The sequence below is a fragment of the Pseudomonas sp. P4_C1 genome, from assembly GCF_056402155.1.
Genome location: NZ_JBFUHY010000038.1, coordinates 1 through 42,112, shown reverse-complemented (window position 1 = coordinate 42,112; position 42,112 = coordinate 1). Strand labels below are relative to the sequence as shown.

Here is a 42,112-nt window from a genome sequence, read left to right as displayed (position 1 = left end):
GAGCAAGCTCGCTCCCACARKTTTGATGGGTGTCAGGCYACCGGAATCATTGGCAGGTCGAGGACCTGASCACCGCTGARCCGTGCTGGCAATGGAGATGCTGTGTCTGTATACGGCCAAACAYAAGGTCGATATGYAGTACACAAACCCTGTGGGWGCGAGCTTGCTCGCGATGGCGGTCTTGCATTCAACATCTCTGTTGGCTGGCAKGGCCTCATCGCGAGCAAGCTCGCTCCCACARKTTTGATGGGTGTCAGGCYACYGGAATCATTGGCAGGTCGAGGAYCTGACCACCGCTGAASCGTGCGGATGAACCGCTGATGGATTCGTGCGGCACGCCCTTGGCCACGTCACTGACGCCATCGAGTCGTGCCAGTTGCTCAGCACTCAACTGCACATTCAGCGCGCCCAACGTCGCGTCCAGCTGTTCACGAGTCCGGGAGCCGAGGATCGGAATCAGCGCCGTGGTCGAGCGTTTGGCCTGTTCCCGCAACCAGGCAATGGCCACGTGGGTCGGGCTGGCATCGAGTGCAGTGGCGACGTCGATCAAGGTGTCGAGCAGGGCGGTTTCCCGGGCGCTTTTTTCAGCATGAATCAGCACGCCGAGCTTGTTCGCGCGGTTGTCGCCCTCGCTATTGCGATACTTGCCAGTCAGGAAGCCGCCACCCAGCGGCGACCACAGGGTCGCGGCCAGGCCCAGGGCTTCGGCCATCGGCAGTTGTTCGCGCTCGGCGGTGCGTTCGGCGAGGCTGTACTCGACCTGGATCGCCGCAATCGGTGCAAAGCCACGTATCTGCGCCAGCAGGTCGGCGCGGGCGATGCGCCACGCAGGGAAGTTCGACAGCCCGGCGTAATGAATCTTGCCGGCACTGACCAGGTCGTCGAAGCCGCGCAGGATCTCTTCCATGGGCGTGACGCCATCGCTCATGTGCGCCCAGAACAGGTCGATATGATCGGTCTTCAGGCGTTTAAGGCTTTCTTCGACGGCGCGCACCATGTTCTTGCGGCTGTTACCGGTGTGGGAAATGCCGGCCGCGGGTGTAGTCCCGAGGGTGTATTTGGTGGCGATGACCAGGCTATCCCGTTCTGCGGCGATGAACTCGCTGAGCATGGCCTCGGACTGCCCGCCCTGATAGCCGTTGGCGGTATCGATGAAGTTTCCGCCGGCCTCCCGATAACCCTCAAAAATGCGTTTTGCTTCGTCACGCTCGGCGCCATGGCCCCAACCGGTACCGAAATTACCGGCGCCCAGCGCCAGTTCGGAAACACGCAAGCCGGTTTTACGACCGAAGACTTTGTAATGCATGGGATGACTCCAGAGGGGTGGCGACAGGATTTAATAGATTGTTTACGACATTTATTAAATATGATGATAGTAATCTAATGCGTCAAGGTGCTTTTCTTTCCTGCACAAAACCGCCGATCACCGGTCGCGTTTTCCATGCGCAATGGCATACTGCCGCCCATGACTATCGATTCCCCCTTAAGCGCCTGGCAGCACGCCATCGAACAAAAGGGCTTCGTCCAGGACGAGGCCCAGGAATATGCCGTGTGGGCGCTGCAAAAATGCCATGAAGCGCTGCATGAAGGCCGTTCGCCCATTTCCGGCGTATACCTGTGGGGGCCGGTGGGGCGGGGYAAGACCTGGTTGATGGACCAGTTCTACCAAAGTCTTCGGGTGCCGGCGCGGCGCCAGCACTTTCACCACTTCATGGGCTGGGTGCACCAACGCTCGTTTCAACTGACCGGCACCGCCGATCCGCTCAAGGCGCTGGCCCGTGAATTGGCCGAAGAAGTGCGCGTTCTGTGTTTCGACGAGTTGTTCGTCAACGACATCGGCGACGCGATCATTCTCGGGCGCCTGTTCCAGGTGATGTTCGAACAGGGCGTGGTGGTGGTCTGCACCTCCAACCTGCCGCCGGACCATTTGTACGCCGACGGATTCAATCGCGACCGTTTCATGCCCGCCATCGCGGCGATCAAGCAGCATATGCAAGTGATTGCAGTGGATGGCGGGGAAGACCATCGCCTGCATCCGGGTGCCGGTTCGCAGCGTTATTGGGTGGCCGAGCCCGGCAGGCCCGGCGCACTGGATGAAGTGTTCCAGGTATTAAGCGTCGGCCAGTCAATATCGAGCGACCCGATCCAGGTTGGTTACCGCTCACTTGAGGTGGTCAAGGCCAGCCCGACGGTGCTCTGGACCCGTTACGCCGCGCTGTGCGAGCAACCCTTCGCGGCCATGGATTTCATCGCTCTGTGCGATACCTACAGCGCTATTCTGTTGAGTGAGGTGCCCAGCCTCAGCGCGCAGAAACGCGCCGGGCGCATTGCCCGTGGCACCGAGGATGGTGTCGAGCGGGTAGTGGCGGGGGATCGTGAGTTGCCGCAGTTGTCGGTGCATGACGACGGTGTGCGACGCTTCATTGCCCTGGTGGACGAGTGCTACGACCGCAAGGTGCCGCTGTACCTTGAAGCGCAAGTGCCAATGGCGTCGCTTTACACCGAGGGTTATCTGGAATTCCCGTTCCGCCGCACCCTCAGCCGATTGCAGGAAATGCAACTGCAGCGGTTTGCCGAAGTTTGATCGGGAGCAGTGAGCATGAATCAGCCCCTGTCGCATCATTTGCTGACCATGGCCTATCAGAACGCTTGGGCCAATCACCGATTGGCCAAGGCCTGGCGTCAGTTGAGCCCGCAGGAACTGACCGCACCCCGGGTCAGTTTCTTCCCCACGATCCGCACCACCCTCAATCACATCCTCACCTGTGACTGGTTTTATGTGGACGCCCTGGAGCGCGAACTGCGTGGCGACGATCCGCATCCCGATTGCCGGGTATTTTTCAAGGAAGACGAGCCCTGCCTCATGGCGACGGACCTCGTTGGCGAACAGGCCCACGTCGACCGTCGGCTGATCGCCTACTGTGAGCAGATGCGCGACGCCGACCTCGGCAAAATCGTGACCATCGCCCGCGACACCCCGCAACACGACAGTCGCTTGCGCCTGCTGTCCCATTTGTTCGAACACCAGATCCATCATCGAGGACAGGTTCACGCCATGCTCAGCGGCACCTCGGTCAATCCCCCGCAACTCGACGAGTTTTTCTGTGCCGGTGAGTCGCACTTGCGGGCCGAGGATTTTGCCGAACTGGGGTGGACCGAAGCCTTGATCTGGGGCGCTTGAGCACCAGAGATTTCTGCGGTTGCGATTGTCGATACCATGGTGCTCGCGCTATGGTCAGCCGGCACTTCAGCGTGAAGTACATGCTGGGGGCTACTTCATGTGTGATCGAGGATGGAAATGGACTCCGCAGAAATTCTTGTGCTTCAGGCCAGTTACACCAATCCGGTGCATGCCGAGGCTATTTGTCTGGTGTTGAACCACTACGCCGAGGACCCGATGGGAGGTGGCCAGCCGTTGCCAGCCCATGTACTGGCGCAACTCCCGGCAGAGCTCGCCAGGCGCCCCCACGCCTTCAGTGTGCTGGCCTTTGTCGGGGGCGAGCCGGCCGGGCTGGTCAATTGCTTCGAGGGATTCTCGACCTTTGCCTGCCGGCCGCTGGTCAATGTGCACGATGTGTGCGTGGTGAAAAAGTTTCGCGGTATGGGCTTGAGCCAGAAGATGCTGCAAAAGGTCGAGGACATCGCCCGTCAGCGTGGTTGCTGCAAGCTCACCCTGGAAGTGCTGGAAGGCAATGCCGTGGCGCAGGGGTCGTATGAAAAAGCCGGTTTCGCCGCCGGCATGTTCGACCCGGCCCATGGGCGGATGCTGTTCTGGACCAAGAGCCTCTGACTCAACAGGCAAAAAAAGGGCGTCCATCAAGACGCCCGACAGTCTTCTCCGACTACATGTCAGAGGTCCATGGATCATTTCGGTCTGTAGGTTTCAGTCATTTGTGCGGTTTGATCGTCCGGAACCCGCAGCTCAGTGCTTTGGATGGGGTGGCCCAAGGCTTGTTGCTGGGCCAGTCGCAGGCTTTCGTAGTAATAGCGCATGCGCTCGGCTCCGCCTTCGGCAAAAGCGCTGGTTGAGCCCAAAGCCATCAGGCCGGCGAGGATCAATGCGGTGCGTTTCATGGTTTGCCTCCCACTACAGATGTCGGATGCCTTTCGTCCATGAGTCAATGAAGCAGTGTCGAAATGGCATTATCCGCCGAATCCGTTAAATGGGAATCAGCTTCACCAACGGCCTTCATGGCTAGCGCGGGAAGCCTGCTCGGAGTAGTTCGCGAGCCGGTGCGGAAGCAGTGCAGACTGCTCCCGCTTGAAAGGAGGGGGTCAGGCGAGTGGGGCGCGTTGCGTCACAGCCAGGGGCTGCGTCTGGCCGGCTTGCAGCAGCAGTCGCAACTGCGCCAGCTCCTGTTTCAACTGATCGCGTTCGTCCTTCAACTGACGCAATTCATCGCGACGGATTGTGACGTAAAGGGTTTGTGCTGGCAGTGCGGTGTGTACTGTGCCCATTGCTCACCTCGCAAATGGCGTGTCTCAACTGTAGGTACGCCTCGAAATCCGCGGCTGACCTACTATCGGCGCCAATTTTGATTTCTTTTGCCCCCGAAGGGAACTTTTTTATTTTTCATGGTCGTTGTGTCTTCGGTTTGATTCCCGACGTTATCCATCAGGATCGGGCACAATGCCCGGAAACTTCACGCCAACGCTCTGGACTAACCTCATGAGTCGCGTTGGGCTATAACCTTTGACACACTTTTATTTGTAGTAGGGAGCATCAGTACATGCAACTCGGGATTATTGGACTGGGCCGCATGGGCGGCAATATTGCGCGGCGCCTGATGCTCAACGGGCACACCACCGTTGTTTTTGACCGCAATACCGCCTTTGTCGAAGCCCTGGCCACAGAAGGCTCCACGGGCGTCACCGATCTGCCGGCGCTGGTCGCTGGCCTGGCCAGGCCACGTGCGGTGTGGGTCATGTTGCCGGCCGGCGCGCCGACCGAAGAAACCATCGATACCCWGAGCACCTTGCTCGAAGCCGGTGACACCATCATCGACGGCGGCAACACCTTCTATAAGGACGATATCCGCCGGGCAAAGACCCTGTCGGAAAAAGGCCTGCATTACATCGACGTCGGCACCTCCGGCGGCGTCTGGGGTCTGGAGCGCGGCTACTGCATGATGATCGGCGGCGATGCCGAGACCGTTAAGCGCCTCGACCCGCTGTTCAAAACCCTGGCCCCGGGCCTGGGCGATATCCCGCGCACCAGGGACCGCAAGTCCGATGACGAGCGTGCCGAACACGGCTACATTCACGCCGGTCCCGCCGGCGCAGGACATTTCGTGAAGATGATCCACAACGGCATCGAGTACGGAATGATGCAGGCCTTCGCCGAAGGCTTCGACATCCTGCAAACCAAAAACAGCGAGAACCTTGCGCCAGACCAGCGTTTCGACCTGAACGTCGCCGACATCGCCGAAGTCTGGCGTCGTGGCAGCGTGGTGTCCTCGTGGTTGCTCGACCTGACTGCCGACGCCCTGGCCAGCGATCCAAAGCTCGACGGTTACTCCGGGTCCGTGGCCGACAGCGGTGAAGGTCAATGGACCATCGAAGCTGCGATGGAGCAAGCGGTGCCGGTACCGGTGCTGTCCAACTCGCTGTTCTCCCGCTACCGCTCCCGTGGGCAAGGGACCTTTGGCGACAAGGTTCTCTCGGCCCAGCGCTTCGGCTTCGGCGGCCACGTGGAGACCTCGAAAAAATGACCCATGTGATCCGCAGGAAATCCAAGGCTGAACCCGCACCACCAACGACGCTGTTTCTGTTTGGCGCCCACGGTGACCTGGTCAAGCGTCTGTTGGTACCGGCGCTGTATAACCTCAAGCGCAACGGGCTACTCGGGGATGGACTGCGGATCATCGGCGTTGACCACAACGCCATCAGCGATGAAGGCTTTGCGCAAAAGCTCGAAGATTTCATTCGAAACGAGATGGCTGGCAAGGGTGACCACACCCTTGATCCGGCGGTCTGGTCCAGACTCGCCAAAGGCATCAGCTACGTCCAGGGCGATTTCCTGGACGACAGCACTTATCAAGCGCTGGCGGCGAAAATCGCCGACAGCGGAACCGGCAATGCGGTGTTCTACCTGGCCACCGCACCGCGTTTCTTCAGTGAAGTGGCACGCCGCCTCGGTAGCGCCGGCTTGCTGGAGGAGACCCCCGAGGCGTTCAGAAGGGTCGTGATCGAAAAACCCTTTGGCTCTGACCTGCAAACGGCCGAGGCCTTGAACGCCTGCCTGCTCAAGGTGATGACGGAAAAGCAGATCTACCGGATCGATCATTACCTGGGCAAGGAAACCGTGCAGAACATTCTGGTCAGCCGTTTTTCCAACAGCCTGTTCGAAGCGTTCTGGAACAATCACTACATCGATCACGTGCAGATCACTGCCGCCGAAACCGTCGGCGTGGAAACCCGTGGCAGTTTTTATGAGCACACCGGCGCCCTGCGGGACATGGTGCCCAATCACCTGTTCCAGCTGCTGGCGATGGTGGCGATGGAACCACCCGCCGCGTTTGGCGCCGATGCGGTGCGCGGCGAGAAAGCCAAGGTCGTCGGCGCGATCAGGCCCTGGACGGTGGAGGAGGCCCGCGCCAACTCGGTGCGCGGTCAATACACTGCAGGTCAGATCGACGGCAAGGCACTGCCGGGCTATCGCCAGGAAGACAAGGTCGCACCCGACAGCAATACCGAAACCTATGTGGCCCTCAAGGTCATGATCGACAACTGGCGCTGGGTCGGCGTGCCGTTCTACCTGCGTACCGGTAAACGCATGAGCGTGCGTGACACCGAGATCGTCATCTGTTTCAAACCGGCGCCCTATGCGCAGTTCCGCGATACCGAGGTCGACGAGTTGCAGCCGACCTATTTGCGCATTCAGATCCAGCCCAACGAAGGCATGTGGTTCGACCTGTTGGCCAAGCGTCCCGGTCAGGCCCTGAAGATGGACAACATCGAGCTGGGGTTCGCCTACAAGGACTTCTTCGAGATGCAGCCGTCCACCGGCTACGAAACCCTGATCTACGATTGCCTGACGGGCGATCAGACTCTGTTCCAGCGCGCCGACAACATCGAGAACGGCTGGCGCGCCGTGCAGCCGTTCCTGGATGCCTTGCAGCAGGATTCCAGCGTGCAGGGCTATGCCGCCGGGGAAAACGGCCCCAAGGCCGGCGAAGAGTTGCTGACTCGCGACGGCCGCGTCTGGCACCGCCTCGGATAACACGTATCTCCTGTGGGAGGGTGTACACAGGTTTCGTGTCCGACACAGATCAACTGTGTGCGAGCCTGCTCCCACATTTTGCTCCGGCGGTTACAGCCAGTAGCTCACCGCATACCACCCGAGCAAGCCCATCACCACGGTGTACGGCAACGCCATCCAGACCATCCGCCCGTAAGACAGGCGCACCAGCGGTGCGATCGCCGAGGTCAGCAGGAACAGGAACGCCGCCTGGCCGTTCGGGGTCGCCACGCTCGGCAGGTTGGTGCCGGTATTGATCGCAATGGCCAGCGTCTCGAAATGCTCACGGGTCATCTCACCCGCCATGAATGCGCGCTTCACTTCGGTGATGTAAATGGTCGCCACGAACACGTTGTCGCTGATGGCAGACAGCAGGCCGTTGGCAATGAACAGCATGCCCGGTTGTTGGTCCGCCGGCAGCGCCAGCACCCAGTGGATCAGCGGTGCGAACAGTTGCTGGTCGTGAATCACCGCGACCACGGCGAAAAACACCACCAGCAATGAGGTGAACGGCATGGCGTCCTTGAACGCGGTGCCGAGACGGTGTTCGTCGGTGATGCCGGTAAAGGCGGTGATCAGCACGATCACCATCAAACCGATCAAACCCACTTCGGCAATGTGGAACGCCAGCCCGGCAATCAGAATCAATGCGGCAAAGCCTTGCACCAGCAGCGCTGCACTTTGACGCGCGGTGCGCTCGGCATTGTCTTCGGCGGCGTAGTTGGCCAGTACCGCGCGGACGTTATCCGGCAGCAGCGTGCCGTATCCGAACCAGCGCAGCTTTTCCAGCAGCACGCACGTGATCAGCCCGGCAACCAGTACCGGTAGGGATACCGGCGCAACCCGGGTAAAGAAGTCGGAGAAGTGCCAGCCCATTTCATGGCCGATCAGCAGGTTCTGCGGTTCACCGACCAGCGTGCAGACTCCGCCCAATGCGGTACCCACGGCACCGTGCATCAGCAAGCTGCGCAGAAAGGCGCGGAACTGTTCGAGATCACCCTGATGGAGGGTGGGCAGATGTTTGTCGTCGCTGAACTCGCTGTCCAGACGCGGATCGTTACCAGAGGCGACGCGGTGATACACCGAGTAAAAGCCTACGGCGGCACTGATGATCACGGCAGTCACGGTCAAGGCATCGAGGAACGCCGACAGAAACGCCGACAGAAAGCAGAACATCAGGGCCAGCAGGGCCTTGGAACGAACCCCCAACAGCAGGCGCGAGAACAGGTACAGCAACAAGTCCTTCATGAAATAGATACCGGCCACCATGAACATCAGCAGCAGGATCACCGGGAAATTGTGCAGCAACTCGTCGTACAGCGCCTGTGGCGTGGTCATCTTCAGCAACAGGGCTTCAATCAATAACAGGCCGCCGGGCATCAGCGGATAACACTTGAGCGCCATGGCCAGGGTAAAGATGAACTCAAGCACCAGCAGCCAGCCGGCCGCCACCGGGCCTGCGGTCCACAGCACCAGGGCATTGAGAATCAGAAAGCCGACGATGCAGGCCTTATACCAACGGGGCGAGTTCCCGAGAAAGTTGTGCGCGAACGCCTGGGCCATTGAACCGGACATCGGCTGCTCCTTGTTTTAAGAAGCGCGCAAGTTGCCGTAAGCGGGCGAGAAGATCAAGCACAGGAAAAACCCATCGGTTTAGCCCAGAAAGCGCGCGACGACTGCCTTGTAACTGCCCTGCAGCGAATAGCCGCCAGCCACGATGTTTCCATCGGCCTGCACCGTGACACAGGTGGCGGTATCCGGGCTGGGGCCCAGGCGAGTACGCGTACAGCCGCAGCCTTTGCCAAAGCGGCGATCGGGATGGCCGTTGGGCAGGTATCGCCCGAGTATGAAGTCTGCTTCAACGCCGCCGATGGTTGCACCCGCTGTCAGCACACCGCCATCGGGCTGTAACTGCGCGGCGATCCACTGGCATCCGCTGTGACCGATTTGCAGCCGCTGTGGTTGTCCGCGGTTACAATGATTGTCGGGTCGGCCATTGCTGCGCATTTTAAATGTCAGGCAGTGCATCGGCTCGCAGCTGCTGCCAAAACACAGGATGTCGCCGTCGTTTTGCTGGACCACCTGACTGACCCGGGCGCCATGCCCTTGCGCCTTGAAGGTCATGAATCCATCTACGGCAAAACGGTCATCGAGGCGGCCGTCCGCGTGATAGCGCGCCAGCAAGCCTTCTTCAGGAAAGTTGATCGATCCACCGACCAGAATTCGGCCATCACGTTGTACCGTCAGGCTGCTGAGCCAGGTATTCATCAGCAGGTGCCTGACCACCACGAAGCCGCTACCGTTGAACGAACAGTCCAGCGAGCCTTCGACATCCAGCCGTATCAACAGGCCGACGTGATCGGCCAGTTCGTAGTGATGGTTGGCCAGGACCAGGATCCGGCCGTCTTGCTGTATGGCGATATCGCAGGCTTCCGCGCCCGGCACGCCGGGTGGCAGCCAGGCATCGCGGATGCCCAGGGACAGACCGCCAGGCAGTCGCACGACGCGGCGGCCATTATCGCCAAAGCTCTGAACCAGGCGACCTTGCTGATCCAGCAAGGCGAGGGCCGGGAGCGTGCGGTGCGCGTTTTCGTAGTGCAGCCCGGCCAACAGGATATTGCCGTCGGGCATGACCAGAACCTTGGCGCCCATGGCTTCGAATCCCGGTTCGAATTGGCCGATGACACTACCTTGCTTGCCGAACGCGAGGTCTGCGCAACCATCCTCCAGCAAGCGGGCCAGACCAAAGCGGCTGCCATCGGCCATGGCGACTTTTGCGGCTACCAGCAAGCGGCCCTGCGCATCGATCGCAATGTCATTGGCGAGGCTGGAAAGGCTGTCGACGAAATACACCTGGGTTTTGCCGTTGGCGGCAAACGTCGTATCGAGGGTCCCGGGGGGGTTCCGGGTGGCGGAGAAGGCAAAAGCGGACTGGCGTGACATGCACCGCATCTCCTTGCGAGTCGTCCTGATCCAGAAGTTTGGGCGGCGACTATGTAGGGAGAATATTCAATCCCTGAATGATGAGATGCGCAACGGTGAGAACTCACAGACGGAGAGTCGTTGTGTGCCACAACAGTGTCTTTTCGAACCAATGGCAAGCCTGCAAAGTACCGGGTGCGCAAAAGTTCGAATTTGTGCGGGAAATGAGTGCGGATCGGTGAAAACGATCAACCCGACTAATGACAAGGGGGGAGGGTGCGGATTACCCCGGAGTAATCCGCAAAACGATTAGTGCGGCATCGACCACGACTGCAGTGTGTAACCTTCCTCGCTCAATTCGGCGCGGGCCTGTTCCAGCAGACGTTCAAGTTGTTCAGGGTCGGAGTAGGCACTGCTTGGGATCTGCTTGCGGCCAATGCTGGTGCTGGTGCGGTCGATAACGGTCAGGCTGAGTTCGCCATTACCGTCTTGTGGGGCCCAGGCCACGCATTTGAATGGTTTGAATGCGCGGTCGGCAATCAGCAGTGCTTCGTTGATACGGAGCGGGGCGTTCATAGGGTCTTCTCTCTGTATGCCCAATCAAGTGATGTGCCGTCGGTTGGGCTTACCGTTCGGCTGGTTACTTGTACTGATGCCCGCAACCGGGGTTTGGGTCACACACAATCAAAATAAATTTCCACTTTATTTCACAGGCTCAAGAATGAGGCTGGCATTGAAAGCGCAATGAAAGGAAAGAGTCGTTAGGTAACTAACATAATCACAACTTATAACTGGTTTTACAGCGTCGCTATAGTCAAACAGTACAAGGCCCTGTCAAATTCTTGCTAATGTTACAGTCAGGTCTGCCAAATGACTGTTTTTAATAAAATTTCTTAAATTTGGCGTCAAGGAACAGTCATGAGCGATGCGCCTGCTTTACGACGTTTGTTAGTGGTGGACCCCTGTGACGATTGCTATCGTCTGCTCCCTGGATTGCGCGCTATCGGTTGGGACGTTGACAGCTGCACGCTGGCGAACGCCACTGACCGAACCTGTGACGTGGRCTTGTTGCGCTTGCAGCCCTCTCACCTTGAGCACCCGGAAGCCGTCAAGGAATTGATCAGCCGCAGTGGCACCGAATGGATAGCCGTACTCAATCAGGAAGTGCTGCGCCTGCAAAATGTCGGCGACTTTGTCTGTGAATGGTTTTTTGACTTTCATACCTTGCCATTCGATGTGTCCAGGGTTCAGGTCACGCTGGGCCGGGCGTTTGGCATGGCGCGGTTGCGCGGGCAGGGCACGGTCCATGTTGACCAGCCCGAGCACGAATTGCTGGGTGACAGCAAACCTGTCCGTGAACTGCGAAAGCTGTTGAGCAAACTGGCTCCGACCGAATCTCCGGTGTTGATTCGGGGTGAAAGCGGCACTGGCAAGGAACTGGTCGCACGCACCCTGCATCGTCTGTCCCAGCGTCACAGCAAACCCTTTATCGCGATCAATTGTGGTGCGATTCCCGAACACTTGATCCAGTCCGAGCTGTTTGGCCATGAGAAAGGCGCATTTACCGGCGCGCACCAACGCAAGGTCGGACGGATAGAAGCCGCCAACGGGGGCACTCTGTTTCTCGATGAGATCGGTGACCTGCCACTGGAGTTGCAGGCCAACCTGTTGCGGTTCCTCCAGGAAAAACATATCGAGCGGGTGGGCGGCAGTCAGCCGATTGCGGTGGATGTGCGGGTTCTGGCGGCGACGAACGTCGACCTTGAAGCCGCCATCGCGAAGAAACGCTTTCGTGAAGACTTGTATTACCGCTTGAACGTACTGCAAGTGGCGACCGTTCCACTGCGCGAGCGCCATGGCGACCTGGCGACGCTGGCCAACCACTTCTCCCATTTCTACAGCCATGAAACCGGGCGCCGCCCACGCAGCTTCAGCGAAGACGCATTGATTGCCATGGGCAAACACGACTGGCCAGGCAATGTTCGCGAACTGGCCAACCGCGTTCGTCGCGGGCTGGTGTTGGCCGAAGGCCGGCAGATCGAGGCCCGTGATCTGGGGTTGATCAGTCCGCATACAATCGTCGCGCCGATGGGCACCCTCGAAGAATACAAGAGCCGGGCCGAACGCCAGGCATTGTGTGACGTATTGAGCCGCCACAGCGATAACCTGAGTGTCGCCGCCAAAGTATTGGGCGTGTCGCGACCGACCTTCTACCGGTTGTTGCACAAGCACCAGATTCGCTGAACCGCAGCTTTGAACAAAAAAACGCTGCGATTGAAATTGCTGCAGGTTTTTTGTTCGGGTCAGAAGTAGTAAGGAAGTTTCAGGCTGAACTGAAAGTCCGGGGCATCGTCCGTCATGCCGATGGACAGGTTGGGTACGATAGTCAGGTTGTCGGTGGCCGCAATGGTCATGCCGATGTTGAAGTAACCGGCGTTGGCATCGCTGGAGACCACCGATTGCCAATCCCCGCCATCTTCCTTGAGCTTGCTTTTGCGTTGCACCAGGTCCGAGACTGAAAACGACATACTCATCTTTTCGTTCAAGGCGAACGCAATACCGGTGCCAATCTGGAAGCTGTCGCCAATGCGTACTTTGCCCGGTGTCTTGACCGCCGGGTTGGAGCTGATGTCGTCGAAAGACTCCTCCAGATTGTGCGTGTAGGACAGGCTGCCGAACAGCACCGCCGGATCGAACGTCTTGACCAGAGAGATCCCCGGCGTAATCGACCAGACACCATTACCGGTAGGCAAGGACTCAGGCACGGCCAGGTTGGAGTTATCGTCCACCCGAATCAGCTTGATGCCGAACGGATCTTTGCCGGTCGGCGCCTTGACGCGCAAGGTCACCACGGCATCCGGGGTGTTGACCGACTCGTCGAGGAATTTGTAGGCGATACCGAAGTTGACGTCACCTATGGTCGGGTCTTCCTTGACGGTATCTTCAGTCGTGACGTTGGCGGTGCCGTTATTGCCGCCACCGGACTGGTAGGTGGATTCACGGTAGACCACCGGCACGTTCAGGTCGAACTGCCAGCGATTGTTGAAGTTGTAGCGGCCGGTGAGGTCAAGCGTCCAGGTGTCGGCCTTGATCCGGTCCAGGTTGATGGCGCCCAGAAAGATCGAGTCCAGGGCGAGAAAGCCGTTGAGGATCAGTTGGCGGGTATCGTATCGGGAGTAGGTAATTCCGGTTTCGAAGCTGAACTTGCCGCCACCGAAGAACCCGCTGGCCTCGTCATACAGATTTGAAACGCTTTGCGCCGGTTGTGAGTCATCGGCCAGCGATTGTCCATACGAGCTGCCGCGCCCCCCGGCGGCACCCCCTGAAGCGGCCGCCGCACCGGCGCCGGTGGCGACGTTTGGATTGCCTTTCATGTCTGCTGGCGACTTGGCCAGGCGTTTAGGGGGAGGAGAAGCGGGCTGGTCCTCAACCTGGCGGATTCGTTGTTCCAGTACCGCCAGGGCTTTTTGCTGGACTTCGTATCGTTGTTTCAACTCCAGCAACTCTTGTTTGAGCGCCTGCATTTCCGGGTCAGGTGCTGCCTGCAACATCGCCGCGGGGAGTAGAGCACTCAAGCAGACAACTGCACGCAGTGATACTGATCGGTACATGAAATAAGCCGTCCATTTGTGCCCAATGGTCCAGACTCAGCGTAGTTCAATAGCCCAAGGTCCGTAATGCAGCGAGTTGGTTCAGATTGCAGTCCAATGCGCCGGTACTCGGGCCATTATTGTTGAGCACTACGTTGAGTTGAGTCATGTTGTTGACCACATTGCTGCTGCCCAGCAACCGGGTGTTTTGCAGCAACCCGCCTTGGGCGACCTGTTGCAGGCTTGTGCCCTGGTTGTTGTTGGCGGTAATGGCCACCTGAACACCGCCACTCGTCGCGGAAACGGCGACACTGCCTGCGGCATTGCTGCCGGTGATGGTTTGACCGGCTATCAGCGCCTGGCCCTGGTTCGGCACCAGTGCCGGGGCCGTGCCGGTCTCTTTGACGTTGATGGCAATGTTGTTGTTTGAGCTGTTGCCATCGCCTGCGGCCCGTGTGACCTGGGTTATGCCCCGGGAAGTGCTCAGGGCAGCGCCACCCGTCACGTTACCGCTGCCCGACCTGGACGTACCGCCATGACCAGATTGCTTGATGGTTGAAACATAGAACTCGGGTTTGACCGTTGCGGCTTGGAGTTGCATCGAAGTGGATGCCCCGATCAGATCACCACTGGCATTGCGCCAGGTACTGCTCATGACGACACCGAAGCTGATGACCCGCCCCGGCATCACATACCGGCCACGCAACTCGGCCAGTTCCTGGTCCTTGATTTCGATGGGTCTGAACTCATCAGCAAAACCTGAAGTGTTCGCTGCCAGACAGGCAGCGACCACCCAATACGAGGTTTTCATTTGCTGCTCCCGGAGCATCCTGCCCCCTCTCATCTTTTTGGCGATTAAAAGAAGTCGCTCTGTATGAAACCAAAATCCATCAATTCAGCATCTTTGACCGGGTTGAAGTTATCCATCTTGTTCTTGGCTGTCAGCGGTTCCGGTGGACTGCGTAACGCATTGGTTTTGTCGTAACCGGGACCGACGATAGCGAAGATAATGCCATTCCAGCCTTTGACAAAATCATCATGGGCGTAGCGTTTGTGACCGAGCACCGGGTCGCCGATATAGACCCAGTGCTTGTCCGCCCGCTGCAACACCACGAAGTGTTTGTAGCCGCGAATTTCCATCAATACCACCACCGGGATCGTCACTGCATCGAGTCTTTCCAGCGGGATCTTGTAGCCCCGGGCGCGCATGCCGATGCGCTCTATGTAGCGCTTCATGTCCAGCATGGAAAAACCCTGGGTACGCACTATGTCCTGGTCTGCGGTGACCAGCATGCCTTTGATGACGTGCTCCTCATCGACGTCGAGCCAATAGGCCTGGCGCAGTATCGTTGCCAGCGCAGCGGCGCCGCAGCTGAAATCGGTTTTCTGTTCGACGATGTCGCTGAACTTGCGCTCACGCAAACTCTGCACGTGCTTGTACACCAGCACGCCACCCGGCAGGGCGGCAACCGGTATCTGTGCAGCCTGGGTCATGCCAGAAAGACCAGACAGGCCAGACAGGCAGAGCAGGGCGAAAAGGGCAGTCTTACGCATGATCGGTACGCCTTCTGACTGTGGAAAAGCCCCGTCGCCGGTGCTTTCATTGCGATCACAATTACCGGCAAGCCTTGCAGCCTGCGGCGATGGACAGCGAGTTGCTTTGCTGGTTGCCTACCCCGGACGATATGTTGGCTCCGCCGTTGCCGGAGAAGTTGTTCATCGAGCCTGTCATCGAAGCATTGTTGGTTACAGGGGGTTTCCAGCCTTCTGGCGTCATCACTTGTTGAGTGGTTACGCCAGCCAGACCGAATACACCCACGGTTACGAAATCAGTCGTGGTGTTGCCGTTGTTGGTGACGTTCAGCCCGGACGCGCTTTGGTTAGCCGCTGCCGCCGCTTGTGCTGCACGACCGCCAGAAACGGCAATCGCCAGGTTGTTTTTCTGTTGGTTGAGGTTGCCCGCGGTCACGTTGATGCCGATGTTGCCGGAACCGCTATTGCCAGCGTTATTGAGCGTAGCGTTGTTGGTGTTGGAGTAGTTCTTGACGGTGCTGCCGGTGCTCCTCTGAGTCGCGCTGGAGACGGCGACGGCGGTGCCGAAGATGAAGCTTTCGTCAGCAGTGGCAATGGCGGCGGCGTTGTCTTGTTGGTTGCCGTCACCGGCTGCAACGTTGGCGCCCATGTTGCCGTTGGAGTTGTTCAGGGAGTTATCGACTTTAGCGTCGTTCCTGGTGCCCTGGTTCAATACGGTGTTGTCAGTGCTGTCCTGCGAGTCCATCACGGCCGCCCCGGCACCTGCTGTAATTTGCAGAATTTGTTCCAGGGTCGGGCCTTCAGGCTGATGGTTGTTGCCATGTCCATTGCCCTGATCGTGATCATCAAGACCGCCTGCTTGGGCTGCGAATGCCATCACTGCTGCCAGAGCGAAAGCTAGTGGCCTGAGAGCCGTTGTCGGGTTCATGGTGTTTCTCCGTGCTTTTTAGCTGGTCAAATGTTGGTACTTCCCCGATCGCACTGCATCGGGGTCAGTCAGCGACCCGGATGCTCAGGGTATTAGCCATTCGGTTGCCCACCCCGGCACTCTGGTTCACCTGGATCACTCCCCGGCTGCCGGTGAAGGCCTGGTCGCTTGTGACGACCTGGCGACTGCCGTTTGGGGTGCCAGTTGCTCCCAAGTTCGGTAACAACGCCACGTTCTGTTGAGAAAGAGCACTATCGTCAACAGCTTGCGGTGCAGCACTGATGCTGATGCGCATGGCGTTGGCCATCTGGTTGTTGGCCCCGGCACCCTGGTTGACGCCCAATACACCGTTGCCATTGCTCAAGGAGGTGCCGACGATACTGGCCGTCGCGTCCATCGACGGATTGGCGGGCGTGGTGATTTTCTGCTGGACGCTGGTGCTCGCATCGGCTTGGGTACCCATGGCGATCGCGCGGACGTTGGCCTGCTGTTGTTGTTCACCAGCCGCCTGGTTGACGTTGAAGTTGCCGCGGTATTGAGCACCGGAATCCTGGAGGGTGGCGTTGTTTACCGAACTGACGCCCGAATCGGCCATTACGCCGGTGCAGCCGAACAGGGCAAGTAGCAGCAGGGACCGACTCATCTCATTGGCCTCCCGCCATTCTGCCCAGTGAGCCGAGGCCGCTGCTCATGGCACGGTTGATGGTCCCGGAAATCGCGCTGCCACTGCCACCACCCTGGCCGACGGACATGCCGGGCATACCGTTGGGGTTGGTGACGACGTTGAGGCCTTGCACGCCACCCAGGCTTTGCCCGTTGTTGTGGCGAAGGGCCGTTCCGGTGGTGACCCCGGCGATGTCGGCATCGCTGAGTTCGCCGGTAACTCGGGCCGACGGGTTGGCATTGACGGTGTTCGGGTTCGGATCTGTGCCGCTGCTGCGACCGACAGGTGTTGGGTGAATGGTTCGATCGAGCACGATGACACCGTTGCCTTCGGCTTGAACATTGAAACTGAGAAGCGCACCGGCAGCGCTCGCGATCACCAAGAGCCACGTAAAGCCTTTTTTACCGAGTATCCCCACGATCATCTTTCCTTCTTTTGTGGGCTGGCCCTGGTCAGCTGTATAAAGGAGAGAGCGAAAGCTGTGCCGGTTTTTGAATATCGTGTTGAATCAATGGCTTATGGATGTTGTCCGGGAGCCCTTTGCCGAGGATGTTTCAACGGTGAGACAAAACCCTGCGCAGGCAGCCCGGATATGCGGATGCACCGCTCTAGAACAAGGGTCTTGGCGATGCTGTATCAGCGCCTTTACAAGTCCGGTGACCAAACGATGAAGGGCGCTGAAATGGGTGGTTTGAGACAGGAAGGGTGTTTCAGGATCGGACACTTTTCACCCAAAACAGGGGGGCGGGGGAGAATGCCCCAAACGCCGGTCAGGCCTCGAGCAATCGGGTCACCGCGTTCAGTGCCTGGAGTCGGCGATCTGCCCAATCTCCCTGCAGTACTTCAACGGATTGTGCGTGGTGCTCGAGCCAGGCCAGGGTCTGGTCGAAAAATGCCTGGCGCTCACTCAATCGGGGCTGGCAACGCTGGCCATCATCCGTCCAGGCAACGTGTTCCGGCGACAGCAGCAAGTGCAAGTCGTAATGCCGGGCCAGTAGCGCTTGTTCGATCCAGGCGGGACAGTCGCCGAACAGGGTTTGGCTCCAGAGGATATTGCTCAGCAGGTGCGTGTCGAGGATGAGCAAAGGCGGTTGTTGTGCTCGTGCTTCGTCCTCCCATGCCAATTGACCGCGGGCGATGTCCGGAATGTCGGCCAGGGTGGTGTCCCGCGGATTCTGCTCGATGAACCAGCGCACATACTCGTCGACCAGAATCCCGCCGAAGCGCTGTTGCAACTCGGCCGCCAGCCAGCTTTTACCGCTGGATTCGGGGCCTGTGAGTACCAGGACTTTCATGCGTGCAATGCCGGATCGGCACGCCATTCGCGCCAGCCTTGCACGGCGATCACAGTGAACAAGCCGTACAGGGTGGCGGTCAGGTACAGGTCCTTATAGATGAACAGCCCGACGAAAATCACATCCAGGGCGATCCACAGCGGCCAGCACTGGACACGCTTTTGCGCCATCCAGACCTGCGCCACCAGGCTGAACCCGGTCAGCGCCGCATCGAGCCAGGGTTGTGCGGCATCGGTCCAGTGGGCCATGGCCGCCCCCAGCAACAGGCTGCCAATTGCACCGATGGCAAGGCTCAACGCCACGGACCGGGTATCGAGCCGACTGACTTCGCGGCCATGGGTCGTTTCGCCAAACCGCGTCCACTGCCACCAACCGTAAAGCTGCAAGGCGGCATAGACGACTTGCAGCAGCATGTCCGAATACAGCTTCACCTCAAAAAAGATCCAGCTATAGAGCAGCACCATGACCAGGCCGATGGGCCAGCACCAGGGGTTCTGTTTGACTGTCAACCAGACGGCAATGACACCGAGGGCGGCGGCAAACAGTTCAAGCCCGGACATGGAGGCTCCTTGGTAAAATCGAAAAGGGGACGGATTGTAACCGGATCGGCGTCGAGAATCCCGTGGCGCAGGGTGTGCTTCATTGGCGCCCGATAACGCGGCAGCGCCAATCGGACTTGTCTGGTAGGATTTCGGCCCCGCGCGGATAAACCCGAATCAGGGTTGTTTTTTCACAGGATTTTTACGGCTCTGTGGTGATCCTTGATGCGCGGTGCTTCAGCTACGCTAATCGCAATTCAAGCTTTTGAAAAATACTAACGGGGCATGCCGACGCGCATAGCCTTTTGGGGGATTGATGGATCTTTGGACCGCCTTTCAGGCATTGATTCTTGGGGTTGTAGAAGGGCTGACCGAATTCCTGCCCATTTCCAGTACCGGCCACCAGATAATCGTGGCCGACTTGCTCGGCTTCGGGGGCGAGCGGGCGATGGCGTTCAACATCATTATTCAGCTGGGGGCCATCCTGGCAGTGGTGTGGGAGTTTCGACGCAAGATCTTCGACGTGGTCATCGGTCTGCCGACCCAGCCGGGCGCCCGGCGGTTTACCGCGAACCTGTTGATCGCGTTCCTGCCCGCCGTGGTGTTGGGTGTGATCTTCGCTGACCTGATCCACAAGTACTTGTTCAACCCGATCACCGTGGCAACGGCGCTGGTCGTGGGCGGGATCATCATGTTGTGGGCCGAGCGCCGTCAGCATGAAGTACACGCCGAAACGGTGGATGACATCACCTGGAAAGATGCCCTGAAAGTCGGCTTCGCCCAATGCCTGGCCATGATTCCGGGCACTTCGCGTTCGGGCTCGACGATCATCGGCGGGTTGCTGTTCGGCCTGTCGCGCAAGACCGCTACCGAGTTCTCGTTCTTCCTGGCGATGCCAACCATGGTCGGCGCAGCGGTGTACTCGGGCTATAAATACCGTCACCTGTTTGTCCCGGCGGATTTCCCGGTGTTCGCGATCGGTTTCGTCACGGCGTTCGTCTTCGCGATGATCGCGGTCCGCGGGCTGCTCAAGTTCATCGCCAACCACAGCTATGCGGCGTTTGCCTGGTATCGCATTGTGTTCGGCCTGATCATCCTGGCGACCTGGCAATTCGGCTGGGTCGACTGGAGCGCGGCCAAGCCGTGAGTGACTCAAGCGCGCGCAATAACCCCGGGCGTCAGCCCGGGGGACAGATCCGCCATTCACGGTTGAAGTGGCTGGTGTTTGCAATCCTGTGCGCGTTGCCGCTGTCGGGTTCGGTGTCGTCATGGCTGCACGGGGTCTCGTTGATTCCCCTGGCGGCCTACGGCATCGTCAGTGTCGTGACGTTTTTTCTGTACTGGAGCGACAAGCGCAAGGCCCGCGCCGAACAATGGCGGACGCCGGAGAATGTCCTGCATGCGCTGGAGTTCGCCGGAGGCTGGCCCGGTGCCTTGCTGGCCCAGCAAGCGTTTCGGCACAAAACCCGCAAAGTCTCGTACCAGTTGGTGTTCTGGATCATCGTGCTACTGCACCAGGTGTTCTGGATCGACCACCTGTTCCTCGGCGCACACCTGTTCGCCTTGTTCTAATGAAGAAGGCCCTATAGCAACAGACCGACTTGAGTGCGCTTTGGCAGTCTGCTCACCACCAATTGGTGGGAACGCTGCAGCAATCCCTGCAGTTCTTCGCTACCGAGCGGGTAGGGCGTCTCCATGATGATCCACTGGGCGCGCGCCAGATAAGGCGCCGGATGAATCCCCGGACGGTCGCAATGGCCGAGAAACAGATCCTTGTCGACCTTGAAGGCCAGGGAATCACCCCGCAGGCCCTGCAACGCGAACATCTTGTTCCCGGCAATCGAAAACACCCGTACGCCTCCCCATTTATAGTCTTCCCGCGCTCCCGGCAGGGCGAGGCAAAACTTCGCGACATCCTCTTCGCTCATCCGTCCGGCTTTCATAACAATCGTTCCCCACAGGCATTGAAGGATTCGACCAGATGGTCAATCCAGGCGCGTACCGCCGGCATCACCCCGCGTCGATGAGGATAGACCGCTTGCAGCCACCCACCGGGCAACGACCACTCGGGAAGCAGCTGCACCAGCGAGCCGTTCTCCAGTTCCTGCTCGCAATACATCATGGGCAGCAACGTAAAACCCAGGCCTGAAAGCGTGCTGGCCTTGCGCACGATAAAGTCATCGATGCCCAGTCGGGCCTCGAGCGCGAGTTCAAAACTTTTGCCTTTTTGATCCAGCAGGCGGATGTGCACCAGACGGTCGGCTTCCAGGGCGCCGAGCACCGGCAGGTTTTTCAGATCCTCGGGATGGTTGATCTCACGGCCAACGAGGAAACCGGGGCTGGCGACCATCAGCATCTGCGCCTGACGCAGGCGACGGGTGACCAGCAGCGGGTCTTCGTCGCCCAGCTCGCGCACACGCAGGGCCACGTCAATGCCTTCGTTCACCAGATCGACCCGCCGGTTGAGCAGCATGATCTCCAGCTGGACTTGCGGAAACCGTTCCAGAAAGTCGCTGATCACCCCCGGCAATATTTCGTGGGCCAGCCCGACCGGGCAGGACACCCGCAAACGCCCGCGGGGCTCGCTGGACATGCTGGCAACAGCCTCGTCGGCCATTTCCGCCTCCAGCAGCATCGCCTGGCAATGCCTGAGGTAGCGCTCGCCCACCGCGGTCAGTTTCAGTTGTCGGGTGGTGCGTTGCAGCAATCGCGCGCCAAGGCGTTCTTCCAGTTCGGCGATGCGCCGTGACAATCGGGACTTGGGAATGCCGAGCACACGCCCGGCTGCCGCGAAACCACCGGCTTCCACGACTTTGGCGAAGTAATACAGGTCGTTGAGGTCTTGCATGATGTGAGCCTGATTGTTCTATCTGTGAGACGAACTATCGCATTATTGCCGTCTAATCAGCTATTGGTTTCGTCTGTAGGATTAGTTCCATCAGATCGCCCTTGTGGGCGATCCTCACCTGGAGATCCCACATGAAACTGCTGCATATCGATTCGAGCATCCTGGGCGACAATTCGGCTTCCCGTCAGTTGAGCGGCGAAGTCGTCAAAGCCTGGCAAGCCGCCGAGCCTACTGCTGTTGTGACTTACCGCGACCTGGCGGCCGACGCGCTCAGCCACTTTTCCGCCACCACCCTGGTCGCTGCAGGCACCACCGCTGAGCTGCGCAACGCTGCACAACAGCACGAAGCCGAACTGAGCGCCTCGACCCTGGCCGAATTCCTGGCTGCCGATGCCGTGGTGATTGCCGCACCGATGTACAACTTCACCATCCCGACTCAACTGAAGGCCTGGATCGACCGCATCGCGGTAGCCGGCCAGACCTTCCGTTACACCGAAGCCGGCCCTGAAGGCCTGTGCGGCGGCAAGAAAGTGGTGATCGTCTCGACTTCAGGCGGCATGCACGCCGGTCAGGCAACCGGTGTTGCCCACGAAGAGTATTTGAAGTTGCTGTTCGGTTTCATTGGCATCACCGACATCGAAATCGTCCGCGCCGAAGGCCTGGCTTACGGTGACGACGTGYGCAACAAAGCCATGAGCGACGCTCACACGCAGATCAGCGAGCAGTTGTTCGCCGCAGCGTAAGGCTTGCGTAAAAGTAAGCAACCGTTCAGGTAAAGCCCCAAAAAACTCTGTAGTCTGGTTACGCAAGTACCAGCTACGGAGTTTTTTGTTTCTGGTCGTTTCAGATTGTGGCCCGACTTATGCAGTCGATGGCTTAGGTCTCAAGTCCGGTAACAGGTGGGGCATCCCATGGTGCGTCTTTGTGCAACTTTGCTGATTTGCCTGCTCAGCAGCCTGAATACAGTGCACGCCGCGCCTGCGCCGCATCCTCACTGGAGCGTCGGCTTCCATGAGATGACTTTTCTCGACCCACTGGACCTGCAGCCGATGCGCGCCATCGCCTTCTATCCGTCCAGTGATTGGGAGCACACCAGCAAGCTCGAGGGTTACACCGTCGAAGCCGGGGAGGACACCAAAATCGCCATTGGCCGGTTCCCGATGCTGATGCTGTCCCACGGTAACACCGGCACTCCACTGGCCTTGCACGATCTCGCCACGTCGCTGGCGCGAAAAGGTTTTGTCGTGGTGGCAGTGATTCACCCCGGCGACAACTCCAGGGATCACAGTCGTCTCGGTACTTTGAGTAACCTGTACGGCCGGCCGATCCAGATTTCCGAAGCCATTACCGCCACCTTGGGCGACCGTATGCTGTCGCCGTTCGTCAATGCCGATCAAGTGGGGGTCATCGGTTACTCGGCCGGTGGCGAGACCGCATTGATTCTGTCCGGTGCCACCCCGGATCTGGATCGCCTGCGGCGTTACTGCCAGGAGCGGCCGGATGACCGCGATGCCTGCAACACCCAGGGTGAACTGATTGTCGACCGCGACGACCTGCAACCGGTGGCCGATCCTCGCGTTCACGCCTTGATGCTGATGGCGCCGTTGAGCCTGAAATTCGGCCGCCACACTCTGGCCGACGTGCATGTGCCGGTACTGCTTTACAGCGGCGATGGCGACAAACTGGTGGCCTTTGACAAGAACGCCGCGGCGTTGGCGCGCAAACTGCCGACGGCGCCTGACTTCAAGCTACTGGCCGGGGCAGGGCACTTCGTCTTCATGGCGCCGTGCAATGACGAGCAGATCGTGATCATGCCCGCGCTGTGCACCGATGCGGATGGCGTCGATCGGCAAGACATACACCGCAATCTGATTTCCGAGGCTGGAAGTTTCTTCTCGCGCACCCTGGGTCGGGAAACCCGGGCCGGGATGCAGACTGCCGATCAATAGGTGAAGTGAGTTACTTGTTAGCCAAGGCTGTTTCCAGAGTCTGAACTCTGGCATTCAATTCACGGACCGATTCAATCAGCGGAGCGACGAGTTTCTGATAATCCACTTGCAGGCGATCGTTGTCAGTGCGCACCAACTGTGGGTAAACTTTCTGGACGTCCTGGGCAATCAGGCCTATGTCAGCTTTGTCATTTTGTTTCCAGTTGAATGTTACACCGCGAAGTTTAAGAAGGTTCTCCGTCGGGCTTTCCAGGCGCTGGATATTGGTTTTCAGTTTTTCATCGCTGAATGGACAGCATTCGCTGCCAATATCGCCAAGGTCCCAGCATTTACCGTTGTGGCAAATCTGTTGTTGGGCGGTATTTTCCGCCTGTGCAGTGGTGTAAAGGGAAAGCATCAGAGTGGGTGCCAGAAGGGCTAGAGGCAGAATGCGCATTATTTGTTCCTTTATTAGTTATCGGGGCGACCTCGTTGGATTTTGTCAAAATTAATAGTTATAACAATAATGGCACTGTGCATTAAGTTAAACTGGATATTGCCTTCTGTATGTATTTTGAAATGTTTTAACAAGCCGTAACTATTCTAGATTGGTTTTAACTTGCAATGCCGACGGCTCGGCGCGATAGCAGCAATGTCAGGCCCAACCCTGTCACTGACAGCAATGCCGCGAAAAAGAAAATCCATGGATAGCCAAGATTCAACGCCACCGCTCCCATCAGCGGGCCGGCAATTGCCAATGCCAGGTCGAAAAACACGGCATAGGCACTCAAACCCGCACCCCGACTGGAATTAGGCACCTGTTTGATCGCCTCGACACCCAGCGCCGGGTACACCAGCGAAAGGCCGAATCCGGTCAGCCCTGCACCGATCAATGCATACCTGGTCGAAGGGGCCAGCCACAGCAAAACCAGGCCAACCGTTTCGATGCACATGCAGGCAATGGCTGAAGTGAATCCACCAAAGCGGTTGATGCTGGAAATGAACAGCAGGCGCGACAGAATGAAACACACGCCGAACACAGTCAGGCAGTATGCCGCCCCCGTCCACCCGCGATTGACGTAATACAAGGTAATAAAGGTCGTCAGGGTGCCATAGCCGATGGAAGCCAGGCTCAGACTCGCGCCAAACGGCGCAATGCGCCCGAACACCGCCCGGAACGGCAGACGTTCACCGCGTACCACCGGCACCGAGGGTTTGTTGCGAATCAGCAGCAGTGCGGCCAAGGCGAGCAGCGACAGGGCAATGCCGAGGCTGGCGAAACCCAGCTGCTGAACCATCACCACGCCCAGGGGCGCACCAATGGCAATGGCGCCATAGGACGCGATGCCGTTCCAGGAGATCGACCGGGCGGTGTGTTCAGCGCCTACCTGACCCATGCACCAACTGATGGTGCCTACGCCGATCAGTCCCTGAGCGATGCCGAGTAACAGGCGGCCAACGAGCAGGATTAGAAGGCTGAGCAGCGGCAAGCTTTGCAACAACACCGACAGCCAGGTCAGCACGCCGCTTAATACAATCCCCGACAGGCCATAAATGATTGCGCGCTTGGTGCCTACGCTGTCGGACATTCGCCCGGCCATGGGCCGGCTGAGCAGGGTGGCGAGGTATTGCGAGCCGATGGTCAGCCCGGCCACGATGGCGCTGAACCCGAGCTGCTCGTGGACGTAACCCGGCAGTACCGCAATCGGCAAACCGATACAGAGGAAGGCGATGAAGGTATAGAAGACGATGGAGACGATCTGCAGGGTGATCGCCATGGAGCTTTGCGGAGACACTTGCTGCACAGACATGAGGGCTCGTTCGCGGGCGGCGGTTGGGAGAGCTGCATCATGGCGCGGCGTTGGGATAAAAGAAAGCAGGCTAACTACTTTTGCCGTGACATTATCGCTGTTCCTCATGGCCTCATCGCGAGCAAGTCGGATCGCGATAATTTATGCACCTACAAGAAACCTTGGCCCGGAATGCAAAAAGCCCCGTCACCAGGACAGGGCTTTTCACTTGAAGCTTGCAACTAAAGGCTTGTGGCTGCCCTTAGAACACCACACCCTGGCTGCGCAGGTAATCGTCGTAGGTGCCGCTGAAGTCGGTTACGCCGTTAGGGCTCAACTCGATGATGCGGGTGGCCAGGGACGATACGAACTCACGGTCGTGGCTGACGAAGATCAGCGTGCCCGGATAGTTCTCCAGCGCCAGGTTCAGCGACTCGATGGATTCCATGTCCAGGTGGTTGGTCGGTTCGTCCATCACCAGCACGTTCGGCTTTTGCAGGATCAGCTTGCCGAACAGCATACGACCTTGTTCACCACCGGAAATCACCTTGACCGACTTGAGGATCTCGTCGTTGGAAAACAGCATCCGGCCCAGGGTGCCGCGAATGATCTGCTCGCCCTGGGTCCACTGGCCCATCCAGTCGAACAGGCTGACGTCGTCTTCGAAGTCGTGGGCGTGGTCCTGGGCGTAGTAGCCCAGCTCCGCGCTTTCGGTCCATTTCACGGAACCGGCGTCCGGTGTCAGCTCACCCATCAGGGTGCGCAGCAGGGTGGTCTTGCCGATACCGTTCGGGCCGATGATCGCCACGCGTTCGCCGGCTTCGACGGTGAAGCTGAAGTTCTTGAACAGGGTCTTGCCGTCGAAGCCCTTGGACATCTGCTCGATGGTCACGGCCTGGCGGTGCAGCTTTTTGGTTTGCTCGAAGCGGATGAACGGGCTGACGCGGCTCGATGGCTTGACTTCGGCCAGCTGGATCTTGTCGATCTGCTTGGCGCGGGAGGTGGCCTGCTTGGCTTTCGAGGCGTTGGCCGAGAAGCGGCTGACGAAGGTCTGCAGTTCGGAGATCTGCGCTTTCTTCTTGGCGTTGTCCGACAGCAGTTGCTCACGGGACTGGGTCGCCGCGGTCATGTACTCGTCGTAGTTGCCCGGGAACAGGCGCAACTCACCGTAGTCCAGGTCGGCCATGTGGGTGCAGACGCTGTTAAGGAAGTGACGGTCGTGGGAAATGATGATCATGGTGCTGTTACGCGCCTTGAGGATCGTTTCCAGCCAGCGGATGGTGTTGATGTCCAGGTGGTTGGTCGGTTCGTCGAGCAACAGCACTTCCGGATCAGAGAACAGTGCCTGGGCCAGCAACACCCGCAGTTTCCAGCCCGGAGCCACTTCGGACATCGGACCGAAATGCTGTTCCAGAGGAATACCCAGGCCCAGCAGCAGTTCGCCGGCACGGGATTCGGCGGTGTAGCCGTCCATTTCGGCGAACTCGGTTTCCAGCTCGGCCACGGCCATGCCGTCTTCTTCGCTCATTTCCGGCAGCGAGTAAATGCGGTCGCGCTCGGCCTTGACCTTCCACAGCTCTTCGTGACCCATGATCACGGTGTCGATCACGGTGAATTCTTCGTAGGCGAACTGGTCCTGGCGCAATTTACCCAGGCGCACGTTCGGTTCCAGCATGACCTGGCCGCCGGACGGCTCGAGGTCATTGCCGAGAATCTTCATGAAGGTCGACTTGCCGCAACCGTTGGCGCCGATCAGACCGTAACGGTTGCCACCGTTGAACTTGACCGAAACGTTTTCGAAGAGCGGCTTGGCGCCGAACTGCATCGTGATGTTAGCTGTAGAAATCAAAGGTTTTTCCTGCGAAGCATTCAGAGTAGCCAGGGTTGCGGCAGTACCGCGCTTGACCCGAATCAAAGTGCGCTGAAAGCGGGTTTTCCCGTCATCAGCGAAGAGGCACGTAAAGTTTGGCGGCAATTGTACTGGTCTGGCTCTTTAAACGATAGGGCGTTGAGATCACTGCAACGCTTTGGCGGATTTTGCGGACACATTTTCGCAGTTGCAGGTTAACTATTGGTTACAAACTGTGGCTAAAATGCCATCCAACAGCCGGAAACCGACCATCGGCAAGGCTCGATTGTACTAAGGGGCCGCTGTTTCGTAATCAGTCGCTGCACAAGACCCGGGAGGGCGCTGTTTGTTTATTTCCAACCTGTGACGATTTCCGTGAAACTCATCATTGCCGTTATCTACGTTGTCTCCATTGCGTATGTCCACCTGCGCGGTCAGGTGCGCCACAAGCTGGGTCGCCAGTTGAGTGATCACTCGACGTTTCTGGCGCCGATCAATTGCTTTCTTTATCTGTTTTCGAAAACCCCCAACAAGCCTTATCTCGACCCGGCCGACTTTCCCGACCTGAGCCCGCTGCRGGCGCATTGGGAAGAAATCCGTGCCGAAGGCCGGAACTTGCTTCACGCCGGCGAGATCAAGCGTTCGAATCAATACGATGACGTCGGTTTCAACTCGTTTTTCAAGACCGGCTGGAAGCGCTTCTATCTCAAGTGGTATGGCGACAGCCACCCGTCGGCCATGAAACTCTGCCCGCGCACCACTGAGCTGGTGCAGGGCATTGGCTCGATCAAGGCGGCGATGTTCGCCGAGCTGCCCCCGGGCTCCAGACTGGTGCGCCATCGCGATCCGTACGCCGGTTCGTACCGTTATCACCTCGGACTGGACACACCCAACGCTGAAGGTTGCTACATCAATGTCGATGGCCAGCACTACCATTGGCGCGATGGCGAAGCGGTGATGTTCGATGAGACCTACATTCATTACGCAGAGAACACCACGGCGCACAATCGCATCATCTTGTTTTGCGACGTCGAGCGGCCGATGAAGTATCGCTGGGCAGCGGCATTCAATCGCTGGTTCAGCCGCACTGTCATGTCGGCGGCAGGTGCGCCGAACGAGGACGGAGACAGGACGGGCGGGCTTAACCTTCTGTTCAGCAAGATCTACAAGCTTCGCCTGCGCGGCAAGGAGCTGAAAAGGCGCAACCGCAAGCTTTACTACCTCGAAAAGTGGTCGATCCTTGCCGGGCTGCTGGTGGTCTTTATTCTGATTTGAAGGGTGTATTCGGGCGGCGTTCCGACGATGAGGCCGGAACATCCAGCCTGTTACATCTTGCCGGGGAGGTTTTTGTTAACAAAACCGAACCCCGGGCGTAGCGTGGTATCGAAGTCCTTATCCGCGCGACGTAGAGAGGCACCCCATGAACCGATACGTGTTTGGCGCCATTGTGCTGGTCTTGAGTGGCGTATTGGGCCCACTGGCCCGGGCCGATGCCTCTGTTTCGTGGCAATTGGCCCAGAACCTGCCGGGCCGTACCAACAACAATCCTTACAGCAGTCCGATTAACCGGGCCAACCCCAACAGCATGCAAGGCACTCAACCCGGCGCCCCGGCCATACGCGGACCCAATACCGTGCCGGTCCCGCGCTCGCCGACGCTGGACAACGGTGGCATCGGTAATCGCTATCCCGACCGGACCGCTCCCGCCAGCCCACCGAAATTCATTCCCAATCCTGCCCCGCGAGACACCGGCACCGACAACCGATGAGTGGCAGGCGTCACCTCTGCCCGTTACTTTTCACGAAACCTCATGTTCATCGGAAAAGGAATCCTGCATGTTGCGCAAAAACCTATTGGCAGCCCTCTGTGCCAGCGTATTGATCAGCGCTGCTGTTCCTGTGCTTGCCGCGCCCGCCCAGACGATGAAAAGCGAAGAAGGCACCCTCGAGGTCACCCCCGTCGTGACGGGGCTGGAGCACCCATGGGCCCTGGCATTCCTGCCGGATCGTAAAGGCATGCTGGTGACCGAACGGCCCGGCAACCTGCGACTGGTGACCGCCGACGGCAAGCTGTCAGCACCGCTCAATGGCGTGCCGACGGTCTGGGCCAAGGGGCAGGGCGGCTTGCTCGACGTGGCGTTGTCACCGGATTTCAAGCAGGACCGGACGGTCTATCTGTCCTATGCCGAAGGGGGTGGTGAGGATAACAAGGCCGGTACTGCGGTGGGGCGCGGCCGGCTCTCCGACGATATGACGGCGCTCAAGGATTTCCACGTGATCCTGCGTCAGGAACCCAAACTCTCGGTGGGCTACCATTTCGGCTCGCGGCTGGTGTTCGATCGCGACGGCTACCTGTTCGTGACCCTGGGGGAAAACAACGACCGCCCGACCGCCCAGGACCTCGACAAACTGCAGGGCAAAGTGGTGCGGATCTACCCGGACGGCACGGTGCCAAAGGACAACCCCTTTGTCGGCCAAGCCAACGTGCGCCCGGAGATCTGGTCCTACGGGCAGCGCAATCCGCAAGGCGCGGCGCTCAACCCGTGGAACGGCACGCTGTGGGAAAACGAACACGGCCCCCGGGGTGGCGATGAAATCAACATCATCGAGCGTGGCAAGAATTACGGCTGGCCGCTGGCGACCCATGGCATCAACTACTCCGGTCAACCGATTCCCGAAGCCAGGGGGGATACCGTCGAAGGCACCGTTGCCCCGAACCATGTCTGGGAAAAATCCCCGGGCCTGAGTGGCATGGCGTTCTACGATGCCGACCGTTTCAAGGCCTGGCAGCGCAACGTGTTTATCGGCGCGTTGGTCAGCCAGGAACTGATCCGCCTGGAGTTCGATGGCGACAAGGTCGTGCACGAGGAGCGCTTGCTCGGGGAGTTGAAAAAACGCATTCGCGATGTGCGGCAGGGGCCGGATGGCTATTTGTATGTGTTGACCGATGAGGAGAACGGTGGCGTTTACAAAGTCGGGTTGAAGCTGCCGGCTGACTAAAGACCTCTACAAAAACTTGCCATTGACTTGCCATCAGCACCCGGCTAATTTCGAGCCATGACTTCCACTGTATTGCGCTGCCAGCCAAGCATTATTACCGCCATTCCTCATTTGGCGGGCTAGCTCACGGCTGCAGTACCCAACCCGCCCTCGAGGCGGGTTTTTACTTTCTGTCTCCCGGGCCCCGATCAACGTCAGGAGACGACAATGAGTTTTACAACCGATCAGCAAGCCCTGCTTGAACGCTACGTCAAAAAGATCCTTGCCGCGCCGGTGTATGAACTGGCGGTGCGCACGCCGTTGCAAGCGGCGCCGGCCTTGTCTGAAGCCTTGGGCAACCAGGTCCTGCTCAAGCGCGAAGACTTGCAACCGACCTTTTCCTTCAAGATCCGCGGCGCCTACAACAAGCTGGTGCAGCTGAGCGAAGCGCAAAAGGCTCGCGGCGTGGTCACGGCTTCTGCAGGCAATCATGCGCAGGGCGTGGCGCTGGCGGCACGGGAGTTGGGGATCGACGCCACCATCGTCATGCCCTGTACGACGCCGCAATTGAAGGTCATCGGGGTGCGCAGTCGCGGCGCCGATGCGGTATTGCACGGCGAAAGTTTTCCGTTTGCCCTGGCCTATGCGCTGGACCTGGCCCGGGAAACCGGTCGCACCTTTGTTTCGCCTTTCGACGACCCGCAAGTGATCGCCGGCCAAGGCACGGTGGCCATGGAAATCCTGCGCCAGCATCAAGGGCCGCTGGATGCGATCTTCGTGCCGGTGGGTGGCGGGGGGCTGATCGCGGGCATCGCCGCTTACGTCAAATACTTGCGACCGCAGGTGCGCATCATCGGCGTCGAGTCGGAGCATTCCGCGTGCCTGCAAGCTGCGTTGCTGGCCGGTGAGCGAGTTATCCTGCCCAGCGTCGGCACCTTCGCCGACGGGGTGGCGGTGGCGCAGATCGGCGCTTACGGGTTTGAGGTTTGCCGGTTTTGCGTCGATGAGGTGGTGACGGTCAGCAACGATGAGCTTTGCGCCGCGATCAAGAATATCTACGACGATACCCGCTCGATCACCGAACCTTCCGGTGCGCTGGCGGTGGCCGGAATCAAGAAGTACGTGGCACAGAGCGGCGCTCGTGGTCAGACCCTGGTCGCCATCGACTCGGGTGCCAACATCAATTTCGACAGCCTGGGGCATGTGGCCGAGCGAGCTGCGTTGAGTGGCGCTCCGGCATGACGCGAGGGCAGGCCGATAGCGGATGACCGGTTATTCCTGAACGGCTTTCTCGACCTTGTTCGATGCCGACCAGATTCGGTAGCGCACTTCGATGTCCTTGGGTACGTACAGTACGAGCGGCAGTTTGCTGTTGTAACGCAGCAGGAAGCCGTCACCGACCACCGGTACAAAATCCTGTTTGCGCGTGCCGTCCGGGCAGGCCATCAGCGTGCTCATCGGGCCAATGACTTTTTCCAGGCGATAGAACGGGTAGCCCCAGCCCTCGAGGTTCTTCTCCTCGAGAATGCCGCCCAGACGCGGGTTATTGCAGTCGACTGTCATCATCTTGCCGGCCAGGATCTCGACCTGGAAGTCGTTTTCCCGGGGCTGTGGCGCGAGGTGGATCACCTGGCGGGTAAACCCGCTTTCGGCCTTCGGATAGGGCGCGGTGTCTTCGAGTTTGGCGGCGTGTGCCAGGCCCGTCAGTCCGAGAGCGAATAGCCCGAGTGTCGCGTGTGTAGTCAAAGAACTCATGGTTGCCTCCTTGCTTGAAGTGAAGGTCGGCATTCTCACTGCCGTGTGCAGTGAAGGCAAACCCGTGGCGCCCAGCATGCAGATTGCAGGGTTACAAGGTGTGTTTATTGCGAACTGCATGGCAGGCTTTACAGGTGACTTGCCTGAACCCATGAATTGCCGATGAACTGCACAGCGAAATCCGGAGCATGATTTATGCTGTAGCTGTCCTTGAAGCTTGCCGGGATTCCATATGAGCGAGCATTGACCGTCATTGGCAGTCTCACATAGGAGGGAGTCGCCATGTTTCTTTCTGCCTTGGAAATTCGCAACATCATCGAAAGCAGTTTTCTACCCAAGCGCTGCCAGTGCACGCTGTCACCGGATCTGTCCATGACCGTCAAGGTCTATGCCGACGGTCAAACCGATCATCTGGATCTATTGGTCACCGGCATCGATGCCTCCGGGCTCAATGGTTGTCGGGAAATAAACGAGTTGATTGCCCAACTGCGCTCCAGACAGCATCACGTAGACGTCGAGCCACACTCGATGCTGGGCAAAGCGCTCTAGCTTGCTGTTTCGAGTTCCACGGACACGCGCCGGGTCTGGAAGAACGCCAGGCCCAGCGCCAGTTCAACGGCAACCGCCAGCAAATCAGACTTTTCGGTCAGCCCTGGTTCTCGCAGGCGTCGGAAAGTTTACGGTAAGTAATCTCTGCGGGTTTTCCCCTGTCATCGATGTACTTCATCTGGGCATCTACCACTTTGCACTCAAGGGTGTCCGGCTCGGTCAGTGAAATCACTTTGCTGACATGCAATGGCATGCCGTAGTGATAGGGCACGGCTTGAGAGTCAGTGGTGTCATTGGCCTGAGCCAGGCCGGCAAACGCAGCGCAGGCGAAGGCGGTGGCAACCAGCAGGGTACGAGTGTTCATCAGCGATCTCCGGTGCGGACGGAAAGTCAGTTCGATGTGTGGCTTGTCGAACTTGCCGCACTGGGCGTCAGAACAGTCTGAGGGCGTGCGGTCCAGTGAAGTGTCGGATCGCACGGTTAAACGAGGGTTAACCCGGCTAAACGCCGCCTGTTGCGGATGCGCGATCCTGTGTATCAGTTAAGACCATCGGGCGCCTGATGGAAAGTCATCGCGAGCAGGCTCGCTCCCACAGTGCCAAAGGGTGGACACAAATGCTGTGGACGACCCGGAACCCTGTGGGAGCGAGCTTGCTCGCGATGAGGACATCAGTGTCAGTGCAACTCCAACTGCTGCCGATAAGGCAAATCCGGCCCAGTCTTGCTGCACGTCAACGCCGCCGCCTGCACCGCGAACTTCAGCATGCGGTCGATCTGCTCGCGGCCAAGTTGCTTCACACCGTCCACCGAATCCAGCTGCTGTTCGGTCAGCCAGGTAATCAGCGCCGCCTGAAAGGTATCGCCCGCGCCTACGGTGTCGGCGATTTTTACCGAACGGGCGGGAGCCGACCACGAGCCATGAGCCCGGCTGAACACGCTGGCGCCTTCGCCACCCCGGGTCAGGAACACCAGCTGACAGCGGTGTTGCAACCAGCCTTCGATTACCCGCGCCGGATCCTGGTCGGGATACAGCAGATGCAGGTCCTCGTCGCTGACCTTGATCAGGTCAGCCAGCTCCACCAGCGTCGCGATCCGCGCACGCCACAGGTCAATGTCCGGCTGCGGATTCAGGCGCACGTTCGGATCGAGGCTGATCAGGCGCTTGCCACTTTCCCGGCGCACCAGGGCCAATAGCGTGTCGGCAATCGGCTGCACCACCAGGGAAAACGAGCCGATATGCAGGCCGCGCACTTCAGGCCCGAGCGCCGGCAGGTGCTCCGGTTGCAATTGTCGATCCGCGCAGCCTTCGCCACGGAAGCTGTACTGCGGCGAGCCATTGGCCCCGACCGCGACCATCGCCAGGGTGGTCGGCGCGGCGAAGTCCAGCAGGTAGTCCTGGCGCACGCCTTCATCTTGCAACACTTGCAGCAGGCGCCGGCCCAGGTAGTCGGTGGACAACCCGGCCAACAGCGCCGCGTCCACGCCCAAGCGGCGCAAGCCCACCGCCACATTGAACGGCGAACCACCGGCAATGGCTTTGAAATTCACTTTGGAAGCCAGACCGCTGGCGTCGTTTTCACTGAAAAAATCGAACAGCGCTTCGCCACACACCAGGTACATAGTTGTTCACTCTTCAAAGGGTTGCGACATGCTGTTGATAGCGTTCATAAGCCTGCTGACAGGCTTGTACATTGTCGGCGACCGGCAGGGTTTCACTGGCCGGGTCGAGTTTCACGCAGCGCTCGCACAAGTCCGCCAGGCTGTCTTCGTGCCCGTTCGCCCGGGATACGCACCAGGCCGCCTGAATCGCCGCACCGAGGGCTGCGGCCTCGCTTTGTTCGGTGCAGATCACCGGTGTATTCATGATGTCGGCGACGATTTGCCGCCAGACCGCACTTTTCGAACCACCGCCGATCAGCCTTATGCTGCGGCTTTGTAAGCCATTGCGGCGTAGCAGGTCCAGTCCGTAACGCAAACCGAACGTCGTGCCTTCGACCACTGCGCGGCACAGATTGGCCCGGGTCAGATTGGTCATGGTCAGGCCCGACAGGCTGCCGCTGGCATGGGGCAGGGCAGGCACCCGCTCACCGTTGAAAAACGGCAGCATGCTCACACCTTCGGCACCGATCGGCGCCTGGGCAACGAGCTCGTTGAACTGATCGATGTCGAGGTCCAGCAGGTCACGAATCAGGCCGGTGGCATTGGTCAGGTTCATGGTGCAGATCAAAGGCAGCCAGCCACCGCTTGAAGAACAGAACGTGGCAACCGCCGCTTGCGGGGCGACGTTCGGTTGATCGGCATAGGCGTACACCGTACCCGACGAACCGAGGCTCATGGTGATCGCCCCGGGCTGGATGTTGCCGGTGCCAATGGCGCCCATCATGTTGTCGCCGCCACCACTGGACACCAGTGCCCGCGGGTTGATGCCCAGCTGTTCGGCAATGCCCGGCAGTATCGTACCGACCGCCTGGTGGGCATCGATCAACTCCGGCAGGGCGGCTTGCAGGCGTCCGCTCGGGTCGATGTCACGCAACAATTGCAAATCCCACTGGCGCGTACGCACATTGAAATACCCGGTGCCCGAGGCATCACCGTACTCGCTGCAACTGCGGCCGGTGAGCCAGTGGTTGAGGTAGTCGTGGGGCAGCAGGATACGGGCGATGCGGGAAAACACCTCGGGATGCTGCTCTTTGGTCCATAGCAGTTTGGACAGGGTGTAGCCCGGCGCGATGACCACGCCGAGGCGTTCCAGCGAACCCTTTTCGCCACCCAGGTGCGCCAGCAGGCGGTCATTTTCCGGGGTGGTTTCGGTGTCGCACCAGAGCTTGGCCGCGCGCAATACCTTGCCCTGATCGTCGAGCAGCACCAGACCATGTTGCTGGCCGGACACACCAATGCCGAGGATCGACTGGCCATCGACCCTGGCCGCGAGCAAGGCGTGGCGGGTGGCGGTGGTGAAGGCTTCCAGCCACTGCCGGGTGTCCTGTTCACGACGGCCATTGGCGCCGCTGATCATCGTGTGGGCRGACGCTCCCTGACCGAGTACTTCACCACTTGCCGCGTCGAGGATGATGGCTTTGGTGCCCTGAGTGCCGCAGTCGATGCCGAGGAAGAGTTGTCGGGTTGTCATGCAGGATCCTTGGATCGTCAGGTGGATATCGTTGAGCATTCAGCATCTCTGCTGACGGTCAGGCCGCTATCGCGGGCAAGCCCGCTCCCACAGGGTTTATCTGCGAACACATTATTTGTGAACAACAGTGACCAAACTGTGGGAGCGGGCTTGCCCGCGATAGCGGCAGCAGATTCACCGCAGGGCCTACGCCAAAACTCGTTCCAATGTCCGTGACACCCCCACATCCCGCAAACTGTTGCAACACCACTCGAACGCCGCGACAAACTCCGCCGAGCGGGGAATCGCCGTACCAAAAATCTCCTCGACCGCCAACAAACGCTGGGTAATCAACACATGATCGGCCACCAGCGTCTGGCAGAACGCTGCGCGCGGGTCCGGTATCGAATAGGTCTCGCCATGCTCATCCACGCCCTTGAGGTACAACGCCCACGCCGCCACCACCAACGCTGCGCGCCGGGTCTCTCGGCCATCGGCGATCAAGCGATTGATGGTTGGCACGGTGAATTTCGGAAACTTCGACGAGCCGTCCGAACACACCCGTTCAAGCTGATCGGCAATCGCCTGATTGGAGAAACGAGCGACCAGCGTGTCTTTGTACTCGGTCAGGTTGATTCCCGGCACTGCAGGCAGTTGCGGAGTCACGTCCAGATCCATGTAGGCGCGCACGTAGCGCACGAACAGCGGATCGTTCATGGTCTCATGGACGAAGCGGTAACCCTTCAGGAATCCCAGGTACGTCAGCGCCAGATGACTGCCGTTGAGCAGCTTGATCTTCATTTCTTCGTAGGGCGTGACGTCGTCGGTGAACTGCACGCCAACCTTTTCCCAGGCCGGGCGACCGTTGACGAACTTGTCTTCCAGCACCCATTGCACAAAGGGTTCGCAAACCACTGGCCAGGCATCGTCCAGCCCATGCTGGTCGGCCAGCTGCAGGCGGTGCCGGGAACTGGTCATCGGCGTGATGCGGTCGACCATGGCGTTGGGGAAACTGACGTTGTCATCGATCCAGTCGCGCAGTTCGCCGTCGTGCAAGGCGGCGAAGGTCAGCAGGGCCTTACGGGTGACAGCGCCGTTGTGCGGCAGGTTATCGCAGGACATCAGGGTGAAGGCCGGCGTGCCGGCGGCGCGACGCCTGGCCAGTGCGGCACAGAGGAAACCGAACACGGTTTTCGGCGCCTCCGGGTGCGCCAGGTCATGCTGGATCTGCGGCAAGTGCGCCATGAATTCGCCGGTGCTGTCGTCGATGCAGTAACCGCCTTCGGTGATGGTCAGCGAGACGATGCGGATCTCGGGACTGGTCAGTTTGTCGATCAACGCCTGGGCATCGTCCTCGGCCAGCAGCATGTCGCGAATTGCCCCGATCACCCGCACCTCGGTGTCGTCGTTATCACCAAGCTCGAACAAGGTAAACAGGTAGTCCTGCTCCTTGAGATCGTCACGGGCGCGGCGGTCCTCGGCGCGCAGGCCGACACCACAGATTGCCCAGTCCAGCGCTTCTCCGGTGTTCATCAGTGCATCGGTGTAAAACGCCTGGTGGGCGCGATGGAATCCACCCACGCCGATGTGCGCGATGCCTTGGCGGGTATCGCCCAACGCGTAGGCGGGCAGTACCACTTCAGGCGCGAGGCGGTTGAGGTTCAGTTTGTTCAGTTTCATCGCAGGCTCTCTGAAATCAGGCAGCAACGCGCAGGGGGCGGGTCAGAGCCACGCCGTCGGCATCGAATAAATGGCAGTGTTGCGCATCCAGGTGCAGGCTCAGGGTTTCGCCATAACGGCTGGCCAGATCGCCGCGAACACGCATGGTCAGGGCTTCGCCGGACGAGGTCAGGACGTGGCAGAAGGTGTCGCTGCCCAGGCGTTCGCTGACATCGGCGGTGACCTGCAAGGTGCAGTCGCCGGGTTTGGCCAGTTCCAGATGCTCGGGGCGGATGCCCAGCGTCACCGCACTCCCGACGTTCAGTTGCCTGCCGCCCAAGGGCAGGTTGATGCGGGTTCCGGCGTCCAGTTGCACTTCGCAGCCCTGACTGTCGGTGCGGGTGACCTTGCCCTTGAGGAAGCCCATCTTCGGCGTGCCCAGGAAACCGGCGACGAACAGGTTGGCCGGCTGGTGATAGAGGTCCAGCGGCGAGCCGACTTGCTCGATCTTGCCGCCATTGAGTACGACCACTTTGTCGGCCATGGTCATCGCTTCGACCTGATCGTGAGTCACGTAGATCATCGTGGCTTGCAGTTCTTTGTGCAGGCGCAACAGCTCCAGGCGCATCTGCACCCGCAGGGCGGCGTCGAGATTGGAGAGCGGTTCGTCGAACAGGAAGATTTTCGGGTTGCGTACGATAGCCCGGCCAATCGCCACGCGCTGGCGCTGGCCACCGGACAGTTGCTTGGGCTTGCGCTCCAGCATCGGCCCCAGTTCGAGGATGCGCGCCGCTTCGCCGACCTTCTTCTCCACTTCGGCTTTTGCCACGCCGGCCAGGTCGAGGGCGAACGACATGTTCTTGCGCACGCTCATGTGCGGGTACAGGGCGTAGGTCTGGAACACCATCGCCAGGTCGCGCTTGGCCGGGCTCACTTCGGTGATGTCGCGGCCATCGAGTTCGATGGTGCCGCCGCTGACTTCTTCCAGCCCTGCGATCAGTCGCAGCAACGTGGATTTGCCGCAGCCCGACGGGCCGACGAAGACCACGAATTCCTTGTCGTTCACTTCCAGGTCAATGCCCTTGATGATGGAAAAGCCTTCGAAGCCTTTTTGCAGATTCTTGATTTTCAGGTTGGCCATGGTGATGGGCCTCCGCGTGTTTTTATTCAGATTGAACCGGGTGGGCTTTTCTGTAGGAGCGAGCCTGCTCGCGATGAACTTTCAGGCGACGCATTCTTCCAGTCAGCCAGCGTTATCGTTCACGCCCATCGCGAGCAGGCTCGCTCCTACAGGGATTCATTTCACGGCGCCGAACGACAGGCCGCGTACCAGTTGTTTCTGGCTGATCCAGCCGAAGATCAGGATCGGCGCGCAGGCCAGGGTCGAGACGGCCGACAACTTGGCCCAGAACAGCCCTTCGGGGCTTGAGTACGAGGCAATCAACGCGGTCAGCGGTGCGGCCTTCGACGAGGTCAGGTTCAGCGACCAGAAGGCCTCGTTCCAGCACAGGATCAGCGACAGCAACACCGTGGACGCCAGGCCGCCCTTGGCGATGGGCAGCAACACCCGGAGCATTTCCTGCGCCAGCGTTGCGCCATCCAGGCGCGCGGCTTCGAGGATGTCCTTGGGGATGTCCTTGAAGTAGGTGTAAACCATCCAGACCACGATCGGCAGGTTGATCAGCGTGTAGATCACGATCAGCGCAATGCGCGTATCGAGCAGACCGAAACTCTTGGCCAGCAGATAGATCGGCATCAGCACGCCCACCGGCGGCAGCATCTTGGTCGAGAGCATCCACAGCAGCGTGCCTCTGGTGCGCTGGGTTTCGTAGAACGCCATGGAGTAGGCCGCCGGCACCGCGATGAGCAGGCACAGGGCCGTGGCGCTGAAGGAGATCACCACCGAGTTCCAGGCGAAACTGAAGTAATCGCTGCGTTCGTTGATGTGCAGGTAATTCTCCAGCGTCGGCATGAAGATGAACTGCGGCGGCGTGGCGAAGGCATCGATTTCGGTTTTGAAACTGGTCAGCACCATCCAGAAGATCGGAAAGAAAATCAGGATCGCGATAGCCCAGGCCAACGTACCGAGCAGCAGGCTTTGCAGGCGACGGGATTGTTGAAGAGTCATGGCAGGCCTCAGGCTTTGTCGGTCAGGTTTTTGCCGATCATTCGCACCAGAATGATCGCGGCGATGTTGGCGATGAGCACGGCGATCAAACCGCCCGCCGAGGCCATGCCGACGTCGAACTGCACCAGCGCCTGGTTGTAGATCAGGTAGGCGAGGTTGGTCGAGGCATAGCCGGGGCCGCCGTTGGTGGTGGTGAAGATTTCGGCGAACACCGAGAGCAGGAAGATGGTTTCGATCATCACCACCACCGCAATCGGCCGCGCCAGGTGTGGCAATGTCAGGTGCCAGAAAATCGCGATCGGCCCGGCACCGTCCAGGCGCGCGGCTTCTTTCTGTTCCTGGTCGAGGGACTGCATGGCGGTCATCAGGATCAGGATCGCGAACGGCAGCCATTGCCACGAGACAATGATGATGATCGACAGCAGCGGGTAGTGCGCCAGCCAGTCCACCGGTTGTGCACCAAACAGCTTCCAGACGTAGGCGAGAATCCCCGACACCGGGTGGAAAATCAGGTTCTTCCAGATCAGCGCGCCCACCGTGGGCATGATGAAAAACGGCGAGATCAGCATCACCCGCACGATGCCGCGACCGAAAAACTCACTGGCCTCAAGCAAAGCACTGATCAGCACACCGAACACCACACTGATCAGCAGCACGCTGCCCACCAGCAACAGCGTGTTGCTGGCGCCGGGCAGGAAGCCCGAATCGGTGAGGAAATAAGTGAAGTTTTCCAGCCCGACGAACGCGTTCTCGCCGGGATTGAGCAAGTTGTAGCGGATGGTCGAGAAGTAGAGGGTCATGCCCAGGGGTACGATCATCCACAGCAGCAGCAACGCCACCGAAGGGCTGACCAGAAACCAGCCGGGATTGGTCACGCGGCTTTTGCGCTGGGGTTGGACAATGTCCATGTGAGCTTTGGCAGTTGAAATATTCATGGCGTTAAACCGATTCATTCAGACCTATGAAGATCCAATGTGGGAGCGAGCTTGCTCGCGATAGCAATCTGTCAGCCGACATCACTGTTGAATGTCATGGCCTCATCGCGAGCAAGCTCGCTCCCACAAGGAACAGGGGCAGGCTACTGCCGGTTACTTGGGATAACCCGCGCGCTTCATTTCGCGTTCGGTGGTTTGTTGGGCCGCCGCCAATGCCTGGTCGACCGTGGTCTGGCCGATCAGCGCCGCAGAGAAGGACTTGCCGACCTGGGTACCAATGCCCTGGAACTCGGGAATGGTCACCAACTGAATCCCGATGTAAGGCACCGGCCTGGCGCCCGGCTTGCTCGGGTCCGCGGCCTTGAGCGACTCCAGCGTGACCTTGGCGAACGGCGCCGCGTTCATGTATGCCTCGCTGTAGGTCGAAGCCCGGGTGCCCGGCGGTACGTTGGCGATGCCGTCCTTTTCCGCGACCAGTGCGCTGTACTCCTTGGAGGTGGCCCAGGCGCTGAAGGTTTTCGCCGCGTCCTTGGCTTTAGAGCTGGTGGGAATGGCCAGCGCCCAGGAGTACAGCCAGGCCGAGCCCTTGTCAGTGACTTGATGCGGCGCATAGGTGAAACCGACGTGATCGGTGACCTTGCTCTGGGCCTTGTCGGTGACGAACGAGCCGGCGACGCTGGCATCGACCCAGATCGCGCATTTGCCGCTGTTGAACAACGCCAGGTTTTCATTGAAACCATTGCTCGAGGCGCCCGGCGGGCCGGATTTCTTCATGGTGTCGACGTAGAAGTTCAGCGCGTTTTTCCACTCGGGGCTGTTGAATTCCGGCTGCCACTGTTCATCGAACCAGCGAGCGCCATAGGCGTTGGCGACAGTGCTGATCAGCGCCATGTTCTCGCCCCAGCCGGCCTTGCCGCGCAGGCAAATGCCGTATTGTTCCTGCTCGGGTTTGTTCAGTTTGGCGGCGAATTCACCGATCTGCTCCCAGGTCGGGTGCTCGGGCATGCCAAGGCCGGCGCCCTTGAACAGGTCGGTGCGGTAGTAGGTGATCGAGCTTTCGGCGTAGAACGGCAGGGCATACAGCGAGCCTTTGACCGACAGGCCTTCGCGCACCGAGGGGAACACATCGTCGAGGGCGTAGCTGGCCGGCAAATCCTTCATCGGCTCCAGCCAGCCCTTGGCGCCCCAGAGTGCGGCTTCGTACATGCCGATGGTCAGCACGTCGAACTGCCCGCCCTGGGTGGCGATGTCGGTGGTCAGGCGCTGGCGCAGGACGTTTTCTTCGAGCACCACCCAATTGAGCTTGATGTCCGGATGGTCGGCCTCGAAGGTTTTCGAGAGCTTTTGCATGCGGATCATGTCGCTGTTGTTGACGGTGGCGATGGTGAGGGTCTGGGCGCCAAGGCTGACGCTGCTGAGGGTCATGCAGGTGAGGGCAAGCAGAGCTTTTACCGAGGGTTGCATCGTGCACTCCTTTTCTGCACCCGGTGGGTTACAGAAGGACAGTTATTGTTTTTGTGTCTTCCTGCGCAGGGAAGAATGTGCACTGATTACATCCTTCAATCGAGGGCGAGACAAATCATCCATCGCACTTTGATCGATACTATTTTGCACTGGAGTTTAGGGCGGTAGACACAGGGAAGGGCTTTTCAGCGGTGGGGCAGTATTGAAAGCGTACAGGTTTCAGGGCCTGGCAGAGTACCTGTGGGAGCGGGCTTGCCCTAATGCCGATCAGTTAACGCTTCGAACACCGCAACTCCTGTGGGAGCGAGCTTGCTCCGGGCGGCGTTCCGACGATGACGATCGCATAGCCAACACCTGCATTGCCTGACAGTCCGCTATCGCGAGCAAGCTCGCTCCCACAGGTTTTGCG

General features: G+C 59.3%; 43 protein-coding genes. 15 read left to right on the top strand and 28 right to left on the bottom strand.

Features of this window, described 5'->3' with window-relative positions; genetic code table 11:
• Positions 1-253 precede the first annotated feature (253 nt).
• Positions 254-1,306, bottom strand: coding sequence for an aldo/keto reductase (locus AC1DU9_RS19355; protein ID WP_477810642.1), 1,053 nt, complete (start codon positions 1,304-1,306; stop codon positions 254-256).
• Positions 1,307-1,465: 159 nt separating this feature from the next.
• On the opposite strand from AC1DU9_RS19355, the gene zapE reads away from it, so the two are divergent.
• The 3 genes from zapE to AC1DU9_RS19340 all read left to right on the top strand — a co-directional run bounded on the left by zapE (position 1,466) and on the right by AC1DU9_RS19340 (position 3,790).
• Positions 1,466-2,584 carry a cell division protein ZapE gene (gene zapE, locus AC1DU9_RS19350; protein WP_223458182.1) on the top strand — a complete coding sequence of 373 codons (1,119 nt, stop codon included), beginning with the start codon at positions 1,466-1,468 and terminating at the stop codon, positions 2,582-2,584.
• 15 nt (positions 2,585-2,599) lie between these two features.
• A complete protein-coding gene (locus AC1DU9_RS19345) occupies positions 2,600-3,181 on the top strand; it encodes a DinB family protein (protein WP_477810641.1) in 582 nt (193 codons plus the stop codon).
• A 117-nt stretch (positions 3,182-3,298) separates the two neighbouring features.
• The gene (locus AC1DU9_RS19340) at positions 3,299-3,790 is read left to right on the top strand and encodes a GNAT family N-acetyltransferase (protein ID WP_223458178.1); all 492 of its coding nucleotides are present in this window, start codon (positions 3,299-3,301) and stop codon (positions 3,788-3,790) included.
• A 74-nt stretch (positions 3,791-3,864) separates the two neighbouring features.
• Here AC1DU9_RS19340 and AC1DU9_RS19335 read toward each other — a convergent pair whose 3' ends face one another.
• The gene (locus AC1DU9_RS19335) at positions 3,865-4,074 is read right to left on the bottom strand and encodes a hypothetical protein (RefSeq protein ID WP_223457083.1); all 210 of its coding nucleotides are present in this window, start codon (positions 4,072-4,074) and stop codon (positions 3,865-3,867) included.
• Between the two features lie 201 nt (positions 4,075-4,275).
• The gene (locus AC1DU9_RS19330) at positions 4,276-4,458 is read right to left on the bottom strand and encodes a DUF6026 family protein (RefSeq protein ID WP_108228275.1); all 183 of its coding nucleotides are present in this window, start codon (positions 4,456-4,458) and stop codon (positions 4,276-4,278) included.
• A gap of 272 nt (positions 4,459-4,730) precedes the next feature.
• Here AC1DU9_RS19330 and gnd point away from each other — a divergent pair, with 272 nt between their 5' ends.
• Together gnd and zwf are read left to right on the top strand one after the other, a co-directional pair.
• Positions 4,731-5,711, top strand: coding sequence for a phosphogluconate dehydrogenase (NAD(+)-dependent, decarboxylating) (gene gnd, locus AC1DU9_RS19325; RefSeq protein ID WP_477810640.1), 981 nt, complete (start codon positions 4,731-4,733; stop codon positions 5,709-5,711).
• On the top strand, positions 5,708-7,222 hold the full coding sequence (gene zwf / locus AC1DU9_RS19320; RefSeq protein ID WP_223458173.1) for a glucose-6-phosphate dehydrogenase: 1,515 nt from the start codon (positions 5,708-5,710) through the stop codon (positions 7,220-7,222). Before gnd ends, zwf begins: the two co-directional genes overlap by 4 nt.
• A 90-nt stretch (positions 7,223-7,312) precedes the next feature.
• Here the strand turns inward: zwf and nhaB are convergent, their stop codons facing one another.
• From nhaB to AC1DU9_RS19305, 3 genes are all read right to left on the bottom strand, one after another.
• The gene (gene nhaB / locus AC1DU9_RS19315; protein WP_223458171.1) at positions 7,313-8,815 is read right to left on the bottom strand and encodes a sodium/proton antiporter NhaB; all 1,503 of its coding nucleotides are present in this window, start codon (positions 8,813-8,815) and stop codon (positions 7,313-7,315) included.
• A 78-nt stretch (positions 8,816-8,893) separates the two neighbouring features.
• Positions 8,894-10,183, bottom strand: a complete 1,290-nt coding sequence (locus tag AC1DU9_RS19310; protein WP_477810639.1) for an NHL repeat-containing protein — start codon at positions 10,181-10,183, stop codon at positions 8,894-8,896.
• A gap of 288 nt (positions 10,184-10,471) precedes the next feature.
• Positions 10,472-10,738: a hypothetical protein gene (locus AC1DU9_RS19305; protein ID WP_108217494.1), complete on the bottom strand. Its 267-nt coding sequence runs from the start codon at positions 10,736-10,738 to the stop codon at positions 10,472-10,474.
• Between the two features lie 342 nt (positions 10,739-11,080).
• Between AC1DU9_RS19305 and AC1DU9_RS19300 the strand changes: the two genes are divergently transcribed.
• Complete coding sequence (locus AC1DU9_RS19300) at positions 11,081-12,406, top strand: sigma-54 dependent transcriptional regulator (RefSeq protein WP_477810638.1); 1,326 nt, start codon at positions 11,081-11,083, stop codon at positions 12,404-12,406.
• A 59-nt stretch (positions 12,407-12,465) separates the two neighbouring features.
• On the opposite strand, the gene AC1DU9_RS19295 is transcribed toward AC1DU9_RS19300, so the two are convergent.
• The 8 genes from AC1DU9_RS19295 to pnuC form a co-directional block, all read right to left on the bottom strand.
• Positions 12,466-13,773, bottom strand: a complete 1,308-nt coding sequence (locus AC1DU9_RS19295; RefSeq protein WP_223458165.1) for a hypothetical protein — start codon at positions 13,771-13,773, stop codon at positions 12,466-12,468.
• A gap of 46 nt (positions 13,774-13,819) precedes the next feature.
• Entirely contained in the window at positions 13,820-14,581 is a 762-nt protein-coding gene (locus tag AC1DU9_RS19290) for a hypothetical protein (RefSeq protein ID WP_477810637.1), read from the bottom strand.
• Positions 14,582-14,607: 26 nt separating this feature from the next.
• Positions 14,608-15,306: a C39 family peptidase gene (locus AC1DU9_RS19285; protein ID WP_477810636.1), complete on the bottom strand. Its 699-nt coding sequence runs from the start codon at positions 15,304-15,306 to the stop codon at positions 14,608-14,610.
• 61 nt (positions 15,307-15,367) lie between these two features.
• The gene (locus AC1DU9_RS19280; protein ID WP_477810635.1) at positions 15,368-16,213 is read right to left on the bottom strand and encodes a heme utilization protein; all 846 of its coding nucleotides are present in this window, start codon (positions 16,211-16,213) and stop codon (positions 15,368-15,370) included.
• Positions 16,214-16,277: 64 nt separating this feature from the next.
• Positions 16,278-16,856: an adhesin gene (locus AC1DU9_RS19275; RefSeq protein ID WP_477810634.1), complete on the bottom strand. Its 579-nt coding sequence runs from the start codon at positions 16,854-16,856 to the stop codon at positions 16,278-16,280.
• A gap of 1 nt (position 16,857) precedes the next feature.
• Entirely contained in the window at positions 16,858-17,301 is a 444-nt protein-coding gene (locus AC1DU9_RS19270; RefSeq protein WP_457265991.1) for a hypothetical protein, read from the bottom strand.
• A 346-nt stretch (positions 17,302-17,647) separates the two neighbouring features.
• Positions 17,648-18,172, bottom strand: a complete 525-nt coding sequence (locus tag AC1DU9_RS19265) for an AAA family ATPase (RefSeq protein WP_223458155.1) — start codon at positions 18,170-18,172, stop codon at positions 17,648-17,650.
• Positions 18,169-18,732, bottom strand: coding sequence for a nicotinamide riboside transporter PnuC (pnuC, locus tag AC1DU9_RS19260; protein ID WP_223457115.1), 564 nt, complete (start codon positions 18,730-18,732; stop codon positions 18,169-18,171). Before pnuC ends, AC1DU9_RS19265 begins: the two co-directional genes overlap by 4 nt.
• Before the next feature lie 295 nt (positions 18,733-19,027).
• Here pnuC and AC1DU9_RS19255 point away from each other — a divergent pair, with 295 nt between their 5' ends.
• Positions 19,028-19,858 carry an undecaprenyl-diphosphate phosphatase gene (locus AC1DU9_RS19255; RefSeq protein WP_223458153.1) on the top strand — a complete coding sequence of 277 codons (831 nt, stop codon included), beginning with the start codon at positions 19,028-19,030 and terminating at the stop codon, positions 19,856-19,858.
• Positions 19,855-20,283 (top strand): DUF1294 domain-containing protein, encoded by a 429-nt coding sequence (locus tag AC1DU9_RS19250; protein WP_223458151.1) that lies wholly within the window; start codon positions 19,855-19,857, stop codon positions 20,281-20,283. The genes AC1DU9_RS19255 and AC1DU9_RS19250 overlap by 4 nt, the downstream gene beginning before the upstream one ends.
• 11 nt (positions 20,284-20,294) lie before the next feature.
• Here AC1DU9_RS19250 and AC1DU9_RS19245 read toward each other — a convergent pair whose 3' ends face one another.
• Together AC1DU9_RS19245 and AC1DU9_RS19240 are read right to left on the bottom strand one after the other, a co-directional pair.
• On the bottom strand, positions 20,295-20,654 hold the full coding sequence (locus tag AC1DU9_RS19245) for an MmcQ/YjbR family DNA-binding protein (RefSeq protein ID WP_108217507.1): 360 nt from the start codon (positions 20,652-20,654) through the stop codon (positions 20,295-20,297).
• Positions 20,651-21,559, bottom strand: coding sequence for a LysR substrate-binding domain-containing protein (locus AC1DU9_RS19240; RefSeq protein WP_223458149.1), 909 nt, complete (start codon positions 21,557-21,559; stop codon positions 20,651-20,653). The genes AC1DU9_RS19245 and AC1DU9_RS19240 overlap by 4 nt, the downstream gene beginning before the upstream one ends.
• A gap of 131 nt (positions 21,560-21,690) precedes the next feature.
• On the opposite strand from AC1DU9_RS19240, the gene AC1DU9_RS19235 reads away from it, so the two are divergent.
• Together AC1DU9_RS19235 and AC1DU9_RS19230 are read left to right on the top strand one after the other, a co-directional pair.
• Entirely contained in the window at positions 21,691-22,302 is a 612-nt protein-coding gene (locus AC1DU9_RS19235) for an FMN-dependent NADH-azoreductase (RefSeq protein ID WP_477810633.1), read from the top strand.
• A 168-nt stretch (positions 22,303-22,470) separates the two neighbouring features.
• Positions 22,471-23,508, top strand: a complete 1,038-nt coding sequence (locus AC1DU9_RS19230; protein ID WP_223458145.1) for an alpha/beta hydrolase family protein — start codon at positions 22,471-22,473, stop codon at positions 23,506-23,508.
• Positions 23,509-23,518: 10 nt separating this feature from the next.
• Here AC1DU9_RS19230 and AC1DU9_RS19225 read toward each other — a convergent pair whose 3' ends face one another.
• The 3 genes from AC1DU9_RS19225 to AC1DU9_RS19215 all read right to left on the bottom strand — a co-directional run bounded on the left by AC1DU9_RS19225 (position 23,519) and on the right by AC1DU9_RS19215 (position 27,126).
• A complete protein-coding gene (locus AC1DU9_RS19225) occupies positions 23,519-23,944 on the bottom strand; it encodes a tail fiber domain-containing protein (RefSeq protein ID WP_223458142.1) in 426 nt (141 codons plus the stop codon).
• 157 nt (positions 23,945-24,101) lie between these two features.
• Positions 24,102-25,298 (bottom strand): MFS transporter, encoded by a 1,197-nt coding sequence (locus AC1DU9_RS19220; protein WP_223458140.1) that lies wholly within the window; start codon positions 25,296-25,298, stop codon positions 24,102-24,104.
• 241 nt (positions 25,299-25,539) lie between these two features.
• The gene (locus AC1DU9_RS19215; protein WP_477810632.1) at positions 25,540-27,126 is read right to left on the bottom strand and encodes an ABC-F family ATPase; all 1,587 of its coding nucleotides are present in this window, start codon (positions 27,124-27,126) and stop codon (positions 25,540-25,542) included.
• Positions 27,127-27,501: 375 nt separating this feature from the next.
• On the opposite strand from AC1DU9_RS19215, the gene lpxO reads away from it, so the two are divergent.
• The 4 genes from lpxO to ilvA all read left to right on the top strand — a co-directional run bounded on the left by lpxO (position 27,502) and on the right by ilvA (position 31,346).
• On the top strand, positions 27,502-28,401 hold the full coding sequence (gene lpxO, locus AC1DU9_RS19210) for a lipid A hydroxylase LpxO (protein ID WP_477810631.1): 900 nt from the start codon (positions 27,502-27,504) through the stop codon (positions 28,399-28,401).
• Between the two features lie 145 nt (positions 28,402-28,546).
• Complete coding sequence (locus AC1DU9_RS19205) at positions 28,547-28,894, top strand: hypothetical protein (protein ID WP_223458134.1); 348 nt, start codon at positions 28,547-28,549, stop codon at positions 28,892-28,894.
• Between the two features lie 67 nt (positions 28,895-28,961).
• Positions 28,962-30,125 carry a PQQ-dependent sugar dehydrogenase gene (locus AC1DU9_RS19200; protein WP_477810630.1) on the top strand — a complete coding sequence of 388 codons (1,164 nt, stop codon included), beginning with the start codon at positions 28,962-28,964 and terminating at the stop codon, positions 30,123-30,125.
• A 207-nt stretch (positions 30,126-30,332) separates the two neighbouring features.
• The gene (ilvA, locus tag AC1DU9_RS19195) at positions 30,333-31,346 is read left to right on the top strand and encodes a threonine ammonia-lyase, biosynthetic (RefSeq protein WP_223458130.1); all 1,014 of its coding nucleotides are present in this window, start codon (positions 30,333-30,335) and stop codon (positions 31,344-31,346) included.
• 30 nt (positions 31,347-31,376) lie between these two features.
• Here the strand turns inward: ilvA and eco are convergent, their stop codons facing one another.
• Positions 31,377-31,859 (bottom strand): serine protease inhibitor ecotin, encoded by a 483-nt coding sequence (eco, locus tag AC1DU9_RS19190; protein WP_223458127.1) that lies wholly within the window; start codon positions 31,857-31,859, stop codon positions 31,377-31,379.
• A gap of 282 nt (positions 31,860-32,141) precedes the next feature.
• On the opposite strand from eco, the gene AC1DU9_RS19185 reads away from it, so the two are divergent.
• Complete coding sequence (locus AC1DU9_RS19185) at positions 32,142-32,408, top strand: DUF1652 domain-containing protein (RefSeq protein ID WP_223458125.1); 267 nt, start codon at positions 32,142-32,144, stop codon at positions 32,406-32,408.
• A 97-nt stretch (positions 32,409-32,505) separates the two neighbouring features.
• On the opposite strand, the gene AC1DU9_RS19180 is transcribed toward AC1DU9_RS19185, so the two are convergent.
• The 8 genes from AC1DU9_RS19180 to AC1DU9_RS19145 form a co-directional block, all read right to left on the bottom strand.
• Positions 32,506-32,772, bottom strand: coding sequence for a DUF2790 domain-containing protein (locus tag AC1DU9_RS19180; protein ID WP_477810629.1), 267 nt, complete (start codon positions 32,770-32,772; stop codon positions 32,506-32,508).
• A 311-nt stretch (positions 32,773-33,083) separates the two neighbouring features.
• A complete protein-coding gene (locus AC1DU9_RS19175; RefSeq protein ID WP_477810628.1) occupies positions 33,084-34,028 on the bottom strand; it encodes a carbohydrate kinase family protein in 945 nt (314 codons plus the stop codon).
• Between the two features lie 13 nt (positions 34,029-34,041).
• On the bottom strand, positions 34,042-35,538 hold the full coding sequence (gene xylB / locus AC1DU9_RS19170) for a xylulokinase (RefSeq protein WP_477810627.1): 1,497 nt from the start codon (positions 35,536-35,538) through the stop codon (positions 34,042-34,044).
• A gap of 186 nt (positions 35,539-35,724) precedes the next feature.
• On the bottom strand, positions 35,725-37,197 hold the full coding sequence (locus AC1DU9_RS19165) for a mannitol dehydrogenase family protein (RefSeq protein WP_477810626.1): 1,473 nt from the start codon (positions 37,195-37,197) through the stop codon (positions 35,725-35,727).
• A 16-nt stretch (positions 37,198-37,213) separates the two neighbouring features.
• Positions 37,214-38,317, bottom strand: a complete 1,104-nt coding sequence (locus AC1DU9_RS19160) for an ABC transporter ATP-binding protein (RefSeq protein ID WP_477810625.1) — start codon at positions 38,315-38,317, stop codon at positions 37,214-37,216.
• 156 nt (positions 38,318-38,473) lie between these two features.
• Entirely contained in the window at positions 38,474-39,304 is an 831-nt protein-coding gene (locus AC1DU9_RS19155) for a carbohydrate ABC transporter permease (protein ID WP_223458113.1), read from the bottom strand.
• An 8-nt stretch (positions 39,305-39,312) separates the two neighbouring features.
• Positions 39,313-40,212 (bottom strand): carbohydrate ABC transporter permease, encoded by a 900-nt coding sequence (locus AC1DU9_RS19150; RefSeq protein ID WP_477810643.1) that lies wholly within the window; start codon positions 40,210-40,212, stop codon positions 39,313-39,315.
• Between the two features lie 180 nt (positions 40,213-40,392).
• Complete coding sequence (locus AC1DU9_RS19145; protein WP_477810624.1) at positions 40,393-41,703, bottom strand: ABC transporter substrate-binding protein; 1,311 nt, start codon at positions 41,701-41,703, stop codon at positions 40,393-40,395.
• Positions 41,704-42,112: the final 409 nt, after the last annotated feature.

What these genes read in the sequence shown, in the direction of transcription:
- AC1DU9_RS19340 (WP_223458178.1), top strand. Translation starts at nt 3,299, where the DNA reads ATGGACTCCGCAGAAATTCTTGTGCTTCAGGCCAGTTACACCAATCCG.
- AC1DU9_RS19230 (WP_223458145.1), top strand. Translation starts at nt 22,471, where the DNA reads ATGGTGCGTCTTTGTGCAACTTTGCTGATTTGCCTGCTCAGCAGCCTG.
- AC1DU9_RS19305 (WP_108217494.1), bottom strand. Translation starts at nt 10,738, where the DNA reads ATGAACGCCCCGCTCCGTATCAACGAAGCACTGCTGATTGCCGACCGC.
- AC1DU9_RS19245 (WP_108217507.1), bottom strand. Translation starts at nt 20,654, where the DNA reads ATGAAAGCCGGACGGATGAGCGAAGAGGATGTCGCGAAGTTTTGCCTC.
- AC1DU9_RS19280 (WP_477810635.1), bottom strand. Translation starts at nt 16,213, where the DNA reads ATGAACCCGACAACGGCTCTCAGGCCACTAGCTTTCGCTCTGGCAGCA.
- AC1DU9_RS19345 (WP_477810641.1), top strand. Translation starts at nt 2,600, where the DNA reads ATGAATCAGCCCCTGTCGCATCATTTGCTGACCATGGCCTATCAGAAC.
- ilvA (WP_223458130.1), top strand. Translation starts at nt 30,333, where the DNA reads ATGAGTTTTACAACCGATCAGCAAGCCCTGCTTGAACGCTACGTCAAA.
- AC1DU9_RS19255 (WP_223458153.1), top strand. Translation starts at nt 19,028, where the DNA reads ATGGATCTTTGGACCGCCTTTCAGGCATTGATTCTTGGGGTTGTAGAA.
- AC1DU9_RS19265 (WP_223458155.1), bottom strand. Translation starts at nt 18,172, where the DNA reads ATGAAAGTCCTGGTACTCACAGGCCCCGAATCCAGCGGTAAAAGCTGG.
- zwf (WP_223458173.1), top strand. Translation starts at nt 5,708, where the DNA reads ATGACCCATGTGATCCGCAGGAAATCCAAGGCTGAACCCGCACCACCA.
- AC1DU9_RS19150 (WP_477810643.1), bottom strand. Translation starts at nt 40,212, where the DNA reads ATGGACATTGTCCAACCCCAGCGCAAAAGCCGCGTGACCAATCCCGGC.
- AC1DU9_RS19225 (WP_223458142.1), bottom strand. Translation starts at nt 23,944, where the DNA reads ATGCGCATTCTGCCTCTAGCCCTTCTGGCACCCACTCTGATGCTTTCC.
- AC1DU9_RS19155 (WP_223458113.1), bottom strand. Translation starts at nt 39,304, where the DNA reads ATGACTCTTCAACAATCCCGTCGCCTGCAAAGCCTGCTGCTCGGTACG.
- AC1DU9_RS19295 (WP_223458165.1), bottom strand. Translation starts at nt 13,773, where the DNA reads ATGTACCGATCAGTATCACTGCGTGCAGTTGTCTGCTTGAGTGCTCTA.
- AC1DU9_RS19285 (WP_477810636.1), bottom strand. Translation starts at nt 15,306, where the DNA reads ATGCGTAAGACTGCCCTTTTCGCCCTGCTCTGCCTGTCTGGCCTGTCT.
- AC1DU9_RS19180 (WP_477810629.1), bottom strand. Translation starts at nt 32,772, where the DNA reads ATGAACACTCGTACCCTGCTGGTTGCCACCGCCTTCGCCTGCGCTGCG.
- AC1DU9_RS19220 (WP_223458140.1), bottom strand. Translation starts at nt 25,298, where the DNA reads ATGTCTGTGCAGCAAGTGTCTCCGCAAAGCTCCATGGCGATCACCCTG.
- AC1DU9_RS19160 (WP_477810625.1), bottom strand. Translation starts at nt 38,317, where the DNA reads ATGGCCAACCTGAAAATCAAGAATCTGCAAAAAGGCTTCGAAGGCTTT.
- AC1DU9_RS19175 (WP_477810628.1), bottom strand. Translation starts at nt 34,028, where the DNA reads ATGTACCTGGTGTGTGGCGAAGCGCTGTTCGATTTTTTCAGTGAAAAC.
- AC1DU9_RS19330 (WP_108228275.1), bottom strand. Translation starts at nt 4,458, where the DNA reads ATGGGCACAGTACACACCGCACTGCCAGCACAAACCCTTTACGTCACA.
- AC1DU9_RS19185 (WP_223458125.1), top strand. Translation starts at nt 32,142, where the DNA reads ATGTTTCTTTCTGCCTTGGAAATTCGCAACATCATCGAAAGCAGTTTT.
- AC1DU9_RS19200 (WP_477810630.1), top strand. Translation starts at nt 28,962, where the DNA reads ATGTTGCGCAAAAACCTATTGGCAGCCCTCTGTGCCAGCGTATTGATC.
- nhaB (WP_223458171.1), bottom strand. Translation starts at nt 8,815, where the DNA reads ATGTCCGGTTCAATGGCCCAGGCGTTCGCGCACAACTTTCTCGGGAAC.
- AC1DU9_RS19270 (WP_457265991.1), bottom strand. Translation starts at nt 17,301, where the DNA reads ATGATCGTGGGGATACTCGGTAAAAAAGGCTTTACGTGGCTCTTGGTG.
- AC1DU9_RS19335 (WP_223457083.1), bottom strand. Translation starts at nt 4,074, where the DNA reads ATGAAACGCACCGCATTGATCCTCGCCGGCCTGATGGCTTTGGGCTCA.
- AC1DU9_RS19275 (WP_477810634.1), bottom strand. Translation starts at nt 16,856, where the DNA reads ATGAGTCGGTCCCTGCTGCTACTTGCCCTGTTCGGCTGCACCGGCGTA.
- eco (WP_223458127.1), bottom strand. Translation starts at nt 31,859, where the DNA reads ATGAGTTCTTTGACTACACACGCGACACTCGGGCTATTCGCTCTCGGA.
- AC1DU9_RS19145 (WP_477810624.1), bottom strand. Translation starts at nt 41,703, where the DNA reads ATGCAACCCTCGGTAAAAGCTCTGCTTGCCCTCACCTGCATGACCCTC.
- AC1DU9_RS19290 (WP_477810637.1), bottom strand. Translation starts at nt 14,581, where the DNA reads ATGCTCCGGGAGCAGCAAATGAAAACCTCGTATTGGGTGGTCGCTGCC.
- AC1DU9_RS19240 (WP_223458149.1), bottom strand. Translation starts at nt 21,559, where the DNA reads ATGCAAGACCTCAACGACCTGTATTACTTCGCCAAAGTCGTGGAAGCC.
- AC1DU9_RS19165 (WP_477810626.1), bottom strand. Translation starts at nt 37,197, where the DNA reads ATGAAACTGAACAAACTGAACCTCAACCGCCTCGCGCCTGAAGTGGTA.
- AC1DU9_RS19205 (WP_223458134.1), top strand. Translation starts at nt 28,547, where the DNA reads ATGAACCGATACGTGTTTGGCGCCATTGTGCTGGTCTTGAGTGGCGTA.
- pnuC (WP_223457115.1), bottom strand. Translation starts at nt 18,732, where the DNA reads ATGTCCGGGCTTGAACTGTTTGCCGCCGCCCTCGGTGTCATTGCCGTC.
- AC1DU9_RS19310 (WP_477810639.1), bottom strand. Translation starts at nt 10,183, where the DNA reads ATGTCACGCCAGTCCGCTTTTGCCTTCTCCGCCACCCGGAACCCCCCC.